The organism is Halobaculum sp. EA56, assembly GCF_051195075.1.
Lineage (GTDB): Archaea > Halobacteriota > Halobacteria > Halobacteriales > Haloferacaceae > Halobaculum.
Genome location: NZ_JBNTJX010000007.1, coordinates 1 through 52,858 on the forward strand (window position 1 = coordinate 1; position 52,858 = coordinate 52,858).

Below are 52,858 nucleotides of genomic sequence, written 5' to 3' on the forward strand. Positions count from 1 at the left end.
GACTTGCTCTGGAGGAAGCCGGCGGTGTTGATCAGGACGCCGGCGGCGATCGCCGCCACCAGCACCATCGCGATGAACACGATGAGCGTCCCGATGCCCACCTGCCCGCGCTCCTCCTCGTCCGTGATGAATTCGAACATTGGTGTTGCTCCCCCGCGCTCTCGCACGGCGGTTACCGTCGCGGACGGGACTCTCCTACAAATACCTCGGGCGCAAAAAATCAGACATGAATATCGGCGTGGGCCCGGGACGGCACCGACGCGGGGGCGGCGACCCGGGGGTCGCCCTCATCTGACAGTCGCGTCCGTGATCCGCGCGAGCCGGTCCGCGACGTCGTCGTCGAGTCCGGCGTGGGTGACCCGCCAGCGCCAGTTGCCGTCGGTCGTCCCCGGCGTGTTGAAGCGGGCGTGGCTGTCGAGGCCGAGGAGGTCCTGCACCGTCGTCACCGCGAGCGTCGACTCCGAGTTCCACACCGCCTCGATGAGGTCCCACTCGATGTCGGTCCCGTCGGTGCCGAGGTTGTAGTGGAGGCAGTCGCGCTGGCGGTCGTCGAGGTCCTCGTAGTAGCCGACCGCGGTGTCCGTGTCGTGCGTCGAGGTGTACGCGACGGTGTCCTCGGGATAGTGCATCGGCTGGTACAGGTGGCCCTGTTGACACCAGTCGGCGTACTGCGGCACCCGCATCCCGGGGAGGTCGAACTCCTCCCGGAGCGAGGCGCTCTCGGGGTCGAGGAAGCCGAGGTCCTCGGCGACGAACGGGAGGCGGCCGAACTCCGCGCGCACCGCCTCGAAGAAGTCGTGACCCGGCCCCTCGCGCCACTCGCCGTCGGCGGGGTCGTCGCTGTCGGCGGGGATCGCCCAGAACTCGTCGAAGCCCTTGAAGTGGTCGAGCCGGGCGTAGTCGACCAGCGAGAACAGCCGCCGGAGGCGGTCGAGCCACCACTCGTAGCCCGTCTCCGCGAGACGGTCCCAGTCGTACACCGGGTTGCCCCAGCGCTGGCCGTCGTCGCCCTGGCTGGGCGGGACGCCGGCGACGGCCGCGGGGCGGTTGTCCTCGGTCAGGTCGAACGCGTCGGGCGCGGCCCACACGTCGGCCGAGTCGAGCGCGACGTAGATCGGGAGGTCGCCCAGGAGCTCGATCCCGCGCTCGTCGGCGTACGCGCGCAGGTCGCGCCACTGTCGGTCGAACGTCCACTGGCAGAACGCGCGGAAGGCGACCTCGTCGGCGAGGGCCTCGCGGTACTCCGCCAGCGCCTCGGGCTCTCGCGTGCGGGCCGGCGCGGGCCACTCCGTCCAGAGCGCGCCGTCGAACTCGCGCTTCAGCGCGCGAAACAGCGCGTAGTCGGCGAGCCAGTCGGCCTCCCGCTCGCGGTAGTCGGCGAGGGCGGCCCGCTCCGACTCGCCCGCGTCCTCGCGGAAGCGGTCGAAGGCCCTCCGGAGGCGGTCGGTCTTGAACGCCTCGACGGCGTCGTAGTTCACCTCGTGGGGGGAGAAGTCGGCGGCCGGGTCGCAGTCGGGGTCGAGCTCGTCGTCGGTCAGGTAGCCGCGCCCGGCGAGGTCCCGGAGGTCCACGAGCAGGGGGTTGCCCGCGAACCCGGAGAAGGTCTGGTACGGCGAGTGGCCGTGGATCCCCGCGGTCGGCCCGAGCGGGCACACCTGCCACAGGGTCTGGTCGGCCCGGTCGAGGAAGTCGAGGAACGAGCGCGCGCCCGCGCCGAGGTCCCCGACGCCGTGTGGCCCCGGGAGCGCGGTGGGGTGGAGCAGGACGCCGCTTCGTCTGTCGAACCGCATCGTCGGGGCAACGGGGGCGGGGCGTATCAAGGGTCGGGTCCCGGGGCCCGCGACCGTCACGATCGATCCGCCGCACCGACGCCAAGCGACTAAGTACCACACCCGCGATTTCCGAAGCGATGTCGTACACGGTCCTGATGTTAGGGTGGGGGTTTCCGCCGAACGTGACCGGGGGACTGGACACGGCGGTGGGGGAACTGTTCGAGCGCCTCGAGGACCGCGACGGGGTCGAGATAGAGCTGGTGCTCCCGGCGGAGTACGCCCCCGAGGACCGTGACGGGATCCACGGCGTGCCGACGGGCGAGGGGGACATCATCACGCGGATCGGGCGGCTGTCGGGCGCGTTCGTCGAGCGGGCGGCCGACGCCGACATCGTCCACACGAACGACTGGTTCGGCTACAACCCCGGCTCGCGCGCGCAGGCCAGCCACGACGTCGAGTGGGTGACGACGTTCCACTCGCTGTCGTCGGACCGCAACGCGGACCCGCCGGAGCGCGAGAAGCGCACCGAACAGCGCGTGGTGAACCGCTCCGATCACCTGATCGCCGTCAGCGAGTTCACGGCCCGAAAGATCGCCCACGAGTACGGCGGCGAGGCGGAGGTCATCTACAACGGCTTCTCGTCGGTCGAGACGACCGGCCGCGACCTGAAGGCGGAGCTGGGCATCGACGGCGAGATGCTGTTCTTCGTCGGCCGCCACACCGACCAGAAGGGGCTGTCGTACCTGCTGTACGCGATGGAGAAGCTCCGCCGCGACGACGTGACGCTCGTCATCGGCGGCACGGGCCACCTCACGGACCAGTTGAAGCGCTTCGTCGAGCTGCTCGACATCGGGGACCGCGTGGAGTTCGTCGGCTACGTCCCCGAGGAGGAGCTGGGCGACTACTACGCGAGCGCGGACCTGTTCGTCTCGCCGTCGCTGTCGGAGCCGTTCGGGATCACCATCGTCGAGGCGCTGTCGGTCGGCACGCGCGTCGTCGCGGGCCCCAGCGGCGCCGCCGAGGTGCTGCCCGAGGACTGTCTCATCGAGGTGGAACCCGACTCCGACGCCATCGCCGACGGCATCGAGCACGCCCTCTCGCTGGAGTCCCCCATCGAGTACGAGGTGCGGACCTGGGAGGAGGTGGCAGACGAGCACGTCGCCTTCTACGACCGGATCCTGGGGGTCGGGGACGGCGACGCCGAGGACGAGCGCGAGGGCCGCGCGGGCGACGACGGCGGCGACGCGGGCCGCGGGGACGGCTGAGTCGCCCGCGCGGTCACCTGAGGAGCCGGAAGTCGGTCACCGGCTCCGGGTGGACGATCCGGAAGCCGTCGGCCGTCGGCTCCAGCCCGAGCGACTCGTCGGCGGGGCCGCCCCGCTGGTACGGGCTGTCCGAGTCGCCGGCGGTCTGGTACGGGCTGTCGCTGCGGCCCGGCGACTGGTACGGGCTGTCGGAGACGGACTGGTACGGGCTGTCGGAGACGGACTGGTACGGGCTGTCCGCCGGTCCCGGCCCGGTGCCGTAGGCGTCCTGCCGGGCGTCCTCGGAGGCCGGCGGGCGCTCGAAGTCCTCGGGCGGGAGGTAGATGCGCTCGCCGGAGGCCGACCGCACCACGACGGCCGCGTCGCGGTCGCCCGTCACGACGACGGTCGTCCGGCCGTCGGCGATGTCGAGTTCGACCGACACCGGCCGCTCCTCCGTCGGGCCGCCGTCGGTCGTTCGGTCCCCCTCCGCGTCCGTTCCGTCGACTCCGCCCTCGCGGGCGGACGGGCCGTCGCCGTTCCCCTCCATACGAGCACCAACCCGGGGCGGCCACTTAGCGGTTCCCCGGGTCGGGGGGAACGACGCCCGCGACGTGCCGACCGGTCGCTCCCCCGGGGACCGGCCCGCGGGCCCGACGGGCGAAAGAGCGAAACGGATGCCGCGCAAGCGGCCAGCCATGGAGCATCCGGGCCAACCGCGCGTCTGTGCCGTCGGGGAGGCGGTGGAACTCGCGCCGCGAGACCCCGATCCGAGCGTCGACTACGAGTGGAGCCTCCTCCGCGCGCCCGCGGGGTCGGCGGCGACCGTCGGCGGGGAGGCGGTCCAGTGGTTCGAGCCGGACCGCCCCGGCCGGTACCGCCTCCGGCTCACCGGCGGGGGGGCGACCCACGACCTCAGCGTCCACGCCTTCGCCGCCGAGACCGCCCCCGGCGTCGGCGAGCGGGAGGGGTACTCCGCGGACGAGACGGCCCGGACGGACGACCTCGCCGGCGACCCGGAGGAGGCGGGCGTCTCCGGCCCCGGGGGGTCGGGCCTGCGGACCCGCGGCGGCGACGACGACCCCGAGCGGCCGCGGATCCACCTCCGCAGCGACGTGGGCGAGGACGCCGTCCGGGTGGAGGCGGACGTGCGCCCTCGCGGTCGCGGCGGCGACGCCCCCCGCGTCGAGTTCATGCTGGACGACCGCGACGACCTGACGGAGTCGGACGTGACCGTCGAGGGGACGACGCTGTCGGTCCCGCTCGACCGCCTCCCGGACCGGGCGCGGGTGTACGCCGTCCCCGTCACCGAGGACGCCTACGGCGTGCAGGACGCGGTTGACGTGCGCCGGGACGGCGGCGACGTCGTCGTCGACCGCCCGTACGACCCGCCGGAGTGGGCGCTCGACTCGACCATCTACGAGGTGTACGTGCGGACGTTCGCGGAGGCCGACCACGAGGGGTCGGCGTTCGAGGCGATCCGCGGCCGCCTCGACGACCTGGCCGACCTCGGCGTCGACACGCTGTGGCTCACGCCCGTCCTCCAGCACGACGGCGCCCCGCACGGCTACAACATCACGGACTTCTTCTCGATCGCGTCGGATCTGGGTACCCGCGAGGAGTACGAGGCGCTGGTCGAGGCGGCCCACGACCGCGGGATGTCCGTGCTGTTCGACCTGGTGTGTAACCACTCGGCCCGGGATCACCCGTTCTTCGAGGACGCGTACGGGAACCCCGACAGCGAGTACTACTCGTGGTACGAGTGGCAGGAGGACGGGGAGCCCGGCACCTACTTCGAGTGGGAGTACATCGCCAACTTCGATTTCACCTCGCTCGACGTGCGCCGGCACCTCCTCGACGTCGTGGACGAGTGGGCGCCGCTGGTCGACGGCTTCCGCTGCGACATGGCGTGGGCGGTGCCGAACGGCTTCTGGCGGGAGGTCCACGACCGCGTGAAGGAGCGGGACGCGGAGTTCTTCCTGCTCGACGAGACCATCCCGTACATCCCCGACTTCCAGGCGGGGCTGTTCGACATGCACTTCGACTCGACGACGGCGTTCTGCCTGCGCGAGGTGGGCGACGGGAACCAGCGCGCCGAGGAGGTGCTCGACGCGGTCGAGGAGCGCCGCCGGATCGGCTTCCCGGAGCACGCCTCGTTCATGCTGTACCACGAGAACCACGACGAGTCGCGCTACCTGGCGTCCTACGGCGAGGCCGCCGCCTTCGCCTCCGCGGGCGCGCTCGCGACGCTGCCCGGCGCGCCGATGGTGTACGCCGGTCAGGAGTTCGGGCAGCTCGGCAAGCGCGACCAGTTGGACCACGGGAGCGCCCGCGAGGACCTCCGCGAGCACTACCGCCGCCTGCTCGCGCTCCGCGGCGAGCACCCGGCGCTGGCCCACAGGGCTGCGCTCTCGCGCGTCGACTACGAGGTCAGCGAGGGCGACGCCGACGCGGTCGTCGCGTACGCCCGCGAACCCGCCGACGAGGGGGCGGACGCCGAGTCGGTCGTCGTCGCGCTCAACTTCGCCGAGGGGACCGCCGCGGTGACCGTCGACGCCGACGTGGGCGGGACCGACCTCGTCGCCGGCGACGCCGTCGTCGACGGGGACGGCACGGTCGCGGTGGACGACGTGGTCGTGCTTCCGGTTCGGGAGTGAGGCGCGACGCGACCGGTCCCCGGGCTCCGACGGCGACCCGACCGGCCCGGCCGGCGCGGGTCGGGCCGCCGCCCGGCCGGGCTGAACGCCCCCGGACGTGTCGGCCGCCGGGACGGACGTGCGACGTGCTCACGTACCGCGGAGACTTTAACCACGGGCGTAGTTTCACGGGTGAATGCGGCTGCGAACGGCACTCAACGACTACAAACGCGACCGGGGCCACGGCGCGGCCGGCACGGCCAGCACCGCCCGCGGCGCGCTCTCCGGGCGGGGAGCGCGGCTGGTCCACGTCGACCCCGCCGGCGGGATCCGCGACTTCTCGTCGTCGCTGTCGGGCCTCTCCGGCGTGGACCGGTCCCGGTTCGGCATCGAGACCGGCGAGCGCACCTACTGGTTCGACGACCTGGAGACGGTCCGCCAGCACTACTACCGCGAGACGACGCTCGTGGAGACCGAGTACGACGCCGGCGACTTCACCGTCCACCAGTACGACCTGACGCTGGGTGAGGAGCACCTCACGCACGTGGAACTCAGGGGGTCGATCCCCTCGGAGGCGCACCTCGTCGCCTTCCTCACGCTGGCGCCCGAGGGGCAGGAGACGCGCGTCGGGCGGCTCATCCACGAGGGGGCCGGCCCGGGCGACGGCGACGCGGTGGAGGTGTTCCACCGGGAGGAACACGACTACGTCACCGCCTCCACCGGGCTCGACGACGTGCGCGCGCAGATCCCCGAGCGGTTCGAGGAGATCCTCGACGACGACCCCGTCGCCCTGCCTAGGGAGGGGGCGATCAACCGCTACGAGGACACCCACCTCAGCGGCGACGTGGTCGTCACCGCCCCGCTTGAGCGGGCGGGCCGGGGGCTCCGAACGACGCTCGTGACCCTCCTCCGGGACGAGGGCGACCGCGAGGCGGCGCTGGCCGACCTCCGCGAGTGCGCCCTCGACCACGCGGGCGCCGACGAGCTTCGGACGGTCGCGCGCCGGCGCACGGCCGTGGCGGTGCCCGAGGAGGGCCCGCGCCGCGAGACGGTCCGCTCGGACCGGCGCGCGCTCGACCTGCTGGAGGCCCCGAGCGGCGCCCGGATCGCCGGCCCCGAGTTCGACCCGTTCTTCCGGAACTCCGGCGGCTACGGCTACACGTGGTTCCGCGACGACGCACAGATCGCCCGGCACCTGCTGGAGTCGGACGGCCCGCTGACCCTCGAACTCGACACGGAGACGCTCGCGCGCAGCGCCCGCTTCTACTGCGACACCCAGGGGCCCGACGGTTCCTGGCCCCACCGCGTGTGGGCCGTCGACGGGTCGCTGGCGCCCGGGTGGGCGAACGCGCGCGTCGAGGGCCGCGAGGACTCCGCGGAGTTCCAGGCCGACCAGACGGCGACCGTCGTCTCGTTCCTCGCGACGCTCCTGCGCGAGCGGGGCGACGACCTCTCCCGGACCGACGAGCGGCGGGTCCGCGAGAGCGTCGCCGCGGGCGTCGACGCGCTCGACGACGCGCGCGCCGACGACGGCCTCCCCGAGCGCTGTCAGAACCTCTGGGAGGACATGTCCGGTCGCTTCACCCACACGGCGGCGACGTTCGTCGAGGCGTACGCCGCCGTCGCGCTCGCGCCCGTCAGCGACGACCTGCGGGCGCGCGGCCGGGACGGCGCCGCGGAGACGTTCGACGCGCTCGACGCCCTGTGGGACGACGCGAGCGGGACCTACGGCGCGCGGCTCGCCGGGGGCGACCTCGACGACCGCCTCGACGCGTCGACGCTCGCGCTCGCGGACGCGCTCGTGGCGGTCGAGGCCGTCGACGGGATCGACCCGAACGATTCCGACGTCGACCGGATCGTAGCGCACGTACGCGCGACGCTAGACGGGCTGTACCGGGAGTCGGACGACTCCCCGGTCGAGGGACTGATCCGCTACGAGGGCGACGAGTGGCGCACCGCGGGCCAGGACGACGAGAAGGTGTGGACGCTCGCGACCGCCATGGGCGCCCACGGGGCGGCGACGCTCGGCGCGTTCCTGGCCGACCGGGGACGCGAGGCGGCGGCCGACGAGCTGCTCGACAGCGCCTCCGAGCTGTACGCCCTCGTCGAGGACGGCGGCCCGCTGACGACGGAGACGGGCTACCTCCCCGAGCAGTGGTACGACGACGGCACGCCCGACAGCGCGACGCCGCTGGGGTACGCCCACGGCTACCGCCTGCGGACGACGGCGACGCTGGCCGAGCGGGACGCGCTGCCGAGCGCGGCGGCGCGGCCGTCGGCGCCGCCGGACCGCCCGCGGTGGACGACCGGCGAGAAGTACGGCGTCGGCACGGCCGCCGACCACGGCGACGAGGACTGCTCGCGCGTGTGGTTCACGCTGACGCAGGGGGCGCTGACGGAGGTGCGGTTCCCGCGCGTCGACCTCATGAACCTCCGGACCCTGGACTTCGTCGTCTCCGACGCCGAGAGCGACTACACCGTCCGGACCCACGTCGAGGGCGCCCGGACGTCCGACGACACCGTCGAGCGGCGGGTCCTTCCCGGGGAGGACGACGCGCTGCTGTTCGAGCACGTCGTCACCGAGACCGGGGACGGGCGGGGCCACGAGTGGGAACTGCGCGTGGAGTACGCGGTCGACCCGAACCACGACGCGCTCGTCGCCGACATCGACTTCCGCGCCGACGACGGCGGCGACTACGACCTGTTCGCGGTCGCGGACACCGCGCTGACGAACACCGGGACCCGCGACCGGGGCCTGCGGCTGGGCCAGCCGGGGAGCCACCACCTCGTCGCCCGCGACGCCGAGGCGTACACCGGCGAGCGCGGCGACGCCCTGCTGGTCGACGAGCACGAGAACGGCTACAACGTCGCCGTCGCGATGGCGACGGCCGACCGGTTCGACTGGGCGACCGTCTGTGCCGCCGGGAGCGACGACATCGCGTCCCTGCTGTCGACTGGGTCGGTCCCCGCGACCCGGTCGTCCGTCGACGACGACAACGTCGTCCTCGTGGGGCGGCTCGGCTCCGGCCGGCGGACGAGCGAGACGCTCGCGCTGGGCTTCGCCCGCCAGGCCGACGCCTCGGCGGCGCTCGGGGAGGCGGTGGGCGCGCTCGCGCGCGGCTACGAGAGCGTCCGCGCGGCCTACCGCGACACGTGGCGGGCGTTCCTCGCGGACAAGCCGCTGCCGGAGTCGGTCGCCGACGACGAGGCGCTGGCGAACCAGTACCGCACGGCCCTGATGACCCTGCGCGCCGTCGAGGACAAGACGTACCGCGGCGCGAGCGTCGCCTCCCCGTCGGTGCCGTGGGGGGAGGCCGTCCACGCGGGCGAGCAGAAGGGGTACGGCTACAACTTCGTGTGGGCGCGCGACCTGTACCAGGTGTTCACCGCGGCCGAGCTGACCGGCGACGTCGAGACGGCGATCGCCCAGCTGGAGTACATCTACGAGTACCAGCAGGACGAGGACGGCTTCATCCCGCAGAACACCTACCTCAACGGCATCACCCGCTGGGGCGGCGAGCAGATGGACAACATCTCGTTCCCGGCGGTGATGGCGTACCACCTCTGGGAGGACGGCGTCGAGTTCGCGGACACCGACTACGAGTTCGAGCACGTCCGCCGCTCGGCCGACTACGTCGCCCGTAACGGCCCGTTCACCGCCCAGGAACGGTGGGAGGAGGAGTCGGGCTACTCGCCCTCCTCCATCGCCGCCGAGATCGCCGGGCTGGCTTGCGCCGGCAAGCTCGCGATCGAATCCGACGACGAGGCGAACGCCCTCGTGTGGCTCGCGCTGGCGGACCGCTGGGCCGACGAGGTCGAGACGTGGACCGCCACGGAGACGGGGACGGCGCGCCACACGCACACGCCGTACTACGTTCGGGTCACGCGCGACGGCGACCCCGAGGCGGGCCACCTCCGGACGCTCGCGAACGACGGCCCCCGCCTCGACGAGCGCGACATCATCGACGCGGGCTTCCTCGAGCTCGTCCGCCTCGGCATCAAGCCGTGGGACGACACGACCGTCCGCAACTCCGTCCGCGAGGTCGACGACACGATCAGGGTCGACCTCCCCGCGGGGGTCGCGTTCTACCGCTACAACGGCGACGGCTACGGCGAGCGCGACGAGGGCGACGTCGGCGCGCCGTGGTCCGTCGACAACCACGGGAAGGGGCGGCTGTGGCCGCTGCTCACCGGCGAGCGTGGCGAGTACGAGCTGCTGGCCGACCCCGGGGAGACCGACCGCGAACCGGAGCTCGAGCCGACGGAGCTGCTGCGGACGATGCAGCGGTTCGCCAACTCCGGCCGGATGATCGCGGAGCAGGTCTGGGACCGCGACTACCGCACCGACTACGACTGGGAGTACGGCGAGGGGACCGGGAGCGCGACGCCGCTGGCGTGGTCGATGGCCCAGTACGTGCGCCTCGCACACGGCATCGACGCCGGCGAGCCGGCCGAGACGCCGTCGTTCGTCCGCGAGCGCTTCCTGGAGCGCGGGCTCCACGACAGCGACGAGAAGCCCGCCCTGCGCGTCGACACTCGCTTCCAGGGCAACACGGTCGTCGTCTCCGGGGAGACGACCGGCGAGCGCGTCGCGGTGATCACCCCGGTCGACTCGGCGTTCGTCGTCCCGGAGGACGGCACCTTCGAGGCGACGCTCGACATCGGCTACGGCGAGAACGACATCACCGTCGCCGCCGCCTCGGAGGCCGACCTGGAGCGGGCCGCGACCACCGTCTCCCGGTTCACCGTCTGACCGCCCCGGCTCCCCGGTTCGTCCCCCCGGCTCGCGGGGGCGCTCTCCGGCCCGCCGTCCGATCCGCAGGAGGGCGTCGGACACCCCGGATGTCCTAATATTCCTAGCCGTGTTGGATACGTGTCCAAACAACACCAGGGGCACCTTTACCACGCACAGTTCTGTATGCACGCGTATGCACGGGCCGGAGACGACGTACGTCGGGAAGGCGTGCGCCTACATCACCCGCAGGGGGTCGGAGCTGTTGGTGTTCGAGGGACCGGGCCACGAGGGGCTGCAGATCCCGAAGGGGACGATCGAACCCGGCGAGCGCCCCCGGTCGGCGGTGTTCCGCGAGGTGCGCGAGGAGAGCGGGCTGGCGACGCTCTCGGGCGTCGAGCGGCTCGCGACCGACGTGTGGCGCCGGCGCGAGTCGCCGCCGAAGGCGTACGTCCGGCACTTCTATCACGCCCGCGTCCACGAGCCGCGGGACCGCTGGACCCACGTCGTCCGCGACGGCGGCGACGAGCACGGCAGCGAGTTCGAGTTCTCCTGGATCGGCATCGAGGAGGCGCGCGAGCGCGGCTTCGCGCTCGACCTCGACGACTACGTCCACCACCTCTCCGGGCTGTCGGCCGCGCGGGCGACCCCGGAGCCGGCGGACTGACGGGCGGTCGCGACCCCGCCTCCGCCGTCGGCCGGTTTTATGTGTCGCTCGGCCGAAGGAACGGACGCATGTCTTCCATGGACCTCACCTGGCACGGCCACTCGACCTGGACGGTCGAGATCGAGGACACGACGTTCCTGATCGACCCGTTCTTCGACAACCCCCACACCGACACCGACCCCGAGGAGGTCCACCCGGACCACGTCCTGCTGACCCACGGACACGCCGACCACATCGGCGACGTGGACCGCTTCCGCGGGGCGCACGTCGTCGGCACGCCCGAGGTGACGGGGTACGTGACCGACGAGTACGGGGTCGAGGACACGACCGGGATGAACATCGGCGGCACCGTCGAACTCGGCGACGCGTTCGTGACGATGGTCCGCGCGGACCACACGAACGGCCTGGACACGGGCTACGGCGCCTCCGGCGGGATGCCCGCAGGCTACGTGATCTCGGAGACGAAGCCCACTCAGGAGGCCGACCCCGACAGCACGACGTTCTATCACGCCGGCGACACCGCGCTGATGTCGGAGATGAAGGACGTGATCGCGCCGTTCCTCGAACCCGACGCTGCGGCGGTGCCCGTCGGCGACCACTTCACGATGGGGCCGGCGCAGGCGGCCATCGCGGTCGACTGGCTCGACGTCGACTACGCGTTCCCGATGCACTACGACTCGTTCCCGCCGATCGAGATCGACACCGACGACTTCGTCCGCGAGGTGCGCGCGACCGGCAGCGACGCGGAGGTCGTCGTCCTCGGCGACGACGAGACGGTCACGATCGGCGAGTAGTCGTCCGCCCCGCGGCCCCCCGCCGGGTCTTCCCGTCGAGCGATCCGCGTGTGCGTCGGTCACACACCGCAGTAACAAGGTTTAGGCACCGACGCGCCGACCCATAGAACGCACATGTCCGACATCGAGACGTCCACGGTCAGCGAGGAAGGGTTCACGAGCACGAGTCAGGTCGGCGACTTCGAGCTCACGATCGACGCGCTCGGCGAGGACGGCCCGGACCCCAACTCCGTGCTCGTCGCGGACTACGCCTCCTGTTTCCTCCCCGCCTTCCGCGTCGGCGGCCAGCAGCGCGGGCACGAGGACCTCGGGAAGGTCCAGATCGACGCCGAGGCGGAGCTGGACGACGACGACGACCTCGAGTCGATCAGCTTCGAGATCCACGTCGAGGCGGACGTCGACGATGACACCCTCGCGGACATCGTCGAGCGCGCCGAGGGCATCTGTCACGTCCACTCGGCGCTGCGCGAGGGGCTGCACGCCGACATCACGGCTCACGCCGACGCCTTCTGAGTCCGGCGCGGCCGCTCGCGAAGGTTCCGTTCTTTCGGGAAACGAACGCTCCGAAGCGACCGCTCCGCGGCGTCGGGGGCGGTGGCGGACTCAGCGGCGGAGGTCGTCCTCGCCGCGGTAGCTTCGGTACGTCATCGCGCGGCCGTCGATGATGACCACTTCCTCGTCGGTGTGGTCGCTGGCACCCCCGACGGGGTCGGTCGGCTCGTCGCGGAAGACGTACGGTGAGTCGCGCTCTTCCATGGTAATCAGTAGCACATCACTGTATATAAACCTTTGTCAGACAGTACCACTCGTGATTCTCGCCGAAGCGGCGGCTCACGGCCTCGTGAGGGTGTTTCGGCTGTGGATCGGTGTGAGTGTGTGGCGGGAACGTCGGTCCGGCTCGTGGCGTCCGGGGCCTCGCTCCGTGGGCGGAGCGGCACGGGGACCGCCCCGCCGTTCTGCCGGGCCGGCTTCGCCGGCTCGCCCTAATCGTCCGCGGCGGCGGGCTCCGCCCCGTGGTCGATGTCGGTCCCCAGCACGTCGAGGAACGCCGCGAGCCACTCGGGGTGGTCGGGCCACGCCTGCCCGGTGACGAGGTTGCCGTCGGTCACGACGCCGTCGACCCACGCACAGCCCGCGGCCTCCACCTCCGGGCGGACCGCCGGGTACGACGTGATCTCGCGGCCGTCGAGCACGCCCGCCGCCGCGAGGATCTGCGGGCCGTGACACAGCGCCGCGACGGGCTTGTCCGCCTCGAAGAAGTGCCGGACCACGTCGAGCACGTCCGGGTTCGTGCGCAGGTACTCGGGCGCGCGCCCGCCGGGGACGACCAGCGCGTAGTAGTCGGCGGGGTCCACGTCCTCGACGGCGCCGTCGACGGCGAAGTCGTGCCCGCGCTCCTCGACGTACGTCTGGTCGCCGCGGAAGTCGTGGATCGCGGTCTTGACCGTCTCGCCCTCCGCCTTCTCGGGCGCGACGGCGTGGACCTCGTGGCCCACCGTCTCCAGCGTCTGGTACGGTACCATGACCTCGTAGTCTTCGACGAAGTCGCCCGCGAGTTCGAGGATGGCCTTGCCGCTCATGGTCGGATCCCGATCGATCCTTTCAACCGATCGATCAAAACTGTATCGACGGGTCACGTGCCGGTCGCTCGCGGGTCGCCTCCCCGTCGACTTCGGTCGCCTACCCGTCGGCTTCCGCGTCGAGCACCCGGTCCAGGTCGCCGAGGTCGTCGAGCACGTAGTCGGGGTCGTACGGCGACGCCGCGAGGTCCGCCCGGTCGGCGACCCCCGTGAGCACGAGCGCGGTCGTCATCCCCGCCTCCGCGCCGAGCGCGACGTCGGTGTCGAGGCGGTCCCCGACGACGAGGCACTCCTCGGGGGGGAGCCCGAGCGAGTCCAGCACCAGGTCCCGGGCGGTCGCCGAGGGCTTCCCGAGGACCGCGTCGGGGTCGTGGTCGAGGACGCCCCGGACGGCGTTGATCACCGCGCCCGACCCGGGGACGAACCCCCCGGCGGCCGGGATGACGCGGTCGGGGTCGGTCCCGACGTACGGCGTGCCGTCGCCCAGGGCCGACAGCGCCGCCGTCAGGTCGTCGTAGTCGAACGAGCGGTCGATGGAGACGACCCCCGCGTCGGCGTCGGCCGGACCAGGAGCGGCATCGGGAACCGCGCCGTCCGGGTCGCCACCACCGTCGCCGCCGGCCCCGAGGACGGTGAGCCCGGCCGCCTCCAACTGCTCGATCAGGCCGTCCTCGCCGAGGACGAACAGCGCGTCCTCGGGGTGGTGCTCGCGGAGGTACGCCGCCGTCGAGTCCGCGGCCGTCACCACCTCGCCCTCGGCGGCCTCGATGCCGGCGGCCGCGAGCCGCTCCACGTACGCCGGCGGTCCCTTCGTGGGGTTGTTCGAGCAGAAGCAGACGTCAAGGCCCGCCTCGCGCAGGCGACGCAGGGCCGCCGGCGCCCCGGGGATCGGATCGCGACCCCGAACGACCGTCCCGTCCACGTCGAGGACGACTCCGCGTATCACGTGCGGGCTTGGGGAGAGACGGTGTTGAAGCCGTCGGCGTCACGGATCCGAGAACGGTAACGCGTATGTGTCGTCGGTCCCCGAACCGAGGTACAGTGACCGCCGCGCAGCTGACGTTGGTGCAGATCGATAACTACGGGCCGTGGACAGTGACGCCGGAGCCGCGTCGGGAGATGGACCTCCAGACGCTCCAGTCGCGGCTGTTCGCGGACCTGGCACAGTACATCGGCAACCGTGGCGGGTACGTCTTCTTCACCCGCTTCGACAACATGGTCGCGGTGACGAACGGGCTCGACCGCCGGGACCACGAGCTGCTCCAGGAGTCGGTGGGCAACCGCTACCCCGTCACCGTGAGCCTCGGCGTCGGTGTCGACGAGGTGCCGATCGAGGCGCTGGAGACGGCGACCGAGCGGGTGCAGGCGGCCGGGTCCGCCCAGTCGTCGGACCGCAGCGAGGCGCTGGCCGGCGGGTTCCGCGACGCCGACGACGCGGCCGACGACGACGTGCACGTCGCGCACTTCGACGTGAACGACGCGACGGGCAAGTACACCGACCGGCTCAACGAGTTCGACTCGTTCATCAACATCGAACACGGCTACGCGAGCCTGATGCGCTACATGCGCGAGGAGCACGGCGCGCTCTCCTTCTTCGTCGGCGGCGACAACGTCATCGCGGCCTGCCCGGACCTCTCGCACGAGGACTACCGCGCCGCCGTCGACCACGTCGCCGCGGACGCCGACGTCCAGCTCAAGGTCGGCGTCGGGTCGGGGGAGACGCCCCACGAGGCGGGCTACGCGGCCAAGCACGCCCTCGAGGACTGCCGCTACGAGGGGACGCTCGTCGAGTTCGCGTGACCGACCGGCCCGGACGGCCGCCCCGGTACGTTTGTAGCCCCGCGGTCCGCACACGGGGCCGATGACGGACGCACCGAACCGGGACGCCCGCCGGGACCGCGCCCGCGGCTGCCTCCTCGCGCTCGCCGCCGGCGACGCCCTCGGACGGCCCGTGACCGGCGAGACGGCCGCGGCGGTCCGCGACCGCCACGGCCGGGTGACGGACCTCCTCGGCGGCGACCGCCCGGCGGGGACCACGACCGCGCCCACGGCGGCCGCCGTCGCGGCCGCCCGGCGGCTCGTCGGCGACATGGACGGAGCGATCGGTCGAGGTCAGGACCGCGACCGGACCGACCCGGACGACCCCGGCGCCCGTCTGGCGGCGGCCGCCCCCTTCGGGCTTCCGGAGGCCGACGCCGGGCGTCGCGCGGCGGTCGTCGCCGAGCGGGCGGCGACGACGCTCGACGGCGACGCCGACGCGGTGGTGTCGGAGACGTGCGCGGCGCTCGCGGTCCTCGTCGGCGGGCTCTGCGCCGGCGAGCCGATGGCCGACGCCCTCGACACGACGCGCCGCGTGGCCGTCGACCGCGGCGCGCCGGTCGGCCTCAGGGAGACGCTGTCGGTCGTCGGCGACCACGCGGCCGTGACGCTCGACACGCGCGGCGGCGTCGCGGCGACGTTCGAGACGGCGCTCCACGAGGCCGTCGTCGCCGACGGGCCCGAGGAGGCGGTCGTCTCGGCCGCGAGCCGCGGCGGCCGCGCGAGCGCGCTCGGGGCGGTCGCCGGCGCCGTCGCCGGCGCGCGTGCGGGCGAGGACGGGGTCCCGGCCCGCTGGCTGAACGACCTCGACGGCGTCGCCGACCTGCGCGCGCTCGCGGACGCGCTGGCGGACGCGACCCTCGACGGGACGAACGGGACCTTCGGGCCGTAGTCACGCCGTGACGCGACCGACGGACGGCCGCTCCGGTCGATCGCGGCACGTCAGCCGTGTGGGTCGGTGACGCGGTTCCCGAAGCTTCGAGAGGGGGCCGGTCCTCGGTCGCCGCGTGGACCACGACTACCACCTCCACTCGACGTACTCGGACGGGTACTTCATCGAGTCCATGGCGAACGCGGCGGCCGAGGCGGGGCTGTCCGGGGTCGGTATCGCCGACCACTGCGTCGTCTCCGACGACCCCGAGGAGGGCCGGTACCGCCGGGAGATGGGCTTCAACCTCGACCTCACCTACGAGCGCCGTCGGGAGGCGATCGAGTCGATACGCGAGCGCGTCGACGTCCGACTGTTCGACGCGGTGGAACTGGACTACGAGCCCGACGACGAGGCGGCCATCGCGTCGTTCCTCGACGAGGCCGACTTCGACTACGCCGTCGGCAGCGTCCACGACCTGGAGGGCGTGAACGTCCACGTCCGCGACTACTTCGCGGGAAAGTCCGAGTCCGAGCGCCGCGCGCTGGTGGACCGGTACTTCGAGAAGCTCGTCGCGCTCGCGGACTCGGAGCTGTTCGCGGTCGCCGCCCACCCCGACCTCGTGGAGCGCACCCCCGCGCTCCGCGGGCTGGCGACCGAGGACCACTACGAGCGCGCCGCCGCCGCGTTCGCGGACTCGCGGACGCACCCCGAACTGAACGCCGGGCGCGTCCTCGACGGCTACGGCGAGTTCCACCCCTCGCCGGGGTTCCTCGACGCGCTCGCCGACCGCGACGTCGCCGTCAGCGTGGGGACCGACAGCCACCGCCCGGACGCCATCTCGCCCCGCGTCGAGCGTATCGAGGCGAAGCTGGCCGAGCGGGGGCTGGAGCCGGCGCGCGTGATGCCGGACGCGTAGCTGGGGACGGTCGAACGACGGGGAGACGGGAGGGGAGAACGGCCGCGTTACTGGATGTGTCCTTCCTCGCGGAGCTGCTGGGCGTCGTCGGACTCGTAGCGCCAGACGACCTCCGCCTTCTCGTCCTGCCAGTCCCACGGCTCCGCGATGACGATGTCGCCCTCCTTCACCCACGTCCGGAAGCGCATCCGGCCGGGGATGCGCCCCATGCGCTCCTCCCCGTCCGCGCAGCGGAGCGTGACGCGTCGGCCGCCGAGCATGTCCGTCACGGTGGCGAACACCTGGTTGTCGTCGGGCATTCTGAGGGGCTTTCGCCCCGATGTGTCGTCGCTCATGCGGAATTGTTGGAGACGGAGTGGGATAAGTACGTGTATTCGGTCGGGGCCCGCGGCGGCGCGGCGCGGTCGTGCGGCGGTCGCCCGGCCCCGGACCCCGCGACGGGACACGCGACGGGGGGCACGTCGGCCCGTCGACGGCAAGTCCGCGCTCCGGCGCCGCCGGAGTTTAGCCCCGTCGCCGCACGTGATGCACGCATGGACGTCGCGTCGACGGTCCGGGCGATCCGCGACACGGGGTGGCTCACCGCCGTCGCGGCCATCTTCGTCTTCTTCGCGCAGCTGCCGCTCCTGCTCGCGGTCCTCGGGCGCGTCACGGCGGGCACGTTCGTCACCGGCGGCCGCGCCGCGTGGGCGTTCGCCGCCGCGACGTGGGGGGCGTACGCTGCCGTCCACCTGCTCGCGCCGCTGGCGGACATGCGGGAACAGCCGGACCGGCCCTCGTGGGGGCTGCTCGACGCGCTGACCGCGTACGCGTCCGGGTCGGTCCGACAGCCCGTGATCAGGGCGGGACTCGGCCTCCTCGGCGTGTCCCTCGCGGTCGTCGGCGGCGTCCTGTTCGCCGCGTCCGGGGCGCTGATCGCGCTCCCGGTCGTCGTCGGGGCGGCCGCCGTCACGGTACTGAGCGCCCCCCTCGGCGCGACGGACCCGACCGACGGGTCCGCGGACGGGTCGTGATCGGCCGGGGGTGTCGTATCCGATCCGCGGATCGACGCTCCACGGTACGTCCCCGACTTCCCGGGATACCGTTACGGAGCCGACGGACGGCGATCGCTCCCTCCGAGAGGATCCCGGGCGGTTATCGCCACTCGAGGTCCAGTTCCTCGCTGTGCCCGTGGAGTAACTCGACGACGGCCGCAACCCGGTCAAACTGCTCGCCCGGCACGACGCGATCCGAGTCCTCCCACCGGATGATCCCCCGGCTCTCGAGCTTCGGCAGGTGATTGTGACGGAGCTCCAGCCGTTTCGTTCCCGGATCGTCCGCCTCGCTGGCGATCTCGTCGATACGGATCCTGCCCTCCGAGACGAGTCTCGTCAGGAGCGATCGACGCGTCCGGTTCGCGAACGACTGAAACAGGTCGTCCGTGGACAGTTCCTTCGACGGGGCGGCGGGCGTCTCTCCCTGTTTGTGTTTCATGGTTCGTCTGGGCGTACCGGGCGCTCGATTCCACGCGGCCGATCCCGTGTGTCACGTTCTACCACGACCACCCCGGCAATAACGTCATCGGTGGGATACATTCAAAGACGGATGAATATTTGTATCGAGTACGAAGTCAATTCTCGTTGACGATTGGGGCGCGGTGGTCCGCGGACACGGGTCGTGCGACTCTCCTCCGGGGCGCGCTCGGCGTGGGCTTCGCTCCGTGTGGGGTGTGTCCGGCGGAGCGGCGGCGACGGGCGGCCGTGTGGGCGCAGCGGACGGCACCGAGACGGCGAACGCTGACGGCGGTTCGGATCGGAACCTCGCGAGTCCACACCGGTCCGGTTCAGCGCTCGCTTCGCCAGTATTCGAGTGCCTTCCGCGAGACCTCGCCGTGGTCTTTATGCCACCTCGGGACGTTAACGACCCGCCTGTACTCGAGCGCGTCGCTCTCGTGTGACCGGTCGAGAGTGCCGCCGCCGACTCGACAGTAATACACCGTCCCGACGCATCCGTGCGGGTTCGCTCGATCGGGATCCCGTACACGAAGGAGACCTGTCGGACGGGATCCACGTCAAGTCCGGTTTCCTCCTTCGTCTCTCTGACGGCGGTTTCCGCGGACGTTTCCCCGGGTTCCGTGTACCCCTCCCCCCTTGGATCCCCCACTCGTCAGTTCCGGTTCGCCTCATGACGAGCAGCTTGCCCTGTTCGTCGATACCGGCGGTTCGACCGCCGACGTTCGGCGTAGTGTGACCGAGTCGGTCCTCGAGCCGCTCCCGGATCTCGTCCGCCGAAACGTCGGTCAGTTCTCCGTACTGTTCGCTGACTAACTCGAATACGCGATCACATCGCTCCCGGTCGTACGGGCCCTCCGCGTATCGCGGGCCGTTCTGTGCGATGATTCGAAGCTCGTCGAGTAACCGGAGGAGGGGCTCGGACTTGTGTGGAGAGTACACAGGTCTCTGCGTGATTAATATTCTGCACCGACGGGACTCTCGAAACGGCGATAGGGGACTGTGAGGTCGGTACGCCTCCTCCCCTCGGCGTGGCCCGTTCGAGGCAGGTACCGACGTGCTGGCCGTCATCGACCGCGACGGCGACGGGATGGGGCTCCGCGCCGTCCGGAGGCGGTACGAGGTAACCGTAACAGCTCGCCGACTCGATGAGCGCGCCGCACGGTTCGGCGCGCTCTCAGTCCGTCGCATCGCTGACCGCAAGTGCGTGGGGTCCAGTGATTCAGCCGAGCACGTGGTCGTCGGCCGACGGCGACGAACGGCTTCTGCTCGCCGTGCGCCACATCCTGGGGGAGAACGTCCGATGGAGAAGCCACTACCGAGAGTTCCTGTCAGTTACAGGTTCGATGGAGTAAATGGGGTCGGAGGGATTTGAACCCCCGATCGACTGATATCTCCGGTCGGCACCTCGGTACTCCAGAGGGTCGTCGTCGCGTCCGATGATCAGTCGGACGCTCGGTATATCAGTCTGGAGTTCGTCACCGGGCGCGTCGCCTCTGGAGTCAGTCGCCATACCGGGCTTGGCCACGACCCCTCGCAGTCACTCATATCCCGGAGCGCCGTAAATGGATTTCGATCCCCCGCGTCCTCGCGCGCGGGACGGGGCACTCCCGCTCGCTTCGCGGTCACGGCCGCGTCCCCCGCACCCTCACTGCCGGTCCGTCTCACCCCACGAACAGTCCTGGCACTTGTAGGCGGTGACGAACTCCGTGACGCTCGGCATGTACCCGACCGAGAGGACGTCGCCGCCGCAGTCGGGGCAGTCGCGGTCGGCGTCCTCGATGTCCTCCGCGTCCATCACGGAGTCGCCCTCGACGATCTCGGCGAGCTTCTTCGGCGTGACCATGCGACCCTCGACGACGCGGTTGCTCATGCCACGGCGTCGGCACGCCCGGCGCTAAAACCTCGCGGTCCGGGCGGCTACAGCCAGGGCGCGCGCGATGGGTCGTCGCCCGCGTCGTCCCCGCCGTCGTCGCCGTCCCCGTCCGCCGAGTCGACGGGGTCGATGCCCGCGGCGGCGGCCGTCGGGGAGCTTCCGAACGCGGCGCCGGCGACGGCCCCGTCGTCGCCCTCCTCCCCGTCGACCTCGCCGCCGCCGTCGGTGGCCGCCGCGGCCGGCGGGGCCGGCGGGGCGTCCGCGTGCTCGCCGTCGGCGCTCGCGACGCCGTCCGGGTCGTCGCCGTCGGAGCCGAGGTCCGACTCCCCCGGCTCGCCGCCGGAACTCGGATCGTAGGCGAACAGCGCCGTGACACACAGGACGCCCAGCGCGACCGGCTTGTCCGTGGGGAGCAGCCCCAGCACCGACAGCGCGAGCATGCCGAGCGCGACCGCGGAGCCGAAGCGGAAGCGGTCGATGTCGACCCGGCCGCGCAGGTGGTCGCCGGCCAGCGCGATCGACAGCGCGAACGCGACACCGACGCCGGCGGCCGCGCCCGCCCTCGCCAGCAGCGCCGGGTCGGGCGTCACGACCAGTTCGGCGCCCCCCGGCTGGAACGACGCGAGCAGCCCCAGCCCGATGATCGCGCCCGGGCTCGGCAGGTACTCGCCGATCTCGGCGCTTGCGGTCTTGGCGGCGACCGCGATGATCACCAGGCCGGCGAAGCGGTGGAACACCGCGGTGTTCAGCAGACTCTGGATCGTCTCCGCCAGCGCCGCCTCCAGCATCGCCACCGGGATCAACGCGGCGCCCAGCAGGAGCACCGATACGGCCTTCTCCCGGGGCGTTCCCTCCATCTCGGCGAGGACGACCGCCATCGTGGCGGAGCCGCCGAAGATGAGCAGGCCGGTCTCGAGGATGCCGAACGGCACCGTCAGCGCCCCCGCGATGACGAGCGCGGGGAAGATGCCGTCGACGAGCGGCAGGGCCATGACCGTCGCCAGCAGGCGGGTCGCCCCGCCCACGCGTCGCTCCAGGCGGAGCGCGATGGGGTGTGCTGACGTGCTCACGGCTCAGCGATACGACCCGGCGTGACCCGATGCCGGACGGGGGTCTGGTGACGGAGCGGGGGCCACGGACGCCCGGGCGGCGGCGTCGAATACGCGTTCCCCGGCGAACCACCAGTCGAGCCCGCGTTTGAACGGAATAAATGTCGGGAGTGCAGCGTTGTCGCTCACCCGGCCGACGATACCCGTTGCGATGCGGGACTCGAGGTCCATGTCCCTACTCTATCGTAGCCCGGACTTAATCGTTGCGTGGGACGTGCCCACACGGTTCGTGCGATCTCTCGGCGTTATTTAAATAAGAGAGCTACGGTCCGTCGGCTTGACCGCGGTGCGACCGAAGCACCGTCGGTATCGAACCGGCGTGCGCGCAAGAATTGCCCCACGGAACCGCGGGACGGTCCGGAGGACCGACCGGAACGGCCCACTCGGTCGGGGCGTCCGGCCAGGCGACCCGGGGGAGCCGACGAGCGCTCCGGTTCCGTCCCGACGAACGGCCCTGCCTCGACGAGCGCTCCGGCCTCGACCGCCCGCGGGCCGCGACGGCGACGCCGGATCTGTGCACGGACGTGTGTGAATCACTGTCCAAGCGAGGGGATTCTCGCAACGTTTTTGCGGTATCCGCGAGCACCGTTGATATGGCGAACGACGGATCCGAGGGCGGCTCGTTCTCACAGAAACTGGAGGTACCGGAGGCGCTGACGTTCGACGACGTTCTGCTTCGACCCAAGGAGAGCCGGGTCGAACCCGACGAGGCCGACGTCTCGACGCGCGTGTCGACGAACGTGGAGCTGACCATCCCCGTGCTGTCGGCGGCGATGGACACCGTCACCGAGTCGGCGATGGCCATCGCGATGGCCCGCGAGGGCGGCCTGGGCGTGCTCCACCGCAACATGAGCGTCGAGGAGACCGCCGCGGAGGTCGAGCGGGTCAAGCGCGCCGACGAGCTCGTGATCCGCCGCGAGAACGTCGTCACCGCCTCGCCCGACCAGACCGTCCGCGAGGTCGACGCGATGATGGAACGCGAGGGCGTCTCCGGCGCCCCCGTCGTCGACGACGACGACCGCGTCCTCGGGATCATCTCCGGCACGGACATCCGCCCGTACCTGGAGGTCGGCGAGTCCGACGCGGTGTCGGAGGCGATGACCGACGAGGTCATCACCGCCCCCGAGGCGGTGACCGCCCGCGACGCGCTGGAGCTCATGTACGACCACAAGATCGAGCGCGTCCCGGTCGTCGACGACGACGACCGCCTCGTCGGGCTCGTGACGATGCAGGGCGTGCTCGCGCGCCGCGAGCACACCGACGCCGCCCGCGACGACGAGGGCTCGCTGCGCGTCGGCGTCGCCGTCGGCCCGTTCGAGGAGGAGCGCGCCGTCGCCGCCGACGAGGCCGGCGCGGACGTGCTGTTCATCGACTGCGCGCACGCGCACAACCTCAACGTCCTCGACTCCGCGGAGGCGATCAAGGGCGAGGTGCAGGCGGACGTGGTCGTCGGCAACATCGGCACCCGCGAGGCTGCCGAGGCCGCCGTCGGCTTCGCCGACGGGCTGAAGGTCGGCATCGGGCCGGGCTCCATCTGCACCACGCGCGTCGTGAGCGGCGCAGGGATGCCCCAGATCACCGCCGTCGCGCAGGTGGCCGACGTGGCCGCCCGCGAGGACGTGCCCGTCATCGCCGACGGGGGGATCCGATACTCCGGCGACGCGATCAAGGCCATCGCCGCCGGCGCGGACGCCGTGATGCTCGGGTCGTACTTCGCGGGCACCGACGAGGCGCCCGGCCGCGTCATCACGATGAACGGCAAGCGCTACAAGCAGTACCGCGGCATGGGCTCGGTCGGCGCGATGTCCGAAGGCGGCGGCGACCGCTACCTCAAGGACGCCGAGGAGGACGAGGAGTTCGTCCCGGAGGGGGTCGAGGCGGCGACGCCGTACAAGGGGCCGCTCTCCTCGGAGCTCCACCAGCTCGTCGGCGGGATGCGCTCGGGGATGGGCTACGTCGGCGCGGAGACGCTCCCCGGCTTCAAGGAGCGCGCGGAGTTCGTCCGCGTCTCGCAGGCCGGCCAGACGGAGGGCCACCCCCACGACGTGACCATCACCGACGAGGCGCCGAACTACAGCCCCGAGTGAGGGACCGCCCGCGGCCCGAGCCGCGACACCCACGAGGAGCCGTATCCGTCCGAGCGGGAGGGTCCCGCGTCGGGGGGATCCGCGGCCGATAGGCTTTCCGAGGAGTCTCCCGTACGACTGTTCGGTGGCTGGTGGCCGCCGCGGAGGGTGGGGCACCACGGCGGGCGTGACGGAGAACGTCGCCCGACCCACACCCGTTTTCCGGCCGGACCCTCGATCATCGCATACGGTTAAGTACCCGGCGGTGACAAGAGAGACCAATGGCCGGACGGCGTCGGTACGCTCGGACACCCTCCCTCCGAGCCGTACCTGAACCGACATACGGCAAAGGGTATCTTGATATGGACCCGTCCGCCAAGGACGAACGAACCGACGGAGCGCCCCAGAATGAGTGAGGACACGGACCCGGTCGACGAGACGCCCGACGACGACCAGCCGGTCGTCCTCGTGGTCGAGGACGAGCCCGACCTCGCGGACCTGTACGCGGCGTGGCTCGGCACCGAGTACGACGTGCGCACCGCCTACGGCGGCCACGAGGCGCTGGAGGACCTCTCGGACGACGTGGACGTGATCCTCCTCGACCGCCGGATGCCGGGGCTCTCCGGCGACGAGGTGCTCAACGAGATCCGCGACCGCGGCGTCGACGCGCGCGTCGCGATGGTCACCGCGGTCGAGCCCGACTTCGACATCGTCGCGATGGGGTTCGACGACTACCTCGTCAAGCCCGTCACCCGGGAGTCGCTGCTGGAGACCGTCGAGGGGCTGTACGGCCGCTCGCGGTACGACAGCAGGATGCAGGAGTTCTTCGCGGTCACCTCGAAGAAGGCCGTCCTGGAGGCCGAGAAGGGCCGCGCCGCCCTCGAGGAGTCCGAGGAGTACCGGGAACTGGAGCGGCGCGCGGCGGAGCTGCGCGAGGAACTCGACCAGGACGTCGCCGGCTTCGGCGACGACGACTTCGAGAGCGCGTTCCGGGACCTCGACGACGGCGCCGACGACGACGGGGACGACGATCTCTTCGACGACGCCGACTTCGAGGATCTCTGACCCGGCCGGGGGAACGACGCGGGGCCCCGGCCGACGCGACGGGCCGACGACGACTACGAGAGGAACCGCTCGAGCCGCCGCATCGCCTCCTTGATCTCCTCCAGGCCGGTCGCGTAGGAGATGCGGATGTGGCCCTCGCCGCCGGACCCGAAGGCGGTGCCGGGCACCGCCGCGACGCCCTCCGCCTCCAGCAACTCCGTCGCGAACGCGCGGGCGTCGCCGTCGGGGGCGACGTCCGCGACGCGCGGGAACGCGTAGAAGGCGCCCCCCGGCACGGACACGTCGAGCCCGAGGTCCCGGAGGCGCGAGACGAGGTAGCGCCGCCGGCGGTCGTACTCGCGGCGCATCCGGACCACGTCGTCGTCGCACCGCTGCAGCGCCGCCACCGCCGCGTGCTGGGCGGTCGTCGGCGCCGACAGCATCGCGTACTGGTGGACCTTCGTCATCGCGTCGATCGCCGTCTCGGGGCCCATCGCGTACCCCAGCCGGAGGCCGGTCATCGCGTACGCCTTCGAGAAGCCGTTGATCACCACCGTCCGCTCGCGCATCCCTGGCCGGGTCGCGACCGACTGGTGGTCCCCCTCGTAGGTGAGCGCGGCGTAGATCTCGTCGGCGATCACGAGCAGGTCGTGCTCGCGGCAGAAGTCGGCGACCGCGTCCATCTCGTCGGCGTCCATCGTCGCGCCCGTGGGGTTGTTCGGGTAACACAGCACGAGCACGTCGGCGTCGTCGGCGCCGGCCTCCCGGAGCCCCTCGGGCGTGAGCGCCCAGTCGTCCTCGTGACGGGTGTGGACCGGGAGCGGCTCCCCGCCCGCGAAGCGGACGCCCGGCTCGTAGGAGACGTACGTGGGCGTCGGGAGCGCGACGACGTCGCCGGGGTTCACGAACGCGCGGAACGCCAGGTCGACCGCCTCGGAGGCGCCGGTGGTGACGAGGATCTCCGATTTCGGGTCGTAGGACTGGCCGTAGCGCGTGACGCGGTCGGCGATCGCCCGGCGAAGCTCCTCGGTGCCGCGGTTGGCCGTGTAGCTGGTCCGCCCGCGCTCCAGCGAGTCGACGGCCGCCGAGCGCGCCGGCCACGGCGCGGTGAAGTCGGGCTCGCCGACGCCCAGCGAGATCACGTCCTCGCGCTTCTCGGCCACCTCGAAGAACTCGCGGATCCCCGAGGGCGGCACCGCCGCGACGCGGTCGGCCGGGGTGAAGCGCGAGACCCCCTCCCGCTCCGGGTCGGCCCCGCGGGCGGCGCCGCCGTCGGGCGCGTGACGGTCGCGGCCGTCCCGTCCGCCCCCCGCGGATCGGTCGTCGCCCCCGCGGTCCCCGTCGTCGCCGCCGGTCATGGCGTCACGGAGAGCCGGTCGTCCTCGTCGCGGTCGTCGAAGCGGACGCCCCGCTCCTTGTACGTCTCCATCACGTAGTGAGTGACCGTCTTCGTCACCGCCGGGAGGGGGGCGACCTCCTCGGAGACGAACCGCGAGACATCGCCCATCGAGGAGCCGGAGACGTGGACGGCGAAGTCGTAATCGCCCGACATCAGGCGGAGCGAGTCGACGGCCGGCGACTCGCCGATCCGGCGGGCCACGTCGTCGTAGTCGGTCTCGCGGTCGAGTTCGACGTTCACCTCGACGATGGCGCTGACGTGTTCCTCGTCGACCGCCTCCCAGTCGACGATAGCGGTGTACCCGCGCAGCGCACCCGCCGCCTCCAGCTCCGAGAGCTTCTCCTCCACGGCCGCCTCGTCCAGCCCCGTCTGGCGGGCCAGGTCCTCGGTGGACTCGCGGGCGTCGGCGACGAGCGCGTCGATCAGGCTGCGGGTTGCCTCGTCCATACGCCCGATGGCGGACGCCCGGGCAAAGCGGTTTCGCCCGGTGCGATATCCGCGAACACACCACACGACCCGTCGTCCGGTCCCGATCCGAACTCCTCATACCGCTCAGCCTCCCACGGCCGGGCATGAACTACCTCGTGTGGTCGGTGCTGGCGATGGCGGCCTACTCGCTGGTCGCCCCCCTGATGCGGCTGGCGACCGCCGGTAACGGGGCGATCCCGAGCACGGTCGCGGCGTTCGTCTCGAACACGGTGCTCGTCGTCGCGACGCTGGCCGTCATCGCGACCACCGGCGACGGCGTCCTCGAGCACCTCGCCGACCCCCGGATGGGGTACGTGCTCGCGGCGGGCGTGTGCCTCGCCGTCGGGATCATCGCGTACTACCACGCGCTGTCGCTCGGCCGGGTGTCGATCGTCGCGCCGATCTTCGCCATGTTCTTCGTCGCCTCCTCGGCGGTCGGCGTCGTCGCCCTCGACGAACCCGTCACCGCCCGCAAGCTGCTGGGCGTCGCGTTCGCCGTCGTCGCCGTGGTCCTCGTCGCAGGGGAGTGACGCGCGCGCCGGGCGGCCGTGCGGCGCCCCGACGGAACGCACGTTCCAGCCACGTTGCAACGAAACGAACGTTTATATTAGATACGGGAGCATGCACTATAGATGTCGAACTCCGACGCGGGGCGGTCCGGCGGGCGGTCCCCGGCGGCCGGGTCCGGGGGGCGTGACCTCCGGACCCGGGTCGATCCGGGCGGGAGCCGAGCCCGCGAGACGGACGACCGCCCGCCGAGCGCGACGCCGGCCGGGTGGAGCGTCCCGCTCGTCGTCGCCGTCGCGGTCGCGGCGGCGATAGCGGCGCAGTCGGTGGCCGTCGGCGTCGACGCGGCGGTCGGCGCGCTCGATCCGTCCACGCTCCGGGCGCTGAGGCTGGCCGGGGCGCTCGACGGCGCCGTCGCCGCGAGCGACCAGGCGGCGCGGGCGAGCGTCGCGACGGCGGGTGCGGGCGCAGCGTACGCGCTCGCCCGGGCGCTGACGTGGCTGTACTACCGGACTGCGTGACTCGCCGCGTCGGCCCGTCGGCGCCTTTCAGCGACCTTTTGTACGGTCGCGCCGAACTCCGGTTCATGAGCGAATTCGAGAAGGAGGACAGCGTCGTGCTGCACGACGAGCACAGCGAGTTCGACGGCGAGACCGGCACCGTGACACAGGTGATGGAGACGATGTTCGGCGACGCCACCTACACGATCAGCTTCGAGGAGGGGCAAGAGCAGGGCGTCCCCGCCGACGCGCTGGAGGCCGCAGACGGCGACGCGGACGACGACGAGGAGTAGCCCGACGCCGTTCTCTGCGGGGCCGTCCCGCCCGCACGGCGCTCCCGTACCCGGCGAGTCGAGTCGCTCGGACCGAGCCGCGACGCGGACGCCCGACCTCGTCGCGGGAGTCCAACGCTTTTCACCCCGACCCGCCTATCCCGGGTAATGAGTTCCGTTCCCTTCCACTACGTCGATCTGCGGGCCTTCTGCTACGCCACCGAGGACGAGAGGCGCGTCGAGGACGCCCTCCGGACGTTCCTCCCCGAGGAGGCCGACCTGGAGCGCGTCGTCAACAGGGGTCACCACGGCGACCGGATCGTCGTCCTCTCGGCGCGCGTCGAGCGCGCCGACGACGTGCGCCACGTCCTCTCGAAGCTGTCCGATCTGGCCGAGTGGGACCGCGTGCTCGCCGAACTGGACGAGCGCGTCGACGACAACAACTCCCTGTTCCTCCGGCTCGACAAGCAGGCGGCGTTCAAGGGGCGGGCGGAACTCGGCCCGGGGATCACCCTGCGCGCGAAGGTGGAGGCGTACCCCGCGAAGCGCGAGAAGGCGGTGAGGAACGCCCGCGAGACGTTCGAGGAGCTGGCGGAGGCGGCCGACTCCGGCGAGGAGGCGGCCTGAGCGGTCGGCCCGGGTGAACGCGCCCGCCCGGCGTCCGCCCGCTCACGGCCACTTGATCGAACAGCCGCGGCTCGGACCGGGGTCGAGCGTCACGTCCTCGTCCGCCAGCACCGCGTCGATCGCGTCCTCGATGTAGAACTCGGTCGCCTCCTCGTCGGGGTCGAGCGCGTCGTCGAGGCGGCCGTGATACGCGAGGGAGAACTCGCCGTCGCCCTCGGCGCGCAGCAGGAAGGGATCGGGCGTGCAGACCGCGCCGTAGGCGCGCGCCGTCTCGGCGGTCTCGTCGCGGAGGTACGCGTCGTACGCCACCTCGCCCGACTCGACGTACTCGACCATCTTCTCGAAGGAGTCCTCGGGGTAGTCGCCGGCGTCGTTGGGGTTGATCCCGACGACCGCGCAGTCGTCGTACTCGTCGGCGATGCGGTTCAACAGCGGGAACTTCGCCTGCGCGTACGGGCAGTGGTTGCAGGTGAACACCAGGAGGACCGCGTCGTGGTCGGCGAAGTCGGCGAGCGCGTGGGTGTCCCCGTCGACGCCCGGGAGTTCGAAGCCGGGCGCGGCGTCGCCGCGCGCGAGGTCGGAGTCGGAGTCGGTCCGGACCATGGCTGATCGGTGGTGGGGTCGCGCGGGAGAAAACGGTTCGGTCGGCGGCGGGTCGTGACCGGCCGGCTTCGGCTACCAGGTCCGTCCGCCGACATCGAGTACCGACCCGCAGATCGCGCATTCGGTCACCCGGATCGGGTCGGAGTCCGCGCTCGTCACCACGACATCGTCCGGGCCGACCGGGGAGCCACACCGCCTGCACGTCGACCGACGGCCGGGAATCACGGGATCACGCCGGACGATGGGCGCGTGAGGGTATAAGTAGCGACCGCGGTCCGGGTGGTAGGACGTGCGATCGGACCGGTCACGACGTCGTCGCCCGCTACCGGCCCCGACGGAAAACGTGTGTTCAGTCCGCCGCCGACGGCGCCGTGTGGAACGGCTGGGCGGCGATCGACTCCCGCAGGCGCGGCAACGCGTCGCGGCCGTGCTCGTGGGCCGCCGTCACGACGGCGAACACCTCCTCGCGGCTCACCTTCACGCCCTCGCCCGTGACCGCGCGCTCGGGGTGCTCGGACAGCTCCCGGAGCGTCCCCACCGCCAGCAGGTACGGGATGGTCCACGCGGCGAGGGTGTTCCCCTCGACCAGCGGGACGCGTTCGAGGTACGTCTGTGCGCCGTCGAGGAAGCCCTGGGCGTAGCCGGCGGTGCGGGCGACGACGCTGGCGGTCGCCTCACGGTGGGGCGGGGCGACGACCTCCTCCTGGGGGACGCCCTCCTCCTCGAGCCACTCGGCGGGGAGGTAGACGTTGTTCTCCTCGGTGTAGTCGTCGTGGACGTCCTTCGCCACGTTGACCAACTGGAGCAGGAGCCCGAACTCCTCGGCCACCTCGTACAGCCGCTCGGTGCGCTCGTCGTCGACGTTGCCCAGCGTCGTGACGAGGTTCGTGATGAGGGTGCCGACCGTGCCCGCGACGTAGTAGCAGTACTCCTCCAGTTCCCCGCGCGTCTCGATGCGGAGGCCGCCGTCGTCGGCGTAGCGCTCGACGAACTCGGCCATGCCGGTGGCCATCTCCCGCGCCGGGGGGACGACCGCCGAGCGCACCTCCGGCGGGAGGCCCTCGAAGGTGGCGAACACGCGCTCCACCTCGGCGACGACCTCCCAGTCGGCCGAGCGCTCCTCCTCGGGCGGCAGGTGCGGGTCCACCGACGCGCGGAAGTCGCCCGCGTCGGCGTCGGCCTCCGGGTCGAGGGCGGCGTCGAACTCCCGGAGGAGCGCGGCCTGCTCGTCGGGGTCGATGTGGTCCGCGTCCTCGACGGTGTCGGCGATCCGGCAGACGAGATAGCCGAGGCAGATGTACGACGACATCGGTTCGTCGAGGGTGTCGACCGTCAGGGCGAAGGTCCGGGAGACTCCCTGCACGGCCTCGTGACACCACGCGAGGTCGGCGTCGGGGTGCGTCGCGGCTGGGCGATCGGCGTCGGGCATTCAGTTGCACCTGCTTATGGCAGGAGGGTTAAAAAGTAATGTGGGGCACGGACGCGGAACGTCCCCGTCCGACGGCCGTTCCTCCGGTCCGCGCACCCGCCGGATCCGACCCGGCGGCACCGGAGGAGCGACGGCGTCGGACCCGATCGAGGTCGCCCCGACGCTCGCGGACACACCGGAACAATTGAGGCCGCCCGACCCACACGGACGACCATGGACTTCGCGCTGACGACGGAGCAGAAACAGATCCGCGACATGGTCGCGGAGTTCGTCGACGAGGAGATCGCGCCCCGCGCCGGCGAGATCGACGAGACCGACGAGTTCCCCCGCGACCTGATCGACGAGATGGCGGAGCTGGGGCTGATGGGCATGCCCTTCCCCGAGGAGTACGGCGGCGCGGGCCTCGACTACCACAGCTACGCGCTCGGGCTCTCGGAGATCGCGCGCGGCTCGGGCGGCCTCGGGACCGTCGTCGCCGCCCACATCTCGCTGGCGGGCAACATGCTGTACGCCTTCGGGAACGAGGAGCAGAAGCGGGAGTACCTCGTCCCGCTCGCGGAGGGCGAGGACGTCGGCGCGTTCGCGCTCTCGGAGGCGGGCGCCGGCTCGGACGTGCCGGCGATGGAGACCACGGCGGAGAAGGACGGAGACGGCTACGTGGTCAACGGCGGGAAGCTGTGGATCTCGAACGGCTCGGTCGCCGACACGGTGACGCTGTTCGCGAAGACGGACCCCGACGCCGGCAACGAGGGAATCTCCTCGTTCGTCGTCCGCCCGGAGGAGGACGACGGCTTCGTCGTCGAGGGGACCGAGCACAAGCTCGGCGACAAGGGCTGTCCGACCGCCGAACTGCGCTTCGACGACATGTACCTCCCGGAGGACCGCCTGCTCGGCGAGGAGGGCGACGGCTTCGTGCAGGCGCTGAAGACGCTCAACGGCGGCCGGATCACCATCGCCGCCCGCGGCGTCGGCATCGCCCGCGCGTCGCTGGAGGCGGCCGCGGAGTACGCCACAGAGCGCGAGCAGTTCGGCGGCCCCATCTCGCAGTTCCAGGCGATCCAGCACAAGATCGCGGACATGGACACGAAGCTCCAAGCCGCGGAGCTGTTGATGCACAAGGCCGCGGACCTGAAGATCCGGGGCGAGCCGTTCATCAAGGAGGCCGCGCAGGCGAAACTGTACGCCAGCGAGGTGAGCCGCGAGGTCGCCAACGAGGCGATCCAGATCCACGGCGGCTACGGCTACACGACGGACTTTCCGGTCGAGCGCTACTACCGCGACGCGAAGCTCAACGAGATCTACGAGGGCACGAGCGAGATCCTGCGCAACACGATCGCACGGCAGGTCCTCGACGAGTAGGACCGGGACGGGAAAGCGGGAGGAACGCCTCGGAGCCGGACTCCGGTTCCCTCCGTTCAGTCGTCGCCCAGCGCCGCCTCGGCGGGCGTGTTCAGCTCCACGCCGCCGGAGAGGTCCCGCTGCGGGAACGGGATCTCGATGCCCTCCTCGTCGAAGCGCTGTTTCACGTTCGTCACGTACTCGCCGCGGATCTTCACGAAGTCCGCCCGCGAGGGGTTGTCTATCCAGACGCGGCTCTTGAGGCCGACGTAGCTGTCGGCGAGTTCGGTGAGCCGGACCGACGGCGCCGGGTCCGCGAGGATCTCGGGGTGGCGCTCGGCCTCCTCGACGATGATCTCGGTGGCGTGCTCGATGTCGTCGCCGTAGCCGATGCCGAAGAGGAACTGGAGCCGGAGGGTGTCCTTCGCGACGGGGTTCTTGATCACGCCGTCGGTGAGCTGGGAGTTCGGCACCGTCAGCAGTTCGTTGTCGAAGGTGCGCACCCGCGTGACGCGGAACGAGATGTCCTCGACGATGCCCGAGTGGCCGTCCCACTCGATCCAGTCGCCGATGCGGAACGGGCGGTCGGTGAAGATGAAGACCCCCGCGACGAAGTTCTTGATCACGTCCTGCATCGCGAAGCCGATGGCGAGCGTCGCCGCCGCCGCGATTGTCGCCAGCGACTGGAGGAAGTCGCCGTAGCCCGCGAAGCCGAAGGCGACCGCGATGCCGACGAAGACGACGATCACGGTCGTCAGCTTCTTCAGCGGCCGCTTCGCGTGCGATTCGAGCCCCTGTGCGTCGAGGACGCGGCTCACCAGCGGGACGACGAGCGCGCGCCCGGCCACCACGAACGCCGCCAGCACGACGAGGAACGTGATCGCCGCGCCCGCGGGGTCCGCGAACGTCGCGGGCACGCCGAACCCCTCCAGGAGGTCGGCGACGAACGTGGCGGGGTTCCCCTCTCCCACGCCGGTCGTCTGGAGGGGGACGGGGCCGGGGGCGCGAGCGAGAACGGACCCGTGGACCGCTCCGCCCGTCATCGGTGCAGCACGGCGGTGTGTCCGCGCGTCTCCACGAGGTCGGCCGACACGCGGTCGGCCAGGTCGGCGGCGAGGTCGTCCACGTCGGTGCCGGCCTGCGCCGAGCGGTGGAACTTCACCTTCACCAGGTCGCGGTCGTCCAGCTGGTCGTCCAGTTCGTCGACGACGGCGCCGACGCCCTTCTTGCCGACCCAGACGGTCACGTCGAGGTCGTGGGCTCGCTTCCTGAGCTCCTGGTCGGTCATGGAGCCCGGTATCCGCGGAAGCGGTTTGAAGGTTCCCGTTCGGCGGCTCGCCCCGGATCCGGGCTCGTCCTCCCCGGACTCAGTCCCGGTACGGGTAGCGCGCGGTCGCGCCGCAGTCGCACCGGACCACGACGTGGCTGCCCTCCCGCAGCCTGACCCGCGCGTTGCGGCCGGGGATCAGGTAGGCGTCGCAGGCGTCGCAGGTGAACCGCTCGAAGCGACGGGGGACGCCGCAGCGATGCCGCTGGGCGATGCGGCGGGCCAGCCGGACCGCCTCCCGGGCGCGCTCGTGGTCGCCGGCGCGGGCCATCCCGCGGGCGAACGCGTCCAGGCGGTCGATCCGTTCCTCGGCGATGGCGGCGTCGTCCATTCGGCCGTCCCCCGATGGTGGGGGGCTGTGTCGGATAGCGGTTTCGGGTGCGATCCGCGCGGTCGCCGGGGGAGCGCGACCCCGCCCGCGACCCCGACCCGGACAGCGACCGCGACTCCGCGCGCCCCCGCCGCCGTCCACCCCCGCGCTTTACCGCGCCGGCGACGAACCACGGACCGCATGATCACCTCCGAGCGGATGGCGATGGTCGACCGCAACGCCGCGGCGCTCGGCGTCCCCCGCAAGCAGCTGATGGAGTCGTCGGGCAACGCCGTCGCCCGCGCGGTCCGCGAACACGCCGCGCCCGGCGACCGGGTGCTGCTCGTGTGCGGCCGCGGGAACAACGGCGGCGACGCGATGGTCGCCGCGCGCTTCCTCGACGGATTCGAGGCCGAGACCGTCCTGCTTGGCCGCCCCGACACGATCCGGACCGACATCGCCCGGGAGAACTGGGACGCGCTCGTCGAGAGCGACCTGCCGACGGGGACGGTAACCGACTCCCGCGACTTCGACCTCGGGGCGCCCGCGCCGGACCTCGTGGTCGACGCGATGCTCGGCACCGGCGTGACCGGCGCGCTCCGCGAGCCGGAGGCGACGGTCGCCCGCGCGCTCAACGACGCCGACGTACCCGTCGTCTCCGTCGACGTGCCCTCCGGCGTCGACGCCGACACCGGCGAGGCCGCGGGGGCGGCCGTGGAGGCCGACGCGGTCGTCACCTTCCACGACGCCAAGCCGGGACTGGCCGACCTCGCGGCCGAGGTGACCGTCGCGGACATCGGCATCCCCCCGGGCGCGGAGACGTTCGTCGGCCCGGGCGACCTGCTGGCGCTCGACCGCGACCCCGACTCCCACAAGGGCGACAACGGCGAGGTGCTCGTCGTGGGGGGCGGTCCATACACCGGCGCGCCCGCGCTGGCGGCCGAGGCCGCCCTGCGCGCGGGCGCCGACCTCGTCCGGGTCGCCTGCCCGGAGGCGGTCGCCCGCGAGATACAGGGGTACGGTCCGGACCTCATCGTCCGCCCGTTCCCGGGCGACCACCTCGCGCCCCCGCACGTCGAGCGCCTGCTCGACCTCGCGACGGACCAGGACGCCGTCGTGTTCGGCCCGGGCCTCGGGAGCGCCGACGCGACCCTCGACGCGGTCCGGGAGTTCCTCGCGGGCTACGACGGCCGTGCCGTGGTCGACGCCGACGCGCTCCAGGTCGTCCCCGGGGTCGACACCGACGCCGACCTCATCTGTACGCCCCACCAGGGGGAGCTCCGACGGATGGGCGGCGAGACGGCCGACGACTGGCGCGAGCGGGCCGCCCTCGTCCGCGAGTTCGCGGGCGACCTGGGGCACACGCTGCTGGTGAAGGGTCGCTACGACGTGATCAGCGACGGCGAGGAGGTCCGCGTCGGCCGCACCGGCAACCCGGGCATGACCGTCGGCGGCACCGGCGACGTGCTGGCGGGCGTGACGGGGGCGCTGGCCGGGCAGGTCGCGTCGCCGCTCCGGGCGGCCGCGCTCGGGGCGTACGCCAACGGCCGCGCCGGCGACGCCGCCGCCGACGAGTTCGGCGACGGCCTCGCGGCCTCGGACCTCCCGGACCGGATCCCACAAGCCCTCCGCGACGAAGGGGAGTGATATGAGCGACGACGACCTCACCCACACGGACGACGCCGGCGACGTGCAGATGGTGGACGTGGGCGACAAGCCCGACTCCTCGCGTCGGGCGGTCGCGCGGGGGACTATCCACCTCACGGAGTCGACGATCGAGGCGGTCCGCGAGAACGAGGTCGCGAAGGGCGACGTGCTCGCGACCGCCCGCGTCGGCGCGGTACAGGCGGTGAAACACACCTGGGAGACGATCCCGATGTGCCACCAGATCCCGATCACGAACGTCGACACCGACTTCGCGGTGCGCGAGGACCGCATCGACCTGGAGGTGGCCGTCGAGACGACCGGGAAGACCGGCTGCGAGATGGAGGCGCTGGAGGGCGTCACGACGGGGCTGAACGTCGTCTGGGACATGGTGAAGGCCGCCGAGAAGGACGTGACGGGCGGCTACCCCGACACCCGGATCACGGACGTTGAGGTCGTGACGAAGGACAAGACGACGTTGCAGTAGCCCGGGTTGTCCGAGGAGGAGAAGACCTATTCTGCGGCGGTCCGGACGGCGAACCGAATGCCCTCCGATCGCCACCAGACCGCGCCGACGAGCAGACGTCGCTACCTCGCGCTCGCGGGTGCCGCGGCGACAGCCACGGCGACGTTGACGGCTGGGTGTACGGGTGTCGCCCGGCGCCTCCGCGCCCCGTCGGTAGACTGGCGGACCAGGCTCGACGCAGGGTACGTCGCCGGCCCGCTCGCCGTCGCCGACGGGCGGGTGGTGGCGATGGCCGAGCGGACGCCGCTCGCTCTCGACGCGGGGAGCGGCGAGCGTCTGTGGAGCGACGAGGAGGCGTTCGACCGCGCCTTCGCCGGTCCGGTCGTCGTCGACGGAGTCGCGGTCGTCGGCGACGACCGCCGCGCAGGCTACCGTCTCGACGGCGAGCGGGCGTGGACCCGCGACGACGGTCGGTTCCGGCCGCACGCGGCCGTCGGGGGGCTGGTCGTCGGAGCCAGCGACCGCGAGAAGGCGGGAATTGCCGCGGTCGACCCCGCCGACGGCGCCCTCGTCTGGGGAGCGGCCCCCGGCGACTGGGCGAACGACGGCGCCGACGCGGCCCACGACGCGGTCGCGGCCGGCCCGGGCGTCGTCGCGACCTCCTTCGAGTCGCGCCTCGCGGGGGTCGACGCGGACGGGGCCGTCAGGTGGACGCGGGGGCCCGAGTGGGATACGCACGGCCCGGGGCGACCCTCGCTTGCCACCGACGGGTCGACCGTCGTCGCCGCCTCGGGGGCGGTCGTCGGGGTCGACCCGACCACGGGCGCGCGTCGCTGGCGGACGGTGCTGCCGGACTTCGCGGCCGACGTGGCCCTCGCCGACGGGACCGCCTACGTCGGCGTCGAGGGCGACACTCCGAAGGTGGACTCCTGGGGCGAACCCGGCGGAGTGGTCGCGTTCGACGTCGGGACCGGAACCGAGCGGTGGCGGACCGCGCTCGCCGCCCCCGCGCGGACCGTCGGCGCGGGCGCCGGCCGGGTCGTCGCCGGGACCGCGTCCGGGGACCTCGTCGGCCTCGACGCCGAGGGCGGCGCGCTCCGGTGGCGGCGGTCCGTCGGCGACGACGTGTTCACCCCGCCGCTGCTCGCTTCGGACGGGGTCTACGTCGCCGCCGGCCGCAACCGCGCCTCGGCGGTACTCCGACTCGACCGGTAGCCGTCGCCGGGACGCCGGCCCCGCACGCCGGATACCTTTTAATCACGGCCGCGGAACCACCACCCATGATATCACTCGACGAAGCCGTCACCGCCCGGCTGGAGTCCCACGGCACGCGCTTCGAGGTGCTGATCGACCCGGACGCGGCGCTGGCGATCAAGCGCGGCGAGTTCGAGGGCGACCTCGAGGACGTGATCGCGGCGGAGGACGTCTTCGAGAACGCCTCACGGGGCGACCGACCGCCCGAGGAGGACGTCGAGGAGGTGTTCGGCACGACCGACCCGATGGAGATCATCCCCGATGTGGTCAAACGCGGGGAGATCCAGATCACCGCCGAGCAGCGCAAGGAGATGCTGGAGCAGAAGCGCAAACAGCTGATCAACCGGATCACGCGCAACGCGGTGAACCCGCAGATGGACGACGCGCCCCACCCGCCCGAGCGGATCGAGCGCGCGCTGGAGGAGGCGGGCTTCACCGTCGACCCCATGGAGCCGGTGGAGAACCAGATCGACGACGCGCTCGACGCGCTGCGGCCGGTGATCCCGATCCGGTTCGACGAGGTGACCATCGCGGTTCAGCTCCCGGCGGACTACGCAGGGTCGGGGCAGGCGAAGGTCCGCGAGTTCGGCGAACTGGAGCGCGAGGAGTGGCAAAGCGACGGCTCGTGGGTGGGCGTCGTCACGTTCCCCGCGGGGCTGCAGAACGACTTCTACGACCTGGTGAACGAGGTCTCAAGCGGCGAGGCGGAGACGCGCGTCGTGAAGGAGGAGGACGAGATCAGCCGTCGGTGAGGCGACCCCGCGTCGCGGCCGGCGTTCGGTCGCCCCGCACCGCCGGGCCTTGCGGGCGGACTATCCCCGCTTGAACCCGAGGAAGAAGCCGCCGGTGAAGCCGGCGGACACCGACAGCGTCGAGAGGATCGTCTCGACCCACGTGGGCGGCGCCTCCGCGGTGGCGGCGTCGCTGGCGGACATGAACGTCGCGCCGAGCTTGTCCCAGTTGACCGTCAGGATATCCCGCGACTCGAGGAACTTGAACAGCGCGAGCTCGAGTCCGACGATCACCGCGATGAGCTTCGCGACCTTCTTGGCGGCGAAGCCGATGATCCCCCCGATGACGGCGCCCGTGCCGAGTTCGAGGCCGAGCTTCTGGGGGTCGATCCCCAACTGCGCGATGACGTCCGGGCCTGGCATACTCCGGAATGGGCCATCCCCGGTTAAGTCGTTTGTGGGCCGGGTCGCGTCCGACTGTCGTCACGATGGATCCCGCGCCCCGGCTCGACCCGTCACGGTCCGTCGCCGCCCGGCCACGCGGGTCGCCGGCGGCGCGGAATTGAAGTCGGCTCGCCGCGTAGGCGCGAGCATGAAGCCGCGACCGAACCACGGGGTGGAGCACACCCATCCCTGACCGTGGAACCGGGGAGGCCACGACCGCCGTCGTCGCCAAGCGCGTCGACCGCGGTCGCGCCGACCTCTCGGAGATCACGGACCTCGCCCGCGCCGCCGGCTACGAGGTGGCGGCCTCGCTCTCGCAGACCCGCGACCAGGACCCCGCCTACCACTTCGGCGAGGGGAAGGTGGACGAGCTCGCGCGGCTGGTCGAGCGCGAGGACGCCGACGTCGTCATCGTCGACAACGAGGTCGGCCCCTACCAGACGTTCAACATCGGCTCGAAGCTCCCGGAGGGCGTCGAGGTCGTCGACCGCTTCACGCTCATCCTCGACATCTTCGGCCAGCGCGCACAGACCCGGAAGGCACAGCTCCAGGTGGAACTCGCGGAGCTCCGGTACGAGCTCCCGCGCGCGGAGGTGAAGGCGAGCCTCGCCAAGCGCGACGAGCGCCCTGGCTTCATGGGGCTGGGGGAGTACGACGAGTCGCGCGAGCGCGACATCAAGGCCCAGATCAGCCGGATCAAGGACGAACTGGACGCCATCGCCGAGACCGAGGAGAAGCGGCGCGAGCAGCGCCGCGAGTCCGGCTTCGACCTGGTGGCGCTGGCGGGCTACACCAACGCCGGGAAGTCGACGCTGCTGCGTCGTCTCGCCGACGACCTCGACGTGGACGAGAACGCCGAGACGCACCCCGACATCGACCCGACCGCCGAGTCCGAGAACCGGCTGTTCACGACGCTGGGGACGACGACCCGCCGGGCCGACACGGGCAAGCGGGACGTGCTGCTCACGGACACGGTCGGGTTCATCTCCGACCTGCCCCACTGGCTCGTGGAGTCGTTCAAGTCGACGCTCGACTCGGTGTACCACGCCGACCTCGTCCTGCTGGTCGTCGACGCCAGCGAACCGGTCGAGGAGATGCGCGAGAAGCTCGTCACCTCCCACGACACGCTCTACGAGCGCAACGAGGCCCCCATCGTCACCGTGTTCAACAAGGTCGACCGGGTCGACGACGACGAACTCCGCCGGAAGCGGGAGGCGCTGTCGGCGCTCGCGCCGAACCCCGTGTGCGTCTCGGGGCTGACCGGCGAGGGGATCGACGGCCTGCGCGAGCGCGTGGAGGCCGAACTGCCCGACTGGAAGCGCGAGCGCCTGCTGCTCCCGCTGTCGGACGAGGCGATGAGCCTCGTGTCGTGGGTCCACGACAACGGCCACGTCGAGCGCGAGGAGTACGACGGCGAGCAGGTGGACCTGGAGTTCGAGGCGCCCCCCGCGGTGGTCGAGCGCGCGCGCTCGCGCGCCGCCGAGGTCGAGTCCGACCCGCAGCGGGAGTCGGTCGAGTCGGCGTGACGCGCGGCCGGTCCGCCCGGGACCGGCCGAGCCCGCCGGAGGGCGTCCGCGGACCGATCGTGGTTAGTAGCAGACGGCCGACCGACCGGTGTGAGCGAGGATACCGCGGACGCGCCCGTCGACGACCGCCTCGAGACCGCCGTCGCCGCCGCCGAGCTGGGCGGCCGGGTCGCCCTCGACTCCTTCCGGTCCGACCTCGCCGTCGAGGCGAAGGCGGGCGGCCCGATGGACGCGGTGACGGCCGTCGACCGGGCCGTCCAGGAGCGCGTCTTCGAGCACGTCGACGGCGAGTACCCGGACGACGCCGTCGTCGGCGAGGAGGACGACGCCCTGAAGTCGGTCCCCGACCGGGGCGTCGCCTGGGTCGTGGACCCGATCGACGGCACGAACAACTACGTCGCCGGCAACCGCGTCTGGATGACCAGCGTCGCGGTGTGCCGCGACGGGGAGCCCGTGGCCGCCGCGAACTACGCGCCCGCGACCGGCGACCTGTACGTCGCCGGCGGCGGGCGGACCCGCCGCAACGACGACCCGGCCGCCGTCAGCGAGGAGACCGACCCCGAGTCGTTCCTCGTCAACCCTATCTTCGGGGTGTCTCGGGCCCACCGCCGGGAACTCTCGGCCGTCGTGGACACGGTCCTCGCGACGTTCGGCGACCTCCGGCGGTTCGGCTGCGCGCAGGCGGCGCTGTCGGGCGTGGCGACCGGGGAACTGGAGGCGACCGTCTCGACGGTCGAACTCAACGACTGGGACACCGCGGCCGGCGTCCACCTCCTCCGGCGGGCGGGCGGCACGGCGACGGACGTCCACGGCGACCGCTGGCGTCCGGGCTCGGAAGGGCTGATCGCCTCGAACGGCGAGGCGCACGACGCGCTGGTCGGGGCGTTCGAGCCCGTCGGGTGAGGATGGGGCCCTCGACGGGTCGGGTGCTCGCGGCTCGGGGGAAGTCGACTACCGGAGCGACTCGATCACGCGCAGGATGTCCTCCTTCTCCTGGACGCCGACCAGCCGTTCGGCCTCCTCGCCGTCGGCGAAGAACTGGAGCGCGGGAATGCCACGGACGCCGGCCTCGCCGGCGAGCCCCTGGAACTCGTCGACGTCGACCTTGAGGACGGTGAGGTCCTCGACTTCCGCGGCGACCTCCTCGACCGTCGGCTCGAGCATCTTGCACGGGCCGCACCAGTCGGCGTGGTAGTCGACGAGGACGATGCCCTCGCTGGTCAGGTCCGCGAACTGGTCCTCGCTCTCGATGTGGACGGGTTCCCCGGCGGGAGTCTGGCTGCTCATACCCCCTCGTAGGCGGGAACGCGTGTTAACCGTTCCACTCGAATGTCGGCGCGGCGCACGACCGCGACGGCGACAGGGTCGGCCACGGCGACGGCGGTGGCGAACAGGCGACTCTCGGCGGCGTCCGTCGGCGAGTCGCGCACCCGCGGCCCGACGGACGGCGGCTGTCAGCGCACGTGTGGGGCGGGGTGGTCCCGTCCTCCTATTTCAACTCACGTACGAGAGGAGTACGCCGTCGTCGACGCGCTCCACGTCCGTCAGCTCCAGGTCGGGGAACCCCTCGACGAAGCCCTCGCCGTCGGCGAGCGTCGGCGCCTCACGGCCGCCGATCACGAGCGAGCCGACGTAGACGGTCAGCTCGTCGACGAGGCCGGCGTCGAACAGCGAGAAGATCACCTCGCCGCCGCCCTCGACCATGACGCGCTCGATCCCCTCGGCCTCGAGGGCGTCGAACGCGGTCGGCAGGTCCACGCGGCCGTCCGCGCCGCCGGCCGCGACGACCTCGGCGCCGGCCTCCCGGAGGGCGTCGAGCCGCTCGGGCTCGGCCGCGTCGCCCACGAGGAGGTAGGTGGTCGCCTCGTCGTCGAGGACCCGGGCGTCCGTGGGGGTGCGGGCGCGGGAGTCGGCGACGACGCGAGCGGGGTTGCCGGATCGCCCGCTACGGAGACGCTGGACCCGGCGGTCCTCCTCGTCGAGCGTGAGGTGCGGGTCGTCCGCGAGGACTGTCCCGACGCCGACGAGCACGGCGTCGGCGGCCGCGCGGATCCGGTCGACGCGGTCGAAGTCCTCGGTGCCGCTGATCTCCACCTGTTCGCGGCGGCGCGAGGAGAGCTTCCCGTCGACGGAGACGGCGGCGTTGACGTGGACGTGCACGGGTTCGTGATGTCGGTGGGGGTCGGGCGGCGACCGCTCGGGTCAGTTCTGTCGGTAGCCGAGCGGCTTCTTCTGCTCGACCTCGATCTCGACGTGGACGGAGTCGGGGAAGTCCATGTGGCCGACCTCGCGGGCGATGTGGTCGTTGCCGTGGATCTCCAGGCGACGGGCGAACACCTCGAAGGACCACTCCGCGAGCTCGTCGCCCGAGGAGAGTCCCTCGTACAGCGGGACGTGGATGCGCTCCGCCGGCTCGGTGTGGGGGCCCTTGCACTCGGCGCCCTTGCGTTCGAGCATCTCCCGGATGCCGTTCACCGTGTCGTCCAGCGCGGCCCGGTCGCCGCTCTGGAACCGGAGCTTGGTTACGAAGGTCATGAGCTGGGGGTCTACACGTCCCCTTTCGCCCGAGCGGGAAAAACGCATCTACCCGGGCGGCGCCACGCGCCGGCCTCCCACGGGTGGTCGCCCGATCGGTCGAGGAGGGATTCCGGGGACGCTCGTCGCCGTTCGGCCGCCGTCCGCGCCTGAGACGTGGTTTCCGCTCCGACATACTCTTGAACCGGGGTGGCTTACCTGTCGCCAATGCCGGTCGAAGCGACTAGCGCCGGAGCCATCCTCTTCCGCGACACCCGCGGCAAACGGGAGTACCTGCTCCTGAAGAGCCGACCCGGGGACTGGGAGTTCCCCAAGGGCGGGGTCGAGGGGGAAGAGGAACTCCAGCAGACGGCGATCAGGGAGGTGACCGAGGAGGCGGGGGTGGAGGACTTCCGCCTCATCGACGGCTTCCGCGAGGAGTACGACTACGTGTTCGAGGCGGGCGGGGACACCATCCACAAGACGGTGCACCTGTTCATCGCGCACTCGTTCGAGGCGAGCGCGGAGCTGTCCACCGAACACCGCGACCTGCAGTGGCGCGACTACGAGCAGGCGCTCAACACCATCACGCAGGACGGGCCCCGCGAGATCCTCGAGGAGGCCCACGAGTACCTGGACCGCCTCGAGGCCAGCGAGGCCGAGGGGTACATGCTGAACCCCGAGAACTGACGCGCCCTGAGGCGGGGCGTTCGGGCCCCCCGGACCGCGGGGGACGGCGAGCGACGCCCACCGAAACCGGTTTGTGAGCCTCGCCCCGACCCGGGCACGTGTATCGTGGCGCCGGCGACAGCGAGTTCTCCTTCGAGCTGCTCGTGTGCCGGTGGGCCGAGCTGGCCTGGCACCCCTCGGCGGGACGCCGGCCGGCGGTCGTCGCCCGGCAGCTGGGCACGCGCGAGCGCCGGTGGGACACGGTCGTGCTGGAGGTCGACCCCGAGGCGTTCGCGACCCGCCGTCGATTCGGCGACCGCGGGCTCGACTCGGACCTCCTGCGCGTCGTCCGCGGCGCCCCCCGCGAGTACGAGTGGTACCGCGACGCGCTCGACGACCCGGGTTTCCCGTGGCGCTACGTCCGCGAGGCCGTCCACCGCGCGGCCGCCCGCGACCTGGTCGAGGAGCGCCGGGGCGCGAACGGCCGGATCGAGTTCCGTCGCGTCCGTGAGTATCCCGACTGGGTCGAGCGCGTGATCGCCGTCGAGAACAAGCCGGACCTGGACGCCAGCGCCGCCGCCGCGCTGTCGGACCAGCTCCGACACGACGTGGAGTCGGGGCTCGCCGACGAGGTGTGGGTCGCCACCTCCGCGACCGGGGACCGGGTGTCGCCGGCGCTGTTGGAGGACATCCCCGTCGAGGTGGGCGTGCTGGAGGTCGACTTCGCCGACGGCGTCCGCGCCGACGCGGCCGAGGTGGTGTGGCACCCGACCGCCCTCGACGCCGACGGCGACCCGCGCCGGCGACTGCTCCTGACGGAACGGGCGTACGGGACGGGCTGGCGGTCGTTCAGCGAGACGATGCGGCCCGACTGCCGACACTTCGAGCTTCGCAGGGAGGGACGCGCGCTGGTGCCGTACTGCGCCGCGAAGGGGCGCCACCAGACGGCCGCCGAGTGCAAGGGCGGCTGTCCGGAGTTCTCGCCGGAGCCGCCGCAGTGGCGGACGAACGGGTGGCCGATCGAGGGCGGCCCGGGGAAGGGGATCCGGGCGCTGCTGGAGCGGCGGCGGGAGCGCGAACGCGAGCGAGCGGAGGTCGAGTGAGGGGGACGGGCCGGGGACCGACCGCCCCGTCGCCGCCTCAGGCCTGCTCGTCGACGACGACCTCCACGTCCTCGCGCGGCACCGCCAGTTTGAACGTCGGCACCGTGCGGTAGACGACCTCGACGACGTTCTTCCGGCGGAGGCTCTGGAGCGCGCGGCGCACGTCGCCGGCCTCGGGGTCGACGTCGAACGCCTCGCGGAGCTTGTTCAGCACGGAGACGACCGACTCCGAGCGCTCGTCGTGGTCGGCGACGACCCGGAACACCCGCGCGTGGAGCTCCGGAACCGTGATCCGCTCGGGGACCGCGTTCGGGTCGTCCCCGTCGTCGACGACGCCCGGCTCGACGCCCGTGAGGTCGGCCGCCTCCGCGGTCGCCCGGATGAGGCTGTCGTCGTCGCGGTAGTAGTAGTCCTTCAGGTGGTTCTCGAGGTAGCCGTGCACGTCGCTCCCGCTGTCCATCCCCCACCGGTCGCCGAGTTCGCTGTTCTTCGTCGGCTGGAGGCGCACCACGTCGGCGAGGCGCTCCAGTTCCTCGTCGGTGAGGTCGCTCATTGCCGGGGATTGACCCGCGCGGGTATTTGGGCATCCCGGTTCGGCCGGCCGACGGCCCCGATCGACGACGCTCCCCGGCCTATATGTTTCTAAAGCAATACAATTATCGTTCGTGAAGGATAATCGGGAGTGGCCGCCCGGCGGTCGGGCGGCGAGACCGATGACAGAGGACACCAACAGTCCGGCGGACGCGCCGTCGCCGGGCGCGAGTCAGGTACAGAGCGGCATCGAGAACGACTACTACACCCGGGAGGTGCACGGACCGTACGACCACTTCGAGATGGACGCGTTCGAGCTGGAGAACGGCCGAACGTTGCGGAACTGCCGGATCGCGTACGCCACCTTCGGCGATCTGAACGACGCGAAGGACAACGCCGTCCTGTTCCCACACATGTACTCGGGGACGAGCAAGGACATGGAGATGTACGTGGGGGAGGACTCCGCGATCGACCCGACCGAGTACTTCGTGATCCTCCCCAACCAGATCGGCAACGGTCTCTCCACGTCGCCGCACAACACGCCGCCGCCGAACGGACAGGCGGACTTCCCGAACGTCCGGATCAGCGACGACGTGCGGGCGCAACACCGCCTCGTCACCGAGGAGTTCGGGATCGACGAGCTCCAGCTCGTGCTCGGATGGTCGATGGGTGCCCAGCAGACGTACGAGTGGGCGGTGCGGTACCCCGGGATGGTGAAGCGGGCGGCGCCGATCGGCGGGACCGCGAGGAACCCCGTCCTCAGCGGTCTGCTGGTGGACGCACTGACGGCCTGTATCCGGTCGGATTCCGGCTGGGAGGACGGCTACTACGACGATCAGCGGGCGGTCCGCGGCGGGCTCAAGCGCCACGCGCGGACGTGGCTGCTGATGGGGACCAGCTCGACGCTGTTCCGCGAGGAGGCGTGGCGCGAGGCCGGCTTTACGTCGCTGGAGGACTCCGTCTACGGCGCGTGGGAGGAGTGGTTCCTCCCGATGGACCCGAACGACCTGCTGACGATGGCGTGGAAGTGGAAGCACGCGGACGTGAGCCGGATCACCGACGGCGATCTCGAGGCCGCACTCGACCGCATCGAGGCGCGCACCTACGTGATGCCGTTCGCGGAGGACTACGTGTTCACCCTAGAGGACTGCCGCGAGGAGGAGGCGATGATCCCCGACAGCGAGCTCCGACCGATCGAGACGCCCTGGGGGCACTTCGGGATGTTCGGCTTCGACCCCGCCGACAAGGAGTTCATCGACGAGACCGTCCGGGAACTGCTCGCCGAGGAGGTGTGAACGTCGGCGCGACCCGGCCCGGGTGGTCGCCGACGAGACGCGGTCGGCCGACGACGGTACCGGCGTCGGTTCCGCGGTCTCCGCCGACAACCGGCGTGGCCTGTCGCATGGGGAAGGGTTACGGTGTGTGACGGAGACCCACCGCGCGTGCCCGACTCGGACACCGTCCGCCTCGACCTCACGGACGAGGTGGCCACGATCACCGTCGACCGACCCGAGAAGCTGAACTCGCTGAACGTGGAGACGCTGGAGGCGCTCCAGACGGCCGTCGGGGAGGCCGAGGACGCCGACGCCCGCGCGCTCGTGCTCACCGGCGCGGGCGAGGAGGCGTTCATCGCCGGCGCGGACATCTCCTACATGAAGGACCTCGACACGACGGAGGCGCAGGCGTACGCCGAACTCGGCCACGACGTCGCCCGGTCGCTGGAGACGTTCCCCGCGCCGTCGATCGCGGCGGTGAACGGCTACGCCTTCGGGGGGGGCTGCGAGCTCGCGCTCGCGTGCGACCTCCGCGTCGCCGCCGAGAACGCCGTCTTCGGCCAGACCGAGATCGACCTGGGGATCGTGCCCGGCTGGGGCGGCACCCAGCGGCTCCCCCGCCTCGTCGACGACGAGGTCGCCCGGCGGCTGATCCTCTTCGGCGAGCGCATCGACGCCCTCGACGCCGACGAGTACGGCCTCGTCGGCGAGGTGGTCGCCCAGGAACAGCTGGAGTCGCGGATCGAGGAGCTGACCGCGGATCTCGCCGCGCAGCCGCGGTTCGCGCTCGCGGCGGCGAAAGAGGCGATCAACGCCTCTTACGGCATGAGCCTGGAGGACGGGCTGACCTACGAGAAGCGCGTCTTCTCCGGGCTGTTCGGGACGCCCGACCAGCGGGAGGGGATGGACGCGTTCGTGAACAAGCGGGACCCAGAGTTCGAGTAGGTCGGACCGGCCGGGAGCGGTCCCCGTCGCGGTCGGCCGCGGACGCACCCGGACGCCGACCGGCACGGAACGGACGCCACGGTGATATGCCGGGGAGACGTATCACCGCACGAAACCATGACCACAGTCAAGCTCTCGCGGATCGAGTCGCTGTTCGAGGGGCTGGAGTACCCCGTCGACCGCGCGGACGCGGCCGAGGAGTACGCCGACGTCACCGTCGAGTTCGCCGACGGCGAGGGGAACCTGGGCGAGTACGTCGCCGCGTGCCCGAGCGAGACGTTCCACAGCGCCGACGACCTCTACACCGACATCCAGACGGCGCTGCCGGTCGAGGCGGTCGGCGAACCGGGCCAGTCCGAGGGCGACGCCTGAGCGGGCCGTTCCGGCCGGTCGGGCCCGTCCCGGCGGACCCCGGAGTTTAAGTACGGGCACGGCCGACCGAGGCGGTATGAACTTCTGCGACGAGTGCGGCTCGATGATGAAGGCGGACGACGACACGTGGGTCTGCGGCTCGTGCGGCCACGAGGAGCTGCGCGACGAGGCGACGGAGGCGGCGATGACGACGACGCAGGGACAGGAGGGCTCGACCGTGGTCGACATGTCCGACGTCGACGAGGCGGAGGTCGGCCCGACGGTCGAGCAGAAGTGCCCCGAGTGCGACGAGGTGCGGACGGTTCGCTACGAGATGAAGCAGATCCGGTCGGCCGACGAGTCCGAGACCCGCTTCTTCACCTGCACCGAGTGCGGGCAGAAGTGGCGCGAGGACGACCACTAGACGGGGGAGGCGCCGCCGGGCCGCCCGCGGGCCGCCCGGCCCCGACCGGGACGGGGACTCCTCCTTCTCCGCGCGGTCGTCAGGTCTACCTCCGCGGCGCGAGAACGGTGCCGCCGGGATGATCATCCGAATCTGGCACGGACGGACGACGCCCGAGAACGCCGAGGAGTACGAACGGCTCGCCGCCGAGGAGAACTTCGAGGCCATCGCGGAGCGTGCCGGGGACGGGTACCGCGGCTTCGACCTGGCCCGCCGCGAGCTCGACGACGGCACCTACGAGTACGTCTCCGTCACGCGCTTCGACTCGTGGGAGGCCGTCGAGGCGTTCGGCGGCGACGACCCGGAGGCGGCGTACGTGCCGCCGGAGGCGCGGGAACTGCTCACCGAGTACGACGAGCGGGTGCAGCACTACGAGGTCCGGGAGGCGGAACGCGTCTGAGGGCCGGCGACGTTGACGCGCCCGTCGCCGGCTATCGCTCCCGCAGTTCCGTCCCGTCGCGCGGGCAGAAGTTCGCCTCCGGCGACCGCGTCGTGAAGCCGCACTCCGGGCAGGTCCGCTCCGGCGGCCGGTCCCCGTCGCCGCCGGTCAGCCCGCGGAACAGGAGCGGCACGAAGGGAACCACCAGGAAGACGAGCAGCGTGTCGAAGTAGACCCAGGCGGCGACGCTCACCGCGAGGGAGGCGACCACTCCGACGAGCGCCGTGAGCGTCCGCGAGCCGACCATCCTACCCCCCGTCGCCCCCGGCGTCGTCGCCCTCGTCGTCGCCGTCGCCGTCGGCCCCCGGGTCGGCGTCCGCCCGCCCCGCCTCGATCACCCGCTTCCCGGTCTCCTGGGGGATGACCCGGCGGTCGGCGTCCTCCCACTCGCGCTCCAGTTCAGCCCCCTCGAACAGCCGGTCCAGAAAGACGGCGAGGCCGGCCACCTCCGAGTGGGGCTGGTTCGTCACGCCGACGTTGTAGTCGGCCTCCTCGTAGAAGTCGAACGGCACCTTCTCGCCGCCGACGACGACGAGCAGGTCGGTGTCGCTCGCGACCGAGTCGGCGCGGACATCGGCCTCGACGTCCTGCACGCGCTCGCCGTACATCGTGAGGTGGACGACCGTCCCCGTCCAGTTCCGCGTGAACGCGCGCTGGTCGTCCCGGAGTTCGACGGCGAAGGGGCCGCCGAAGCGGTCGGTGATGTCGCGGATCGTCTCGGCGGACTGGCCGGCGTTGTCCGGGAGGACCACCCGGTCGGCGCCGAGCGCCCGCGCGGTCAGGCCCACGTGGGTCGTCATCCGGTCGTCCCGCCCGGGCCGGTGGCCGTACCGGAGGACGACGACTTCCGCTGTCATACCCGATCCTCGACCCGGCGGCGTAAGGGCGGTTCGCTTCGCACGCGAGGGCGAGCGAACGCAGTGAGCGAATCCTCGGCCGACGGCGTTCACAAATCGCTCCGCGATTTGTGTGCTCACGAGACCGGAGGTCTCGTGAACGGCGAGCTTCCGGGCGAACCGCCCAGCAGTTCGGGAGGGAGAGCGGAGGGAGATCCCGAGCGCGATCGACGTCCGCCGCCGCCCGGGGTCAACGGCCCTATTGTCGTCCGGCCCCTGTGGTGCTTCATGCGAGAGCACCCCGAGGACATCGCCGGCGTCGGCGACGAACGCCTCGTCGGGCGGACGGCGCTCGTGACCGGGTCGACCAGCGGTATCGGGAGGGAGACGGCGCTCACGCTGGGACGCCTCGGCGCCCACGTGATCGTCCACGGCCGCGACGCCGACGCGGGCGGGGAGGTCGTCGACGCCGTCGAGGACGGCGTCAACGAGGGGACCGCCGAGTTCGTCCGCGCGGACTTCGCGGACCCCGAGGAGGTGTCCCGTCTCGCCGACCGAACCCGGACGGCTGCCGGCGACGGCGGCCTCGACCTCCTGATCAACAACGCCGGCGGCTACTTCCGCGAGGGGCGGCTCACCGACCTCGGCGTAGAGTACACCTTCCACGTGAACCACCTCGCGCCGTACCAGCTCACCGCGGCGCTGCTGGACGACCTCGCGGAGGACGCCCGGGTCGTGACCACCGCCTCGGAGGCCCACCGCGGCGACCAGGTCGACCTGGAGGCGGTCCGCTCGGTCGACGGCTACTCCTCCTGGAGGGCCTACCAGCGCTCGAAGCTCGCGAACGTCCAGTTCGCCGCCGAACTCGGGCGCCGGCTGGACGAGCGCGACGACCGGTCGGTCACCTCGAACAGCTTCCACCCCGGCGCGATCCCGGGATCGGGGTTCCTGCGCGACCTCCCCGGGCCGCTCTCGCGGGTCGCCGGCGCGCTCGACCGCCTCCCGTTCGTGACGTCGCCCCCCGAGGGCGCCGCGACGGCCGTGTACCTCGCGGTCGCTCCCGAGGTCGCCGACGTCACCGGCAGGTACTACGCGGACCTGCGCCCGAAGCAGCCGTCGACGGCCGCGCGCGACCGGCACGCACAGCGCCGGCTGTGGGAGACGAGCGCGGAGCTTCTGGGGATCGACGAGCCGCTGGCCGGGGACGGCAGCGGGACGGAGGAGGGGAGGCCCGAGGCCGGCGGCGTCGCCGACGCGGACGCGACGGCTGTCGGGGACGAGCCGGCGGAGTAGGTCGAGGTCGACGAGGGGAGGGTCCGGGGACGACCGCAAGACACTTTCCGCGCTCGCGCGCCGGGACACGCATGGACCTGACCGGAGCGGCCGCCCTCGTGACGGGCGGCGGCGGCCTCATCGGCTCGCACCTCGCGGGACACCTCCAGTCGGCGTTCGGCGCCGACGTGCGCGTCGCCGACGACTTCTCGAAGGGCGAGCGCGGCCGGATCCCCGACGGCGTCGACGTGATCGAGGCGGACCTCACCGACGGGGCGGCGGCCGCGGAGGCGGTGACCGCGGACCTCGACGTCGTGTTCCACCTGGCGGCGTACACGGACACGAACTTCGACGACGACCGGCGGCTGTTCGAGGAGAACACCGAGATGACCTACAACGTTCTGGAGGCGATGGACGACGCCGGCGTGACGAACCTCGCGTTCACCTCCTCCTCGACGGTGTACGGCGAGGCGCCCCGCCCGACCCCGGAGGACTACGCCCCGCTGGAACCGATCAGCATCTACGGCTCCAGCAAGCTCGCCGACGAGGCCTTGATCTCCACGTACGCCAAGAGCTACGGCTTCACCGCGTGGGTGTACCGCTTCGCCAACATCGTCGGCCCGTACCAGCGCGGCAACGTCGTCCCCGACTTCATTCAGAAGCTCCAGGCCGACCCCGGGGAACTGGAGATCCTCGGCGACGGCCGCCAGGAGAAGTCGTACCTCCACGTCACCGACTGCGTGGACGCGATGTGCCACGTCGTCGAGCACGCCGACCGCGACCTCAACACGTACAACCTCGGCTCGCGGACCACGACCTCTGTCACCCGGATCGCCGACATCGTGAGCGAGGAGATGGACCTGGACCCCGAGTACAGCTACACCGGCGGCGACCGCGGGTGGACGGGCGACGTTCCCAAGATGCGCCTCTCGGTGGAGAAGCTGGCCGCCCTCGGGTGGGAGCCCCCCGCCTCCAGCGACGAGGCCGTCCGCCGCGCGACCCGGGACCTGCTCGCGGAGCTGACCTGACTGCGAGGGATCACGGTCTGTCACTATTTACTCACTAGTGAAAAACTATTTCTTGTCTGGAGTCGTAGTGGTAGGTATGAGCCAGTACCGCCAAGCGACCTACGGGGAAGTAGCCGACTCGATCCACCGGATCACCGACCGCCCGGTCTCGCTGGGTCGACCCGCCGGCGACGACTGAGCGACCGTTCTTCCGTCCCCGGACCGCCGTGACAGATCCGCCCTCAGCGACCCGCCAGCACCGCCGTGAGCGACACGACCGCGTCGAACGCCCGGTCGTGCGCGGTGGGGTCGGCGGCGTGCTCGTTGCCCAGCGACAGCCCACGGGCGCCCAGCCGCCGGATCACCGGCCCCGGCTCCACGTACCCGAACGGCCGGCCCGCGACGACACGGCCGACCCCGCCGTCACTCCCCGTCATCCGGCACGACCACCGTCATCGACGCCTCGGCGTCCGCGTCCGTCGCCGCCAGCGACCCCGTGACCTCGTACTCGCCCGGCGGCGGCGACGGCCACTCGGCGCCGTACTCGGCGGCGTCGCCGGGCGCGAGCGTCTCGCTTCCGAGGGCCGTCGTGAACAGCCGTCCCTCGCTCCAGCGCCACACCTCGCGGCCGTCGGCGTCGACCGCGACGAACTCCGCGCGCTGGCCGTCCGCGAACGAGAGGTCCGCGGTCCCGGTTCCCGCGTTCTCGACCGTCAGCGTGAGGGCCAATCCGTCGTCCGTCGGCGCGACCGTCAGCGTGGCGTCGAGCGCGTCGGCCATACCTTCGTATCTCGGTCGCTCGAAAAGAAGCTACGGGTCCCCGGTCCGATCGGGGCTCAGTTGTCGCTCGAATCGTAGCCGAGCGCGGCCGCGGTGTCGAGCAGGCCGCTGCCCTGCTCGCTGTCGCCGAGCCCGATGTCCTCGGCGGTGCTCTTCAGCCGCGAGCGGGCCTCGGTGTTGGTGTAGCCGTTCGCCATCAGCTGTGCCCCCGCCCCAGAGACGTGCGGGCAGGCCATCGACGTGCCCGAGAAGGTGTCGTACCCCCCGATGACCGTCGAGTAGATGTCGCTCCCGGGCGCGATCAGTTCGACCTCCGGCCCGGTCGAGGAGAAGTCCGAGAGCGTGTCGCCGCTCGCGGACGAGGCGACGGCGATGCACTCGCTGTAGGCGGCAGGATACCCCACGCAGTCCGTGCAGGGCCCGTCGTTGCCCGCGGCGGCGACGAGCAGCACGCCCTTGTCGTAGGCGTACGTGCAGGCGTCCTTCACCGTCTGGGAGCCCGAGGAGGCGCCGAGGCTGAGCGATCCCACGTCCCACCCCTGGTCGGCGGTGTACTCGATGCCGGCGGCGACGTCCGAGAACGACCCCGACCCGCGCTTGTCGAGCACCTTCACCGCGTGCAGGGTCGCCTCCGTGGAGACGCCGACCACGCCCTCCGTGTTGTCGTCGGCGTCGGCGATGCCCGCGCAGTGGGTGCCGTGGTCGTTGTCGTCGTCCCAGTCCTCCGCGTACGGCCCCTTTGCGGAGACGAACGCCTTGCCCGCGCCGAGGTTCGCCTCCAGGTCCGGGTGGTCGGAGTCGATGCCGGTGTCGATGATCGCCACGTCCGCGCCCGCGCCGGTGTCGCCGTTCGCGTGGGCCACCTCCGAGTCAGTCCGGTCGATCCCCCAGGGGAGTTGCTGGGCGAGGGCGTGCATCGTCCCGTTCTCCTCGACGTAGCGCACGTCGGGACGCTTCCGGAGCCCGTCGAGGGCGTTCTCGTTCGCCCGGATCGTGAGCGCGTCGAAGTCGAACTCGCGGACGACCTCGTCGGCCTCCGCCCTCGCCGCGCGCCGGCCGCTCTCGTCGGCGTAGCCGACGTTCGCCTCGACGGTGCCGGGCGCCCCCGCGGCAACGCCCGCCAGCCCGGTCGTCGCGACCGCCGCGCCGGTCGCCTTCAGTACGTCACGTCGCGTCTTCCCGTCACGGTGTACCATGACGTACGCCGTCGTGTA

The 52,858-nt window shown here is 71.8% G+C and carries 61 protein-coding genes, 1 tRNA gene and 1 pseudogene; 32 read left to right on the forward strand and 31 right to left on the reverse strand.

All coding sequences use genetic code 11. The features are described 5' to 3' along the window. Positions 1-140, reverse strand: a 140-nt coding sequence (locus ACQUQ1_RS12750; RefSeq protein WP_435064871.1) for an archaellin/type IV pilin N-terminal domain-containing protein, incomplete at its 3' end; no start/stop codon positions are given. A gap of 147 nt (positions 141-287) precedes the next feature. Beyond that, positions 288-1,790, reverse strand: a complete 1,503-nt coding sequence (gene malQ, locus ACQUQ1_RS12755) for a 4-alpha-glucanotransferase (RefSeq protein ID WP_435064687.1) — start codon at positions 1,788-1,790, stop codon at positions 288-290. Between the two features lie 137 nt (positions 1,791-1,927). Here malQ and ACQUQ1_RS12760 point away from each other — a divergent pair, with 137 nt between their 5' ends. After that, the gene (locus ACQUQ1_RS12760; RefSeq protein WP_435064872.1) at positions 1,928-3,037 is read left to right on the forward strand and encodes a glycosyltransferase family 4 protein; all 1,110 of its coding nucleotides are present in this window, start codon (positions 1,928-1,930) and stop codon (positions 3,035-3,037) included. A 13-nt stretch (positions 3,038-3,050) separates the two neighbouring features. Here the strand turns inward: ACQUQ1_RS12760 and ACQUQ1_RS12765 are convergent, their stop codons facing one another. Beyond that, positions 3,051-3,566 (reverse strand): DUF7510 family protein, encoded by a 516-nt coding sequence (locus ACQUQ1_RS12765; protein WP_435064688.1) that lies wholly within the window; start codon positions 3,564-3,566, stop codon positions 3,051-3,053. Between the two features lie 148 nt (positions 3,567-3,714). On the opposite strand from ACQUQ1_RS12765, the gene malA reads away from it, so the two are divergent. The 5 genes from malA to ACQUQ1_RS12790 all read left to right on the forward strand — a co-directional run bounded on the left by malA (position 3,715) and on the right by ACQUQ1_RS12790 (position 12,358). Further along, positions 3,715-5,673: an alpha-amylase MalA gene (gene malA / locus ACQUQ1_RS12770; RefSeq protein WP_435064689.1), complete on the forward strand. Its 1,959-nt coding sequence runs from the start codon at positions 3,715-3,717 to the stop codon at positions 5,671-5,673. A gap of 175 nt (positions 5,674-5,848) precedes the next feature. Further along, complete coding sequence (locus tag ACQUQ1_RS12775; RefSeq protein WP_435064690.1) at positions 5,849-10,405, forward strand: glycoside hydrolase family 15 protein; 4,557 nt, start codon at positions 5,849-5,851, stop codon at positions 10,403-10,405. 175 nt (positions 10,406-10,580) lie between these two features. After that, complete coding sequence (locus tag ACQUQ1_RS12780) at positions 10,581-11,051, forward strand: NUDIX hydrolase (RefSeq protein ID WP_435064691.1); 471 nt, start codon at positions 10,581-10,583, stop codon at positions 11,049-11,051. A 77-nt stretch (positions 11,052-11,128) separates the two neighbouring features. Continuing rightward, the gene (locus ACQUQ1_RS12785) at positions 11,129-11,845 is read left to right on the forward strand and encodes a metal-dependent hydrolase (RefSeq protein ID WP_435064873.1); all 717 of its coding nucleotides are present in this window, start codon (positions 11,129-11,131) and stop codon (positions 11,843-11,845) included. Between the two features lie 114 nt (positions 11,846-11,959). Then, positions 11,960-12,358, forward strand: coding sequence for an OsmC family protein (locus ACQUQ1_RS12790; protein ID WP_435064692.1), 399 nt, complete (start codon positions 11,960-11,962; stop codon positions 12,356-12,358). Between the two features lie 90 nt (positions 12,359-12,448). On the opposite strand, the gene ACQUQ1_RS12795 is transcribed toward ACQUQ1_RS12790, so the two are convergent. The 3 genes from ACQUQ1_RS12795 to ACQUQ1_RS12805 all read right to left on the reverse strand — a co-directional run bounded on the left by ACQUQ1_RS12795 (position 12,449) and on the right by ACQUQ1_RS12805 (position 14,371). Beyond that, positions 12,449-12,601, reverse strand: coding sequence for a hypothetical protein (locus ACQUQ1_RS12795; RefSeq protein WP_435064693.1), 153 nt, complete (start codon positions 12,599-12,601; stop codon positions 12,449-12,451). Between the two features lie 227 nt (positions 12,602-12,828). After that, positions 12,829-13,425 (reverse strand): DJ-1/PfpI family protein, encoded by a 597-nt coding sequence (locus tag ACQUQ1_RS12800; protein ID WP_435064694.1) that lies wholly within the window; start codon positions 13,423-13,425, stop codon positions 12,829-12,831. A 100-nt stretch (positions 13,426-13,525) separates the two neighbouring features. Beyond that, on the reverse strand, positions 13,526-14,371 hold the full coding sequence (locus ACQUQ1_RS12805) for an HAD-IIA family hydrolase (protein ID WP_435064695.1): 846 nt from the start codon (positions 14,369-14,371) through the stop codon (positions 13,526-13,528). Between the two features lie 95 nt (positions 14,372-14,466). Here ACQUQ1_RS12805 and ACQUQ1_RS12810 point away from each other — a divergent pair, with 95 nt between their 5' ends. From ACQUQ1_RS12810 to ACQUQ1_RS12820, 3 genes are all read left to right on the forward strand, one after another. After that, positions 14,467-15,225, forward strand: coding sequence for a GTP cyclohydrolase III (locus ACQUQ1_RS12810; protein WP_435064696.1), 759 nt, complete (start codon positions 14,467-14,469; stop codon positions 15,223-15,225). Positions 15,226-15,286: 61 nt separating this feature from the next. Further along, positions 15,287-16,135 carry an ADP-ribosylglycohydrolase family protein gene (locus tag ACQUQ1_RS12815; protein ID WP_435064697.1) on the forward strand — a complete coding sequence of 283 codons (849 nt, stop codon included), beginning with the start codon at positions 15,287-15,289 and terminating at the stop codon, positions 16,133-16,135. A 172-nt stretch (positions 16,136-16,307) separates the two neighbouring features. Next, on the forward strand, positions 16,308-17,030 hold the full coding sequence (locus ACQUQ1_RS12820) for a PHP domain-containing protein (protein WP_435064874.1): 723 nt from the start codon (positions 16,308-16,310) through the stop codon (positions 17,028-17,030). Between the two features lie 47 nt (positions 17,031-17,077). Here ACQUQ1_RS12820 and eif1A read toward each other — a convergent pair whose 3' ends face one another. Beyond that, complete coding sequence (eif1A, locus tag ACQUQ1_RS12825; protein ID WP_234297301.1) at positions 17,078-17,365, reverse strand: translation initiation factor eIF-1A; 288 nt, start codon at positions 17,363-17,365, stop codon at positions 17,078-17,080. Positions 17,366-17,563: 198 nt separating this feature from the next. Here eif1A and ACQUQ1_RS12830 point away from each other — a divergent pair, with 198 nt between their 5' ends. After that, positions 17,564-18,043, forward strand: coding sequence for a hypothetical protein (locus tag ACQUQ1_RS12830; protein WP_435064698.1), 480 nt, complete (start codon positions 17,564-17,566; stop codon positions 18,041-18,043). A gap of 121 nt (positions 18,044-18,164) precedes the next feature. On the opposite strand, the gene ACQUQ1_RS12835 is transcribed toward ACQUQ1_RS12830, so the two are convergent. From ACQUQ1_RS12835 to ACQUQ1_RS12865, 7 genes and pseudogenes are all read right to left on the reverse strand, one after another. Continuing rightward, entirely contained in the window at positions 18,165-18,503 is a 339-nt protein-coding gene (locus ACQUQ1_RS12835) for a hypothetical protein (RefSeq protein ID WP_435064699.1), read from the reverse strand. 84 nt (positions 18,504-18,587) lie between these two features. Beyond that, entirely contained in the window at positions 18,588-19,172 is a 585-nt protein-coding gene (locus ACQUQ1_RS12840; protein WP_435064700.1) for an NUDIX domain-containing protein, read from the reverse strand. Positions 19,173-19,291: 119 nt separating this feature from the next. Further along, a pseudogene (locus ACQUQ1_RS12845) lies at positions 19,292-19,711 on the reverse strand (hypothetical protein); the annotation flags it as partial. A 165-nt stretch (positions 19,712-19,876) separates the two neighbouring features. After that, positions 19,877-20,054, reverse strand: a tRNA-Trp gene (locus tag ACQUQ1_RS12850). A 114-nt stretch (positions 20,055-20,168) separates the two neighbouring features. After that, on the reverse strand, positions 20,169-20,393 hold the full coding sequence (locus ACQUQ1_RS12855) for a DUF5795 family protein (protein ID WP_435064701.1): 225 nt from the start codon (positions 20,391-20,393) through the stop codon (positions 20,169-20,171). 47 nt (positions 20,394-20,440) lie between these two features. Further along, positions 20,441-21,466 carry a DUF5794 domain-containing protein gene (locus ACQUQ1_RS12860; RefSeq protein WP_435064702.1) on the reverse strand — a complete coding sequence of 342 codons (1,026 nt, stop codon included), beginning with the start codon at positions 21,464-21,466 and terminating at the stop codon, positions 20,441-20,443. 3 nt (positions 21,467-21,469) lie between these two features. Beyond that, positions 21,470-21,676 carry a hypothetical protein gene (locus ACQUQ1_RS12865; RefSeq protein WP_435064703.1) on the reverse strand — a complete coding sequence of 69 codons (207 nt, stop codon included), beginning with the start codon at positions 21,674-21,676 and terminating at the stop codon, positions 21,470-21,472. 422 nt (positions 21,677-22,098) lie between these two features. On the opposite strand from ACQUQ1_RS12865, the gene guaB reads away from it, so the two are divergent. Both guaB and ACQUQ1_RS12875 read left to right on the forward strand, forming a co-directional pair. Beyond that, on the forward strand, positions 22,099-23,592 hold the full coding sequence (gene guaB / locus ACQUQ1_RS12870; RefSeq protein WP_435064704.1) for an IMP dehydrogenase: 1,494 nt from the start codon (positions 22,099-22,101) through the stop codon (positions 23,590-23,592). Between the two features lie 387 nt (positions 23,593-23,979). Next, positions 23,980-24,636 carry a HalX domain-containing protein gene (locus ACQUQ1_RS12875; protein ID WP_435064705.1) on the forward strand — a complete coding sequence of 219 codons (657 nt, stop codon included), beginning with the start codon at positions 23,980-23,982 and terminating at the stop codon, positions 24,634-24,636. A 53-nt stretch (positions 24,637-24,689) separates the two neighbouring features. On the opposite strand, the gene ACQUQ1_RS12880 is transcribed toward ACQUQ1_RS12875, so the two are convergent. Both ACQUQ1_RS12880 and ACQUQ1_RS12885 read right to left on the reverse strand, forming a co-directional pair. Next, entirely contained in the window at positions 24,690-25,973 is a 1,284-nt protein-coding gene (locus ACQUQ1_RS12880; protein WP_435064706.1) for a pyridoxal phosphate-dependent aminotransferase, read from the reverse strand. Then, positions 25,970-26,461, reverse strand: coding sequence for an Lrp/AsnC family transcriptional regulator (locus ACQUQ1_RS12885; protein WP_435064707.1), 492 nt, complete (start codon positions 26,459-26,461; stop codon positions 25,970-25,972). Before ACQUQ1_RS12885 ends, ACQUQ1_RS12880 begins: the two co-directional genes overlap by 4 nt. 125 nt (positions 26,462-26,586) lie before the next feature. Between ACQUQ1_RS12885 and ACQUQ1_RS12890 the strand changes: the two genes are divergently transcribed. The 4 genes from ACQUQ1_RS12890 (at position 26,587) to ACQUQ1_RS12905 (ending at position 28,388) form a co-directional block, all read left to right on the forward strand. Beyond that, positions 26,587-27,012: an EamA family transporter gene (locus tag ACQUQ1_RS12890; RefSeq protein ID WP_435064708.1), complete on the forward strand. Its 426-nt coding sequence runs from the start codon at positions 26,587-26,589 to the stop codon at positions 27,010-27,012. A 102-nt stretch (positions 27,013-27,114) separates the two neighbouring features. Continuing rightward, the gene (locus tag ACQUQ1_RS12895; protein WP_435064709.1) at positions 27,115-27,510 is read left to right on the forward strand and encodes a hypothetical protein; all 396 of its coding nucleotides are present in this window, start codon (positions 27,115-27,117) and stop codon (positions 27,508-27,510) included. 65 nt (positions 27,511-27,575) lie between these two features. After that, on the forward strand, positions 27,576-27,782 hold the full coding sequence (locus ACQUQ1_RS12900; protein ID WP_435064710.1) for a DUF1918 domain-containing protein: 207 nt from the start codon (positions 27,576-27,578) through the stop codon (positions 27,780-27,782). A 147-nt stretch (positions 27,783-27,929) separates the two neighbouring features. After that, positions 27,930-28,388 carry an RNA-binding protein gene (locus ACQUQ1_RS12905; protein ID WP_435064711.1) on the forward strand — a complete coding sequence of 153 codons (459 nt, stop codon included), beginning with the start codon at positions 27,930-27,932 and terminating at the stop codon, positions 28,386-28,388. Positions 28,389-28,430: 42 nt separating this feature from the next. Here the strand turns inward: ACQUQ1_RS12905 and ACQUQ1_RS12910 are convergent, their stop codons facing one another. Then, positions 28,431-28,991: a thioredoxin family protein gene (locus ACQUQ1_RS12910; protein WP_435064712.1), complete on the reverse strand. Its 561-nt coding sequence runs from the start codon at positions 28,989-28,991 to the stop codon at positions 28,431-28,433. Positions 28,992-29,340: 349 nt separating this feature from the next. Further along, positions 29,341-30,420, reverse strand: a complete 1,080-nt coding sequence (locus tag ACQUQ1_RS12915) for a phytoene/squalene synthase family protein (protein ID WP_435064713.1) — start codon at positions 30,418-30,420, stop codon at positions 29,341-29,343. 213 nt (positions 30,421-30,633) lie between these two features. On the opposite strand from ACQUQ1_RS12915, the gene ACQUQ1_RS12920 reads away from it, so the two are divergent. Beyond that, the gene (locus ACQUQ1_RS12920; RefSeq protein ID WP_435064714.1) at positions 30,634-31,779 is read left to right on the forward strand and encodes an acyl-CoA dehydrogenase; all 1,146 of its coding nucleotides are present in this window, start codon (positions 30,634-30,636) and stop codon (positions 31,777-31,779) included. A 56-nt stretch (positions 31,780-31,835) separates the two neighbouring features. Here the strand turns inward: ACQUQ1_RS12920 and ACQUQ1_RS12925 are convergent, their stop codons facing one another. From ACQUQ1_RS12925 to ACQUQ1_RS12935, 3 genes are all read right to left on the reverse strand, one after another. Continuing rightward, entirely contained in the window at positions 31,836-32,801 is a 966-nt protein-coding gene (locus tag ACQUQ1_RS12925) for a mechanosensitive ion channel family protein (protein WP_435064715.1), read from the reverse strand. Continuing rightward, entirely contained in the window at positions 32,798-33,046 is a 249-nt protein-coding gene (locus tag ACQUQ1_RS12930) for a YhbY family RNA-binding protein (protein ID WP_435064716.1), read from the reverse strand. The genes ACQUQ1_RS12925 and ACQUQ1_RS12930 overlap by 4 nt, the downstream gene beginning before the upstream one ends. A gap of 79 nt (positions 33,047-33,125) precedes the next feature. Continuing rightward, positions 33,126-33,416, reverse strand: a complete 291-nt coding sequence (locus ACQUQ1_RS12935) for a ribonuclease P protein component 4 (protein ID WP_435064717.1) — start codon at positions 33,414-33,416, stop codon at positions 33,126-33,128. 180 nt (positions 33,417-33,596) lie between these two features. Here ACQUQ1_RS12935 and ACQUQ1_RS12940 point away from each other — a divergent pair, with 180 nt between their 5' ends. The 4 genes from ACQUQ1_RS12940 to ACQUQ1_RS12955 all read left to right on the forward strand — a co-directional run bounded on the left by ACQUQ1_RS12940 (position 33,597) and on the right by ACQUQ1_RS12955 (position 37,511). Then, entirely contained in the window at positions 33,597-35,042 is a 1,446-nt protein-coding gene (locus ACQUQ1_RS12940; RefSeq protein ID WP_435064718.1) for an NAD(P)H-hydrate dehydratase, read from the forward strand. 1 nt (position 35,043) lies between these two features. Continuing rightward, positions 35,044-35,526, forward strand: coding sequence for a cyclic pyranopterin monophosphate synthase MoaC (gene moaC / locus ACQUQ1_RS12945; RefSeq protein WP_435064719.1), 483 nt, complete (start codon positions 35,044-35,046; stop codon positions 35,524-35,526). Positions 35,527-35,583: 57 nt separating this feature from the next. Further along, positions 35,584-36,720, forward strand: coding sequence for a PQQ-binding-like beta-propeller repeat protein (locus tag ACQUQ1_RS12950; protein WP_435064720.1), 1,137 nt, complete (start codon positions 35,584-35,586; stop codon positions 36,718-36,720). 65 nt (positions 36,721-36,785) lie between these two features. Then, positions 36,786-37,511, forward strand: coding sequence for a ribosome assembly factor SBDS (locus ACQUQ1_RS12955; RefSeq protein WP_435064721.1), 726 nt, complete (start codon positions 36,786-36,788; stop codon positions 37,509-37,511). Between the two features lie 60 nt (positions 37,512-37,571). Here ACQUQ1_RS12955 and ACQUQ1_RS12960 read toward each other — a convergent pair whose 3' ends face one another. After that, positions 37,572-37,913, reverse strand: a complete 342-nt coding sequence (locus ACQUQ1_RS12960; protein WP_435064722.1) for an FUN14 domain-containing protein — start codon at positions 37,911-37,913, stop codon at positions 37,572-37,574. Positions 37,914-38,119: 206 nt separating this feature from the next. Between ACQUQ1_RS12960 and hflX the strand changes: the two genes are divergently transcribed. Further along, on the forward strand, positions 38,120-39,460 hold the full coding sequence (gene hflX / locus ACQUQ1_RS12965) for a GTPase HflX (protein ID WP_435064875.1): 1,341 nt from the start codon (positions 38,120-38,122) through the stop codon (positions 39,458-39,460). A 90-nt stretch (positions 39,461-39,550) separates the two neighbouring features. After that, entirely contained in the window at positions 39,551-40,363 is an 813-nt protein-coding gene (locus ACQUQ1_RS12970; protein WP_435064723.1) for an inositol monophosphatase family protein, read from the forward strand. A 48-nt stretch (positions 40,364-40,411) separates the two neighbouring features. On the opposite strand, the gene ACQUQ1_RS12975 is transcribed toward ACQUQ1_RS12970, so the two are convergent. From ACQUQ1_RS12975 to ACQUQ1_RS12985, 3 genes are all read right to left on the reverse strand, one after another. Next, positions 40,412-40,747: a thioredoxin family protein gene (locus ACQUQ1_RS12975; RefSeq protein WP_435064724.1), complete on the reverse strand. Its 336-nt coding sequence runs from the start codon at positions 40,745-40,747 to the stop codon at positions 40,412-40,414. A gap of 207 nt (positions 40,748-40,954) precedes the next feature. Next, complete coding sequence (locus ACQUQ1_RS12980) at positions 40,955-41,620, reverse strand: 2,5-diamino-6-(ribosylamino)-4(3H)-pyrimidinone 5'-phosphate reductase (RefSeq protein WP_435064725.1); 666 nt, start codon at positions 41,618-41,620, stop codon at positions 40,955-40,957. Between the two features lie 42 nt (positions 41,621-41,662). Further along, complete coding sequence (locus ACQUQ1_RS12985) at positions 41,663-41,995, reverse strand: 30S ribosomal protein S10 (RefSeq protein ID WP_435064726.1); 333 nt, start codon at positions 41,993-41,995, stop codon at positions 41,663-41,665. A 207-nt stretch (positions 41,996-42,202) separates the two neighbouring features. On the opposite strand from ACQUQ1_RS12985, the gene ACQUQ1_RS12990 reads away from it, so the two are divergent. Together ACQUQ1_RS12990 and ACQUQ1_RS12995 are read left to right on the forward strand one after the other, a co-directional pair. Next, positions 42,203-42,664, forward strand: coding sequence for a bis(5'-nucleosyl)-tetraphosphatase (locus tag ACQUQ1_RS12990; RefSeq protein WP_435064727.1), 462 nt, complete (start codon positions 42,203-42,205; stop codon positions 42,662-42,664). Between the two features lie 98 nt (positions 42,665-42,762). Beyond that, positions 42,763-43,746: a DUF5787 family protein gene (locus ACQUQ1_RS12995; protein ID WP_435064728.1), complete on the forward strand. Its 984-nt coding sequence runs from the start codon at positions 42,763-42,765 to the stop codon at positions 43,744-43,746. A 37-nt stretch (positions 43,747-43,783) separates the two neighbouring features. On the opposite strand, the gene ACQUQ1_RS13000 is transcribed toward ACQUQ1_RS12995, so the two are convergent. Continuing rightward, on the reverse strand, positions 43,784-44,299 hold the full coding sequence (locus ACQUQ1_RS13000; protein ID WP_435064729.1) for a DUF5797 family protein: 516 nt from the start codon (positions 44,297-44,299) through the stop codon (positions 43,784-43,786). A 160-nt stretch (positions 44,300-44,459) separates the two neighbouring features. Between ACQUQ1_RS13000 and ACQUQ1_RS13005 the strand changes: the two genes are divergently transcribed. The 5 genes from ACQUQ1_RS13005 to ACQUQ1_RS13025 all read left to right on the forward strand — a co-directional run bounded on the left by ACQUQ1_RS13005 (position 44,460) and on the right by ACQUQ1_RS13025 (position 47,710). After that, a complete protein-coding gene (locus ACQUQ1_RS13005) occupies positions 44,460-45,572 on the forward strand; it encodes an alpha/beta fold hydrolase (protein ID WP_435064730.1) in 1,113 nt (370 codons plus the stop codon). Between the two features lie 147 nt (positions 45,573-45,719). Beyond that, positions 45,720-46,496, forward strand: a complete 777-nt coding sequence (locus ACQUQ1_RS13010; protein WP_435064731.1) for an enoyl-CoA hydratase/isomerase family protein — start codon at positions 45,720-45,722, stop codon at positions 46,494-46,496. A 117-nt stretch (positions 46,497-46,613) separates the two neighbouring features. Then, positions 46,614-46,868 (forward strand): hypothetical protein, encoded by a 255-nt coding sequence (locus ACQUQ1_RS13015; RefSeq protein ID WP_435064732.1) that lies wholly within the window; start codon positions 46,614-46,616, stop codon positions 46,866-46,868. A gap of 76 nt (positions 46,869-46,944) precedes the next feature. Beyond that, positions 46,945-47,271: a transcription factor S gene (locus ACQUQ1_RS13020; protein ID WP_435064733.1), complete on the forward strand. Its 327-nt coding sequence runs from the start codon at positions 46,945-46,947 to the stop codon at positions 47,269-47,271. Between the two features lie 118 nt (positions 47,272-47,389). Next, positions 47,390-47,710: an antibiotic biosynthesis monooxygenase family protein gene (locus ACQUQ1_RS13025; protein WP_435064734.1), complete on the forward strand. Its 321-nt coding sequence runs from the start codon at positions 47,390-47,392 to the stop codon at positions 47,708-47,710. A 31-nt stretch (positions 47,711-47,741) separates the two neighbouring features. Here ACQUQ1_RS13025 and ACQUQ1_RS13030 read toward each other — a convergent pair whose 3' ends face one another. Together ACQUQ1_RS13030 and ACQUQ1_RS13035 are read right to left on the reverse strand one after the other, a co-directional pair. After that, positions 47,742-47,996, reverse strand: coding sequence for a hypothetical protein (locus ACQUQ1_RS13030; protein WP_435064735.1), 255 nt, complete (start codon positions 47,994-47,996; stop codon positions 47,742-47,744). Between the two features lies 1 nt (position 47,997). After that, a complete protein-coding gene (locus ACQUQ1_RS13035) occupies positions 47,998-48,606 on the reverse strand; it encodes a tRNA (cytidine(56)-2'-O)-methyltransferase (protein ID WP_435064736.1) in 609 nt (202 codons plus the stop codon). 267 nt (positions 48,607-48,873) lie between these two features. On the opposite strand from ACQUQ1_RS13035, the gene ACQUQ1_RS13040 reads away from it, so the two are divergent. Together ACQUQ1_RS13040 and ACQUQ1_RS13045 are read left to right on the forward strand one after the other, a co-directional pair. Further along, positions 48,874-49,878 (forward strand): SDR family NAD(P)-dependent oxidoreductase, encoded by a 1,005-nt coding sequence (locus ACQUQ1_RS13040; protein WP_435064737.1) that lies wholly within the window; start codon positions 48,874-48,876, stop codon positions 49,876-49,878. 71 nt (positions 49,879-49,949) lie between these two features. Then, entirely contained in the window at positions 49,950-50,885 is a 936-nt protein-coding gene (locus ACQUQ1_RS13045; RefSeq protein WP_435064738.1) for an NAD-dependent epimerase/dehydratase family protein, read from the forward strand. A 221-nt stretch (positions 50,886-51,106) separates the two neighbouring features. Here the strand turns inward: ACQUQ1_RS13045 and ACQUQ1_RS13050 are convergent, their stop codons facing one another. Genes ACQUQ1_RS13050 through ACQUQ1_RS13060 form a run of 3 tightly spaced genes read right to left on the reverse strand, consistent with a single transcriptional unit; the run spans position 51,107 to position 52,840 of the window. Continuing rightward, positions 51,107-51,301, reverse strand: a complete 195-nt coding sequence (locus tag ACQUQ1_RS13050; protein ID WP_435064739.1) for a hypothetical protein — start codon at positions 51,299-51,301, stop codon at positions 51,107-51,109. Continuing rightward, entirely contained in the window at positions 51,288-51,644 is a 357-nt protein-coding gene (locus ACQUQ1_RS13055) for a BsuPI-related putative proteinase inhibitor (RefSeq protein ID WP_435064740.1), read from the reverse strand. The genes ACQUQ1_RS13050 and ACQUQ1_RS13055 overlap by 14 nt, the downstream gene beginning before the upstream one ends. A gap of 56 nt (positions 51,645-51,700) precedes the next feature. After that, complete coding sequence (locus tag ACQUQ1_RS13060; protein WP_435064741.1) at positions 51,701-52,840, reverse strand: S8 family peptidase; 1,140 nt, start codon at positions 52,838-52,840, stop codon at positions 51,701-51,703. Positions 52,841-52,858: the final 18 nt, after the last annotated feature.

Bases quoted from the DNA above. Each gene is read 5' to 3' on its own strand.
- ACQUQ1_RS13015 (WP_435064732.1), top strand. From the start codon at position 46,614: ATGACCACAGTCAAGCTCTCGCGGATCGAGTCGCTGTTCGAGGGGCTG.
- ACQUQ1_RS12955 (WP_435064721.1), top strand. From the start codon at position 36,786: ATGATATCACTCGACGAAGCCGTCACCGCCCGGCTGGAGTCCCACGGC.
- ACQUQ1_RS13005 (WP_435064730.1), top strand. From the start codon at position 44,460: ATGACAGAGGACACCAACAGTCCGGCGGACGCGCCGTCGCCGGGCGCG.
- ACQUQ1_RS12790 (WP_435064692.1), top strand. From the start codon at position 11,960: ATGTCCGACATCGAGACGTCCACGGTCAGCGAGGAAGGGTTCACGAGC.
- ACQUQ1_RS12875 (WP_435064705.1), top strand. From the start codon at position 23,980: ATGAGTGAGGACACGGACCCGGTCGACGAGACGCCCGACGACGACCAG.
- ACQUQ1_RS12760 (WP_435064872.1), top strand. From the start codon at position 1,928: ATGTTAGGGTGGGGGTTTCCGCCGAACGTGACCGGGGGACTGGACACG.
- ACQUQ1_RS13025 (WP_435064734.1), top strand. From the start codon at position 47,390: ATGATCATCCGAATCTGGCACGGACGGACGACGCCCGAGAACGCCGAG.
- ACQUQ1_RS13000 (WP_435064729.1), bottom strand. From the start codon at position 44,299: ATGAGCGACCTCACCGACGAGGAACTGGAGCGCCTCGCCGACGTGGTG.
- ACQUQ1_RS12910 (WP_435064712.1), bottom strand. From the start codon at position 28,991: ATGGTCCGGACCGACTCCGACTCCGACCTCGCGCGCGGCGACGCCGCG.
- ACQUQ1_RS12890 (WP_435064708.1), top strand. From the start codon at position 26,587: ATGAACTACCTCGTGTGGTCGGTGCTGGCGATGGCGGCCTACTCGCTG.
- ACQUQ1_RS12865 (WP_435064703.1), bottom strand. From the start codon at position 21,676: ATGGACCTCGAGTCCCGCATCGCAACGGGTATCGTCGGCCGGGTGAGC.
- ACQUQ1_RS12835 (WP_435064699.1), bottom strand. From the start codon at position 18,503: ATGAAACACAAACAGGGAGAGACGCCCGCCGCCCCGTCGAAGGAACTG.
- ACQUQ1_RS12985 (WP_435064726.1), bottom strand. From the start codon at position 41,995: ATGACCTTCGTAACCAAGCTCCGGTTCCAGAGCGGCGACCGGGCCGCG.
- eif1A (WP_234297301.1), bottom strand. From the start codon at position 17,365: ATGAGCGACGACACATCGGGGCGAAAGCCCCTCAGAATGCCCGACGAC.
- ACQUQ1_RS13035 (WP_435064736.1), bottom strand. From the start codon at position 48,606: ATGACAGCGGAAGTCGTCGTCCTCCGGTACGGCCACCGGCCCGGGCGG.
- malA (WP_435064689.1), top strand. From the start codon at position 3,715: ATGGAGCATCCGGGCCAACCGCGCGTCTGTGCCGTCGGGGAGGCGGTG.
- ACQUQ1_RS13050 (WP_435064739.1), bottom strand. From the start codon at position 51,301: ATGACGGGGAGTGACGGCGGGGTCGGCCGTGTCGTCGCGGGCCGGCCG.
- ACQUQ1_RS12815 (WP_435064697.1), top strand. From the start codon at position 15,287: ATGACGGACGCACCGAACCGGGACGCCCGCCGGGACCGCGCCCGCGGC.
- guaB (WP_435064704.1), top strand. From the start codon at position 22,099: ATGGCGAACGACGGATCCGAGGGCGGCTCGTTCTCACAGAAACTGGAG.
- ACQUQ1_RS12920 (WP_435064714.1), top strand. From the start codon at position 30,634: ATGGACTTCGCGCTGACGACGGAGCAGAAACAGATCCGCGACATGGTC.
- ACQUQ1_RS12830 (WP_435064698.1), top strand. From the start codon at position 17,564: ATGGACGTCGCGTCGACGGTCCGGGCGATCCGCGACACGGGGTGGCTC.
- ACQUQ1_RS13045 (WP_435064738.1), top strand. From the start codon at position 49,950: ATGGACCTGACCGGAGCGGCCGCCCTCGTGACGGGCGGCGGCGGCCTC.
- ACQUQ1_RS12935 (WP_435064717.1), bottom strand. From the start codon at position 33,416: ATGGACGACGCCGCCATCGCCGAGGAACGGATCGACCGCCTGGACGCG.
- ACQUQ1_RS12940 (WP_435064718.1), top strand. From the start codon at position 33,597: ATGATCACCTCCGAGCGGATGGCGATGGTCGACCGCAACGCCGCGGCG.
- ACQUQ1_RS12775 (WP_435064690.1), top strand. From the start codon at position 5,849: ATGCGGCTGCGAACGGCACTCAACGACTACAAACGCGACCGGGGCCAC.
- moaC (WP_435064719.1), top strand. From the start codon at position 35,044: ATGAGCGACGACGACCTCACCCACACGGACGACGCCGGCGACGTGCAG.
- ACQUQ1_RS12800 (WP_435064694.1), bottom strand. From the start codon at position 13,425: ATGAGCGGCAAGGCCATCCTCGAACTCGCGGGCGACTTCGTCGAAGAC.
- malQ (WP_435064687.1), bottom strand. From the start codon at position 1,790: ATGCGGTTCGACAGACGAAGCGGCGTCCTGCTCCACCCCACCGCGCTC.
- ACQUQ1_RS12905 (WP_435064711.1), top strand. From the start codon at position 27,930: ATGAGTTCCGTTCCCTTCCACTACGTCGATCTGCGGGCCTTCTGCTAC.
- ACQUQ1_RS13040 (WP_435064737.1), top strand. From the start codon at position 48,874: ATGCGAGAGCACCCCGAGGACATCGCCGGCGTCGGCGACGAACGCCTC.
- ACQUQ1_RS13030 (WP_435064735.1), bottom strand. From the start codon at position 47,996: ATGGTCGGCTCGCGGACGCTCACGGCGCTCGTCGGAGTGGTCGCCTCC.
- ACQUQ1_RS12880 (WP_435064706.1), bottom strand. From the start codon at position 25,973: ATGACCGGCGGCGACGACGGGGACCGCGGGGGCGACGACCGATCCGCG.
- ACQUQ1_RS12765 (WP_435064688.1), bottom strand. From the start codon at position 3,566: ATGGAGGGGAACGGCGACGGCCCGTCCGCCCGCGAGGGCGGAGTCGAC.
- ACQUQ1_RS13020 (WP_435064733.1), top strand. From the start codon at position 46,945: ATGAACTTCTGCGACGAGTGCGGCTCGATGATGAAGGCGGACGACGAC.
- ACQUQ1_RS12820 (WP_435064874.1), top strand. From the start codon at position 16,308: ATGGCGAACGCGGCGGCCGAGGCGGGGCTGTCCGGGGTCGGTATCGCC.
- ACQUQ1_RS12855 (WP_435064701.1), bottom strand. From the start codon at position 20,393: ATGAGCAACCGCGTCGTCGAGGGTCGCATGGTCACGCCGAAGAAGCTC.
- ACQUQ1_RS12975 (WP_435064724.1), bottom strand. From the start codon at position 40,747: ATGAGCAGCCAGACTCCCGCCGGGGAACCCGTCCACATCGAGAGCGAG.
- ACQUQ1_RS12930 (WP_435064716.1), bottom strand. From the start codon at position 33,046: ATGACCGACCAGGAGCTCAGGAAGCGAGCCCACGACCTCGACGTGACC.
- ACQUQ1_RS12895 (WP_435064709.1), top strand. From the start codon at position 27,115: ATGTCGAACTCCGACGCGGGGCGGTCCGGCGGGCGGTCCCCGGCGGCC.
- ACQUQ1_RS12795 (WP_435064693.1), bottom strand. From the start codon at position 12,601: ATGGAAGAGCGCGACTCACCGTACGTCTTCCGCGACGAGCCGACCGAC.
- ACQUQ1_RS12900 (WP_435064710.1), top strand. From the start codon at position 27,576: ATGAGCGAATTCGAGAAGGAGGACAGCGTCGTGCTGCACGACGAGCAC.
- ACQUQ1_RS12950 (WP_435064720.1), top strand. From the start codon at position 35,584: ATGCCCTCCGATCGCCACCAGACCGCGCCGACGAGCAGACGTCGCTAC.
- ACQUQ1_RS12785 (WP_435064873.1), top strand. From the start codon at position 11,129: ATGGACCTCACCTGGCACGGCCACTCGACCTGGACGGTCGAGATCGAG.
- ACQUQ1_RS13055 (WP_435064740.1), bottom strand. From the start codon at position 51,644: ATGGCCGACGCGCTCGACGCCACGCTGACGGTCGCGCCGACGGACGAC.
- ACQUQ1_RS12885 (WP_435064707.1), bottom strand. From the start codon at position 26,461: ATGGACGAGGCAACCCGCAGCCTGATCGACGCGCTCGTCGCCGACGCC.
- ACQUQ1_RS12925 (WP_435064715.1), bottom strand. From the start codon at position 32,801: ATGACGGGCGGAGCGGTCCACGGGTCCGTTCTCGCTCGCGCCCCCGGC.
- ACQUQ1_RS12915 (WP_435064713.1), bottom strand. From the start codon at position 30,420: ATGCCCGACGCCGATCGCCCAGCCGCGACGCACCCCGACGCCGACCTC.
- ACQUQ1_RS13060 (WP_435064741.1), bottom strand. From the start codon at position 52,840: ATGGTACACCGTGACGGGAAGACGCGACGTGACGTACTGAAGGCGACC.
- ACQUQ1_RS12780 (WP_435064691.1), top strand. From the start codon at position 10,581: ATGCACGGGCCGGAGACGACGTACGTCGGGAAGGCGTGCGCCTACATC.
- ACQUQ1_RS12990 (WP_435064727.1), top strand. From the start codon at position 42,203: ATGCCGGTCGAAGCGACTAGCGCCGGAGCCATCCTCTTCCGCGACACC.
- ACQUQ1_RS12960 (WP_435064722.1), bottom strand. From the start codon at position 37,913: ATGCCAGGCCCGGACGTCATCGCGCAGTTGGGGATCGACCCCCAGAAG.